This is a genomic window from Ancylothrix sp. D3o (assembly GCF_025370775.1).
Lineage (GTDB): Bacteria > Cyanobacteriota > Cyanobacteriia > Cyanobacteriales > Oscillatoriaceae > Ancylothrix.
The window spans coordinates 1-57,671 of the sequence record NZ_JAMXEX010000012.1 but is presented as its reverse complement, the minus strand read 5'-3'; the positions used below and the strand labels follow the sequence as shown (position 1 = coordinate 57,671).

Below are 57,671 nucleotides of genomic sequence, written 5' to 3'. Positions count from 1 at the left end.
CGTCAAGGTTTCGGTGGACTGAGCATCGAGCTAATTTGTTAACCGGCCTGCCTTACTTGTTCAATGTCTAGTTTAAGTATGGCAGCTATTTCTTCAACGCTAAAACCTCGCGCCAGTAGCTCTGGAATTACTTCTAGCTTGCCTTCTAGCTTGCCTTCTAATTTGCCTTCTAATTTGCCTTCTAGCTTGCCTTCTAGCTTACCTTCTTCCAGAATTTCTTGACCAAATCGTGTTTGTTTCAAATCATCAAGTCCTAGCATTTCTTCCAACTCCTCTCGACTCAAAGTAGGGAATTTGTACAGCACTATTGTTTGGATCAATTCTAAAACATTTTTCTGGAATGCTTGGTCTTTTACCTCCTGTTTTGTTTGTTCTAGCAATTCTTTTGCTCTGGCTGCTGCTTTGGCTTCTGCCATCACAATTAATTGCAGTATTCCCACTCCCAATGACGTTGTTTCTTCTGGCAGTTCTTCTAAATACACTCGCGTCACTTTTGGGGAATTCAGCAATTCTTGATAAGGTTCTATATTGCTGGGTTCAAAACTCCGCTGTTTGTAAATAACTACTGCACGCCAGGAAGCTGTGGGGTTATTTTTATTGAGATACAAAAACACTTCCGCAAATAAATTTGAGTAGGTGTTTTCGTCTTTATAAAATTGCACTTCAGTGAAATACACCGGCAGTTTTGATTCTGGATCTACCGGCACAAATAGTCCATCTATGCGAAAGGCTGTCTGTTTTAATTCTGGTGATTCAAAACGATAAGCCTCTGCTGTGGATGCCGGCATTCCTATCAACTCAAAGAAGCTGCTGGGTAGTTCCTGAAAAAGCCGGTAAAATAAGGGATCTGTTTTCATTATAATTGGCAAACACCCTGTCTTATGTTATCCTAACAGAAAATCAACTAAAAAAGTTCCATTTTAATTATTTTACCTAAAAAATCAAGACAAAACAATGGCAAATTCACCTAAAAAAGGCTTTGGCAAACAACCGCCTAAACAAGATGTTAACAAACTATTTGCAACCGCCGTTAGCTACCACCAACAACAATTATTTGAGCAAGCTTTAACAGCCTATCAACAAGTCCTCAATCTTCAACCCAACCGCATTGAAGCCTTAATAAATCTCGGTAGCGTTTACAAAAATTTAGGCCATATTCCCGAAGCCATAAACTGTTACCGCCAAGCCCTAAAACTTAATTCCGATAGTGCCGAATTGTGGTATAATTTGGGCAACACTTTACAAACTCAAGGCAATTTTGATGAAGCCATAAATGCCTACCGGCAAGCTATCAAACTCTCACCAAACTTAGCAGCAGCTTATTTTAATTTAGCTAAATTATTGCAAGAACAAGAAAACTATACCGAAGCCGCAGAATATTATCGGCACACAATCCAATTACAACCCAATCTTGCCCGCGCCTACACCAATTTAGGCAACACTCTCAAAGCTTTAGAACAACTAGATGAAGCCATTTCATATCACAAAAAAGCCCTTGAAATTCAGCCAAATTATGCAGAAGCTTATTATAATTTAGGCAACGCTTTAAAAGCCAAACAGCAATACCCAGAAGCTATCAAAGCCTACGACTCCAGCCTGCAACTCAACCCCAATTTTACCGAAGCCAAATTAAACCTCGCTTCCACTTACGAAACTCTCGAAGAAAACGAAAAAGCCGAGAAAGTTTTAAAACAGATAATCAGTCAAAATCCCACCTCAAAATCTGCCCATTTCAGCCTGGGAAAACTCTTACAAAAAAGAAAAGAATACAGCACAGCCGCAAGCCATTACCTCTATTGCTTACAACTCGAAAACGAGGATAAAGAAGCCTTAGAAGCCCTTATCACCTTATGGCAAATTCAGCGGAAATATGAAGAAGCCATCAGCTTTTTAGAAACCTCAATAAACCGGCACAGCCAAAACGCTCTCCCCTATTATTATCTCGGTTCAATTTATAATGAAATGGGCCGGTATAATGATTCTATTCCTGCTTTGCGTCAAGCCATCCAACTAGACTCTAAACTCGCCGTCGCCTATAATAATTTAGGCTACGCCCTCAGTCAAGTTAGCCAATTAAGCGAAGCCATTACCGCCTGTGATGAAGCCCTAAAAATTAAGCCCGAATTAGTAGCAGCTTGGGTTAACAAAGGCTACGCTTTAAATAACAAAGGTTGTGTACAAGAAGCCGGTGAATGTTTCCGCGAAGTCCTAAAACTTGAGCCTAATTATTACGTTGGACACTCTAATTTCTTGTATTCTTTAAATTACGATTCAGCCAACACGCCAGAATTTATAGCCAACGCACACCGGCAATGGGGAGAAGATTTTGCCGCCAATATAACCCCCCCAAAAACTTATCCCAATCTCCGAGATCCTAACCGAAAATTACGCATTGGTTACGTTTCCCCAGACTTCCGCCAGCATTCGGTTGCCTATTTTATTGAGCCGGTTTTACAACACCACAATAAACAAGAATTTGAAGTTTTTGGTTACGCCAATGTTTCCCTCCCTGATGCAGTTACAGATCGCCTGAGAAGTTTAACTGATCATTGGTGTGATATTTCTCAAATCTATGATGATGATTTAGCTGAAAAAATACAAAAAGATGGTATAGATATTTTAATCGATTTAGCCGGCCACACCGGCAACCACCGCCTCCTAACATTCCTCCACAAACCGGCGCCGGTGCAACTAACTTATCTGGGATATCCCAACACCACCGGCACTAACAGAATAGATTATCGCCTTACTGATAATTGGGCAGATCCAGCCGGTTTAACCGATGCTTATTACAGCGAAGAATTAATACGTTTACCCCGTTGTTTTCTCTGTTACAAGCCGGCACCAAACGCCCCCCAAATAAGTGAATTACCGGCCAAAACTATCAACCGTGTAACCTTCGGATCTTTCAACAATTTACCCAAAATTACCCCAGAAGTAATTGCCCTTTGGTCGCAAATTCTCCACAGCGTGCCCAACTCTCGAATTATCCTCAAAATTCGCTGGTTTGATGATGAAAAAACCCGCGAAAGATACTTGAAAATGTTTGCAGAAAATGGTATAAAAAGCAATCAAGTAAAGTTAATAGGTTTAATTCCTGACAGCAGCCACCACCTAGCATTTTACGGCAACATTGATATTGCTCTTGATCCGTTTCCTTATCACGGCACCACTACAACTTGTGAGGCATTATGGATGGGAGTTCCTGTTATTTCATTAGCCGGAAATACCCATGCAAGCCGGGTGGGAGTCAGCCTGCTTTCTACTGTAGGAATGTCGGAATTAATTGCAACAACAAAAGAAGAATATGTAAGCAAAGCCGTGAATTTAGCAGGGGATTTAAACAAGCTTTCTGAATTAAGATCACAGATGCGAGAAAGAGTAGCATCATCGCCCTTGTGTGATGCTGTATCCCATACCCAAACTCTCGAAGAAACCTATAGAAATTTGTGGCAAAGATATTGTTTATCGTTCCCAGGTTGAGCCTGGGAACCCAACTCAAAAGGCTGTCTAATTGTCAATAGAAAAATTATTTAACAGCCTCTAACTCTGCCAATAATTTATCAACAGAAGCATTAGTATCCAAAAAAGAAAATAAATGTCGATAGCGTAACTTGCCTTGAATATCTAACACAAACTGCGCCGGCAAAGGAGCGCCCAAAGCTTGGCCGGTCGCATATTTACGAAATACAAAACACTTCGGATCACTCAACAAAGGCATCTTTAAATTCAAATCTTGCACGACTATTTTACTTTGCCGTTCATCTGTACTTGTAATCATCAAAACTTCCGCCCCCGCCTCTACGAACTTTTCATAATTTTCGTTCAGCGCCTTAATATGCGGGTAGCAAAACGGACAATACTGCTTTTCTGTAAAAATGCGAGTAAATGCCAAAATCACCGGCATTTTACCTCTATAAGACGATAACTTTATACGATTTCCACCCGTAATATTAGGCAACTCAAAGTCTGGCGGGCAGACTTCCATATAAAGTTGATCATTAGCGGGAACAGGCAAAAAATTTTGAAAAAAACGCTCGTTAAATAAACCTGAAAAATCTGTTGAAGTAAGCATAATTTAGGTAATTGGTAAGAGAAACTCGGTAATGGCAAAATCCGATTACCGATTTCCCATTACCACTTTCCTAAATTATACCGAAGCAAAGAAAACTTTAGACTTCACCGGGTCAGGAGTCATGGTTTTATCACCAGGCTGCCAGCCGGCGGGGCAAACTTCATCCGGGTGAGATTGCACATACTGAATTGCTTGTAGCGTCCGTAGAGTCTCATCTACGTTGCGACCAAAAGCCAAGTTATTGATCGTAGCGTGTTGAATCACACCATCTTTATCAATAATAAACAAGCCACGAAGCGCAATTCCTGCATCAGGATCTAGCACATTATAAGCAGTGCTAATTTCTTTTTTGATATCCGAAACAAGCGGATAATTTAAATCACCAACGCCGCCCGATTTACGGTCTGTTTGAATCCAAGCCAAGTGAGAAAATTCGCTATCTACGGACACACCAAGAATTTCGGTATTGATGTTTTTGAAATCTGCGTGCCGGTCACTAAATGCTGTAATTTCAGTCGGGCAAACAAACGTAAAGTCTAAAGGATAGAAGAACAAAACAACATATTTGCCACGATAGTCAGACAGTTTAATCGTCTTGAATTCCTGATCGACCACAGCCGTAGCGGTAAAGTCAGGGGCAGTTTGCCCAACTCTGAGGCATTCCATGAACCGTTTCTCCTTCAATGGTAATCTAGTAGTCGTGCCAGGGCGACGGCAAGGCAGCTTTAGCTTACCCGCACGCGCAACCGCTGTATATTTAAGAACTGTAACAACTATATCATACTCATTACGATTTTGAGTAGAGGAAATAGGTAACTGGCGAGTGGCCGCTGGCTCAAGCATACGAGCGAACACAAGATTAAAATGAGAAAAATTTTAAAAACAGTCAAAAAAACGCTATTTTTTCCAAAAAATAACTTATCCTCAACCACAGGAAATCTGCCTTTTACCTACTATATTGACTCGCCAAATCTTAACGCAGAAATCACCTCAACTTTTGTCATAATTCGCGGCTGGATCGCCGCACTTTGCCCCATAGAAAACTGCACGATTTGCAACACCGGCATCCCCCACCAACTGCTAGGAGAAGAAAGCCGGCCTGATGTCGTAAAAGCTTATCCTGGGCAATACATTTTTGGTTTTAGACATTTAATAGCCATTCCTGCACTCGCCCCTGAAACATCCTGGTCAATTTCTTTTATTTTAAATCAAACCTCCTATAAAATTGCCATTCCCTTCACTGTTGCTCAAGCATCCATTGAGGCTTTTTGGAAGCTTAAAAGCCAAAAACTTAAAAAACTCCTACCCACCTTTCGCTGTCCTGTTTGTAGCGCCGAAAACTTAGAACATTTAGCAACAACAATTAACTGCCCAAATTGCCATTCAACCTTTAGCCATAATCAACTCCACTATAACTTTCTCACCCCAGACCTCATAGAATACGCCAAAATCAAACCCACAGACAACATTTCCACCACCGGCTACGATAATATCTCCCAAAACATCATAAAAAAATTCTCCGACGGATTAATACTAGACAACGGCTGCGGCGTAAAAGACTACTATAACGTAGCTAACATAATTAACTTTGAAATCGTCGGCTATCCCTCCACCGATGTAGTAGGAGTTGGCGAAAAACTGCCGTTTAAATCTAACATTTTTGATGCCGTTTTTTCCTTTGCCGTCCTTGAGCACGTCCGCAACCCCTTTGAATGCGCCAAAGAAATAATGAGAGTCTTAAAACCCGGAGGTACTCTGTATATTCAAGTGCCTTTTTTACAACCTTTTCATGGCTATCCAGACCATTATTACAACATGACAAGTAGCGGCTTAAAAAACCTCTTTGATAACAACATAGAAATCCTAGAAGCCGGCGTGCAAGATGTTGGTTTACCCATTTGGGCATTAACTTGGTTTCTCAACAGTTATATTCAAGGATTACCACCCAACATTGCCGAAGAATTTAAAAACATGAAAATTGGCGAACTTCTCGACCACCCCAGCAAATATTTAAACAAAGAATTTGTTACCCAACTCAGCCCTACCACCAATGAAAAATTAGCCAGCGTTAACTATTTAATTGGTATTAAAAAGTAGGTTAGGTTCTACAACTCAACAAGAAAACAGAAATTGCCCTGACAACTAAGTAAAAATGCTGAAAGCGTTAGGGCGTAACTAGACAAACATGAAAAGCGGAGGATGTGTTAAGGTAAGCGGGGAAAAACAAAAAAAACAATTAGCCTTCAGTAGCCAACAGCTTCAAAACCAAATTCCCCTTGGAGAAACAAAACATTAAGCAGCCAGCCGTTTAAACCGGTGGCTTGACTATCTGTAATCAGTTTTAAGTTTGATAACTTTTTTGTCTTGTTACGCTACAAACGATTGAAAAGCCTTACCATATATTTACTTGCGGATTTATTGCCAGTATGAGCTATTGCCTGAATCCCCACTGCCAAAAGCCCCAACAAAACCCCAGTGATGCAAAATTTTGCCTGAGTTGTGGCGAAAAAATTATCTTAGGCGGAAGATATCGAGCCATCGAACTGCTCGGCGCCGGTGGTTTTGGCAGAACATTTTTAGCCACCGACGAACAAAACTCCCACCGCCCTCGCTGCGTTATTAAACAATTTTTTCCTCAAGCTCAAGGCTTTGTTAATACAGTCAAAGCAGCCGAGTTATTTCGACAAGAAGCCTTCCGCTTAGAAATTTTGGGAAAACACCCCCAAATTCCCCAATTACTCGCGCATTTTGAACAAGAAAAACAGCAATATTTAGTTCAAGAATTTGTAGAAGGGCGCAACCTTGCCCAAGAATTAGCCGAAACCGGATCATTTAATGAAATCAAGATTCGTAAACTCTTAAAAGATTTGCTGCCGGTGTTGCAATTTGTTCACAGCAACCAACTCATTCACCGCGATATTAAACCAGAAAATATTATTCGCCGCCGGCAGGATAAACAACTGGTATTAGTAGATTTTGGCGCAGCAAAACTCGTAGACAAAAGCAGCTTACAAAAAACCGATACCATTATTGGAACCGCCGCCTACACAGCCCCCGAACAACTGCGAGGCAAAGCAACCTTTGCCAGTGATATTTATAGTTTAGGCGTAACTTGTGTGCATTTGTTAACGCAAATGTCACCCTTTGACTTATTTGATAACCGCGATGGAAATTGGGCCTGGCGAGATTATACAAGGCAAATAATTAGCGACCAAATAGGGCAAGTTTTAGATAAAATGCTCGAACCCGCCCTCAACCGCCGCTATCTGTCCACAGCCCAAGTTATTAAAGCCTTAAACCCCAGTTTGTCGCAACCGGCAACACCAGCCCAAAATTTAGCTTTTCCCCTCCAAAAACAACGCCTAGAAATTTATCAAGCCTTGCAAAGTGTCCTTGGCTCTCATCAGCTAAAAGTGCAAGTCAATTTGGCAAAAAATTGCTTAACCATAGTTTTGAATCGGCCAGAAAATAACCCCGTAAATTATGACTTGCTGGCAGGGGAAATCAAACAAAAATTAAATGCTTTAAAGCTGGGAAGCAACGAAGTCAAAATCTTTGGGAGAATTAATAATAATCCCGTCAGCGAGTGGCAATGTGTCTGGAAAATCAATTCTCCCAGCCAGCCCAAAAAACCACCCCATTCTAGCCAAAACCAACCAACATCAACCAAAAAAACCAAATTTGGCAAAAAACAAAACGAATTGGTAATGGACGGGTTTATCTTTTTAGCGGTTATTTCAATTTTCCTGCATAGAGTTATTATATTGGAGCCGATTAATAGCTTGAATATTGCTTTTTTTCTGGTAGCAATCAAACACATATTAAGCCGACAACAAGAAATTAAAACAGAAGCGATTTTTCTGCAATTATTAGTCGTTTCCTTTGTCGTTAATATTTTAGACCTTCGCCTAGAGATAAGAAACCAAATAATCGGCGTATTTCTGACAATTTTCTTGGTTTCCCTCCCCGCTTTGTATCTAAAAAAAACAGTCAAACATTCCTAAGCAGAGGAGAATTAAAAACAGCAAACTTTTGGCCGGCAGAATTCAACCCAAATAACAAAAAGCATTTTTCCCAACTGGCACAACCAGTTAGGCACAAAAACGGGAAGAAAAAAACATTGCTTAAATTTCCAAAGGTTTGATAAAATCAGGCGGTAAACAAACGCTCAAAAAGCCGCCATCCAGTCAAACCCTCAATTAAAACGTAATTGAGAAAAAAGGCGTTTTTGGGAAAAAAATAAAGCAAAGCGGGCCGGCCAAACATCCTGATATGTCTCTAAAAAAACAAACCTATAGCTTAATCACAGCCATTCTCATTGCAACAGCCGGCTGCACAAATGAACAAACAAACAAAATACAAAACTCGCCAGTTGCCACCGCCAAAACAAGCAACAGCGAACAAAACTCAGCTAACATACAACTCCTGCAAACCTTTTCCGGGTTCAGCAAAATAGATGAAGTGATCATCACCCCCGATGGACAAAGAGCCATTGGAGCCAGCGATAATGTCAACATTTGGAACATAGCAAACGGCCAACTCTTGCAAAGCCTAAAAGTCAACACAAACATTGATTCACTCGCCATACATCCCAATGGAAAAATGTTAGCAATAGGCCGGTGGGATGGCGCAATTGAACTGTGGGATATTATTGGCGGTAAACGCCTTGCCTCCGTTGCTGGGCATACAATGGATGTCAACGCCCTATTATTTACACCCGATGGAAAAAGCTTAATTAGTGGCAGCGAAGACGGCTTTTTATTCATTTGGGATTTAAGCGCCGGCAAACTGGATCGCACCCTCATAGACAAAAACCAAAGCGGGCAATATTTATCCTCAATCAACGCAGCAACCCTAAGCGCCGATGGCAACACTCTCGTTAGCAGCGATGACAGCTTAATTAAAATTTGGGACTATGAAACCGGCGAAATAGAACGCACAATAAAAGACAGCGAAAAATTCCAAAAAGGCATCAAATCTCTCAGCATTAGTTCCGACGGAAAAATGTTAGCCGGTACAACCTCCGATCTTCTCATGCTGTGGAATCTCGACACCGGCACCGAAACCAACATCGACTTCAAAAACCCACTCGACTATAAACCCACAAACATCACCGCCATCGCCCTCACCCCCAACGGAAAAATTCTCGCCACCGGCTTTCCCAACGGAAAAATAGCCCTTTGGGACGTGCAAACAAAAAAACCCATCCTCAAAGAAATTCAACATACCATCGATCCCACCGCAGCAGTACAAACGCTTGCTTACAACAGCAATGGAACCCTCCTCATCAGTGGCAGTGCTGATGGAATCATCAAAATTTGGCAACTCAAACCCTTTTTAAATTAAAACTTTCCATCTTATTATATTTAAGCCGTCTGTCATCCACAGCAATCGCATTTCCAATCAAAAAAAACTAGCCCTTGAAACGAAAATTGCTATTTTTCTTATGGAAATCTAAAATAAAAATATCATCTACATCTTGTCCAATACATCTTGCCAAATGACATATTGCCTCCATCCTATCTGCCAAAAACCCGAAAATATAGCCCCAGCAAAATTTTGTAAAGCTTGTGGCAGAAGCCTCCTATTAGGCAACCGCTACCGAGCCCTAAAAATTCTCAGCCAAAACAGCACTAGCCGAAGATTTTTAGCCATTGACGAACACCAACCCACAAAACCAAAATGCGTAATCGAGCAATTTTTACCCCTGGGAACCAACGTCCCCATCAGCAAAATTAAGCTAGAAATTGCCGAAATCTTTACCCAAGAAGCAGCCAATTTAGAACTGCTTAATAAACACCCAAAAACCCCAAAAATGTTGGCCTTTTTCCCAAAAGAACAATACCCCACCTGGGTAAAAGAATATATAGACGGACAAAGCATAGCCAAAACTTTAAACAAAACCGGCCCCTATAACCAAACCCAAATCCGAAACCTTCTAGCAGAAGTATTACCCGTCTTAGAATTCGCCCACAGCCAAAACATTCTCCACTCAGATATCACCCCAGAAAACATCATCAACACACCCGAAGGAAAACACATTTTAACCGGCTTTGGATGCGCCCAACTCGCCTATAAAACCGCAAAATTTCGCCCCGGAAGCCGCATCGGCACTCCCCCATATACAGCCCCCGAACAAACCAGAGGACAAACCACCAATGCCAGCGATATATATAGTTTAGGGCTCACCTGCATACACCTCCTCACCGGCATCTCACCCATCAAACTCTACGATAAAAGCAAAAAAACTTGGATTTGGCAAGAAACATTAGGCCAAAATACCATCATCCGAGAACTCGCCTTTCTTTTAGATAAAATGATCGAGCGTTCTTCTGCTGAACGCTATCAATCAATCCGCGAAATTCGACAAGACTTTGCCAGATTACCCGATGTTTTATACGCCTCAATAGACGCATTAAACTTAGACCAAAAGCAATTTATCGTCAAACAAGCCATAGCCAGCGCCCTCCCCGGCAAAAATCTACTTTTCCGAATCGATGTAGATGCAATGACCGGCCAAGAAGTCACAGAAAAAATTTATGAAACCCTGAGAAAATTTACCATATTAGAACTAGAAAAAGCCGCCGTCACCGAAAAACAAATTTTATCAGTTTGGCAAAAACACACCATTCAAATCGTCGAGCAAATGGACGTACCCCAAGAATGGGAAGAAAAAAAAGAACGAGTTATAGGCCAACTAGAAACCCTCCATCAAATCCCAGAAAATACCCAAAAACAAGCCCAACTCGAAATTATAGCCAAAGAAATTTTGGAGATATTATTTGAAAGCATGAGCGAAAAAGAAAAAACAACCTTCTCTGAAAAAGTCGTAGAAGAAGCAGAAAAACAAAATGTCAAAATCGCCAAAAATCAGTTAACCCCTGCTAAAATCAAAGCATTGCTGGGAGGAGGAGCCACCGGCCTGCGCTCAGCCGCCGAGCCAGTAGTGAGAAAAATCATCATCGAAAGATTATCTCAAGGCTTTTTAATACCAATCTTAGCCACCGCCATAGGAATCCAGCAATTTAGAAACTGGGGAATCATTCTTGCCGGCCCCCTCGGTTGGGGATTAGTCATTCTCACCGCATTAGGTAGCGGAGTCTCAGCCGTCGGCAAATATAGAAAAGAACGAAAAAAAGTATTATTTATTCAAACCCTCTTTTCAATTTATACCTACAGCATCAAAGCCCCATAAACCCCAAGTTGTAAAATTTCAAATCCCATCAAACCTAATGTCATTAAACGCCACAAAATACGGCCTTGCCCTTCATACCACCAGCCCCGAACTCGGACTTGCCATCAACAATTTTGCAGAAATTAATCGCGCTCAAACTTGGGATTTAGGGCGCGATCTTTCCACCCAACTGCATCAGCTACTCGCAGAATTTATCAAACCCCAAACCTGGCAAGACCTAGCCTTCCTAGCCGTCGCCAAAGGCCCAGGCAGCTTCACCGGCACCCGCATCGGCATCGTCACCGCCCGCACCCTCGCCCAACAACTCAACATCCCCCTCTTTGCCATCTCCACCACCGCCGCCATCGCCTACCAACAAAAACTCAACAACCCCGCCATCCCCGAAGGCACCGACATCGCCGTCCAAATGCCCGCCCAGCGAGGTCAAATATTCGGATCTATCTATAAAACCTCCCCAAAAGGAACAGGCATTCTCACCCTCTTACCAGACAGCCTCTACAATCTCGAACAGTGGCAACACACCCTCACACACTGGGCCAATCCCTACCACCTCATCTTCGCAGACACCCACACCGCCAGATCCGTCACCAGCCTCCTCCAACTCGCCTACCAAGACTGGCAACAAGGCCAAAACCCCACCTGGGCCGAAGCTCTCCCCTTCTATGGCCAGCACCCCGTCGAATAGCCAAAAAAAAACGCCCATACGGGGCGTTGCCATCAGGGTGCATCTTTTACACCCCCTAGTTTAACAAAATCAAGAGGGGTGTCACCCCCCAACCAGGCAACTTTACACAATCTTTATACAAACCACATTAAACCTTCATAATTTCCCCCTCAAAACTAGCCGCTGATTGTGACATTTAACAAGCCGTCACAAACACCAACCCCGCACCCCCAAAAGATTGCCAAAATGAAATCAAAGAAAAAACCCAAAACCCATTTGCGCCCCGTGCCACCCAGCACGGGCTTTTTATTTTTAATCCTCAATTAACCTACCTTTGTAAACTCCTTGGATCAAGCGCATCTCGCAAACCATCGCCCAACAAATTAAACGCCAAAACTGTCAAAATAATTAGAATAGCCGGTGGCCAAACCAACCAAGGCTGCAACACCAAAATCGAAGCATTCGTCGCCAAAGAAAGCATATTTCCCCAAGAAGGATCAGGCTGCTGAATCCCCAAACCAATCAAACTCAAAACCGACTCCGCCACAATAAAACCAGGCACCGCCAGCGTCGCAGAAATAATCACATAACTAGCAGTTTGCGGCAAAACATGACGCACAATAATATAAAACGGATTTGCCCCCATAGAAAGCGCCGCCTGCACAAATTCCCGTTCCTTAATCGACAAAACTTCACCCCGAATCACCCGCGCCAAACCAGACCAACTAATAAAAGAAGTAATCAAAACAATCAAAAAAAACTTTTGAGCACTACTCAAACCGGCAGGTAAAACCGCCGCCAAAGCCACCAACAAATAAATCCCCGGAATCGTCATCAAAACCTCAACCAACCGCATCAAAAACGCATCAATCCAGCCCCCAAAATAACCAGAAATTCCCCCCACCAACAACCCCAGAGGAAAAGAAATCACAATCCCCACCAACCCAATAAACAAACTAATTCTCCCCCCATGAACCAACCGGCTAAACTGGTCTCGCGCTTGCTCATCAGTCCCCAAAATATTCAACTTCCCATCACCCACCGTGCCAAACAAATGAATATCAAGAGGAATTAAACCAAAAATCTGATATTTAGCTCCCTTCACAAACAAACGCACAGGTGCCGGTTTTTGGCGGTCTTCCAACAACTTGCGATCACCAGTATTTATATCCGTTGGCCCCTGAGTCGTCGGATAAACATGAGGCCCAATAAACTGCCCCGTTTCTGTTGCCCAATAAATCCGAGTTGGCGGAAGCAAAGAGCCATCCGGCTGAGAATCATAGGGATCATAAGGTGCCACAAAATCCGCCGCAATCACCACCAAATAAAATAACAACAACAACCCCGCACCCAAGCGAGCCAGAGGATTTTTTTTAAGCTTTTGCCACCACTTCATAGCAATTTTAGATGTTAGTTTTTAGGTTTTGGATTTTTGAATTCAGAGCTTTTGGGAGTTTTTCAAGGCAATTATTCTTAAGGGCTGGAAATTTTAGATTGAGAACTCTTAGCTGTTTCCTGACTAGAACTCGCCTCCACAAAGTGCGGTTCTTGCTCATCATCAAAAGGATTTTGGAAAAACGAGCCAGTTTGCGGCGGTAAAGTTGGATCAATAACAATTTCCGCCACACTTTTGAGCACACCCGTCAGAGGAATCGCCAAAATTACACCCAGCAGCCCTCCTATCTTAGCCCCCAAGAGCAGAGAAGTAAAAATAATCACCGGAGACAGGCCGGTTAAATTTCCCATAATACGCGGCGAAATCAAATTATCCTTCACCTGCTGCAACGCCACCGACACAGCTAACACCTGCAAAGCCAACCACCAATCAATAAAAGAAACAATTACCGTCACTGTGCCAATTCCCAGAGTCGCCCCCACAAAGGGAATAATTTCCAACAACCCAATAAACACAGCAAACAACAAGAAAAAGGGCACTCGTAACACCAAAAAAGCCACCGTTAAAGATACCGCCATAAACAATCCCAGCAGCAATTGACCAAAAACAAACCGCTGAAGATTGCGCTGCAAAGATTCTGTTAAACCATTTCTAATTTTGAAAGTAAAAATACTCGTAAAATTTCCCCAAACCCTCTCCCCATCCAGCAGCATATAAAAAGATATCACCACAATCAAAATAAAATCCAAAAACCAATTCACCGTGCCCACAACCAACCCCACACCTTTCGCGGCTATCGCCTCCACTTGCGCCTGAAGTCGAGACAGTAATTGCTGGCCTAAAATTCGGACGTCAAAAGGCAAATTTCGCTCCACACTCCACGTCTGAAAATTTGCTAATTGCTCCCTCGCCGACTCCACAAGCGACGGTAAATTAGCCACCAATTGTCGGCCTTGATTAAACACCGGCGGCACCACAGTCAAAGCAATAATCACCAGAATTAACCCAGCAATTAAATATACCAAAGCCGCCGCCAACCCGCGAGGTATAAACTTTTGCAATCTTGCCACCGCAAAATTTAGCAAAAAGGCAATCAACCCCGCCGTAATCAAAATACTCAACAACTCGCCGACATAACTAACTGCCGCTAAACTCGCCCAAGCTGCTAAAAAAATCAGCAACCAAGTAATTAATAATGTTTGTAAAGGGGTAAAAATTTCTTTCATTTGTCATTAGTCATTTGTCATTGGTCATTAGTCATTAGTGGCGCATCTGTCTCGCCTGCGATACCCATCACCTGTTCCCCACTCACCCATTACACCTCTTGAGCTTTTTCGTGTTCCACAACAAACACATTTGAGTAAAGATTGGCAATAATTTGTTTACCGTGTTGCGTCAAAGACAAATAATGTAAAGCATCTTTGACATAGGGGTGTACCCCATTCCAGTAAAACTTCGGGTAATTTTTTCGCAAATCCCCCGGATGTCGATAGTTAAGATATTTATTGGTGCCGGTTTCTTCAAATTCGTAAAACAAGGCACTGATTTTTTTCAAATATCGTGGATCACTCAATTGACCAATTAAATCCGCCGCTCTTACCAACCCCGGATAATTAACAGTATCTTGGTGGTCTTCTTTTGTCGGTACGGGAAAACGAGTTAACTCAATATTGCGTTTAATTACTTCTGCATCAATCAATCTATGACCACCAAAACGCTCATCAATAAACAATTTTGCTCGATCAACATGATAGGGAGTTAACCCCGCATCCGAAGATCCAGGCGGTAAACAAACCATCTTTCCATTTTGGCCGGTGGAATACATTCCATCTTTATCTGACCGGCAAACTCCCTTCACATAACCGATATCATGGCACACCAAAGAAATAATAAAATGCAGCCAATCCTCACAAGAAACTCCCCCCTCACGGATGTGCTTACCCCGTAAAAGTTCTTGGCCAACCAAAGCCACTAAAATTGTATGCTCGACATTATGATAAAGAGCATCACTGTTAGCAATATTTTCTAAAGCCATACCACCGGCCCAGGCAATGATATCTTCATAATCTGGCTTATAACCGCCATAAGTCCGGCGGTATCCATCCCGAAGATTATCTACAAATGTATCAATTAAAAGTTCGGTCGCATTAAACATATTAGAAACTCGCGCTATACTGAGTTAGGTTTAGTTAGATTTATGCTCAAACCTATCGCTTTTTGGCGAAGGCTATCAGCAAAATTTGCCAATCGCTCTGGCTGTTTTCATCCCTAGCATTGTTACAATTGTTCGGGATTAGAATTTGGGGTGCACCCGCGCTTAAATATTCACATAGAAAGTTGTGCTCACTTCAAAATTATTGTTTTCAAAAAATTATTTTATAATTTAATCCGTCTTCCAATGGGTACAATCCAATCGGGGGTATGTGGCCCCTCATTTTGAGGACGAATTGACCCTACAGTAGCATAGTTGGGGCCTTTTTTAGCTCTTAACCTCCTAAAACTCTGGGCAAAACTCACCCTCTTACTGCCTTGTTATATTAAAATAAAGAAATAAATTGCAACATTTCTTTGTGATTCCCAATCACAATCCAGAATAAGCGGGAGGGAGTAGGGTGGCTTACGAAGCTTTCTCAGAATCAGAGCCAGTAGAGCAGTCTGAGCCGGTGGAAAAACCACTGGCCCAGACACCAGAAAACATAGAAGTAAACCAACCAAACCCAACAGCCGGAAGCATTGAGCCTGATGAACCACAAAAAGGCTTGCTTTCTGGTAATCGCGGTTTATTTATAGGATTGGCTATTGGTATCGCCGTTACCATTGGCGCAACAAGATTTTTACCCAACGTCGCCAGCCGGCCCGCCACACAAGCACCACCGGCCCAACTCACCAGTACCGAACCAAAAGCAGGTCAAGCTGTCAGCATTGCTAAGGTAGAAACCGGCCCAGTGGCCCGCAGCCTAGAAACCACCGGCACCGTCGCCGCCTACGATCTTCTCCCCATCTTACCCAAAGCCACCGGCCTGCAAATCAAAGAAGTCTATGTCGATGAGGGCGACTACGTTGAGGCCGGTCAAGTCTTAGCCATCCTTGATAACTCCGTCTTACAAACGCAAATCGACCAAGCCAAAGCCCAAGTAGAATCAGCTAAAGCCGGCGTTTCTGACCGGCAAGCGGCAATTTCTCAAGCAGAGGCCGGTCTTGCTCAGGCAAAGGCTGCTCGCTCAGAAGCAGACGCCGGCCTGGCCCAAGCCCAAGCAAACCTGGCCAAAGCCAAAGCCGACCTCGCCCAAGCTCAAAGCGAACGTGAGCGCTATCAACAACTGGCTAATACCGGCGCGATCAGCCAAATCGAACTCGACAAACGCCGCACCGCCGCCGATACTGCCGCTGAAGCCGTGCGAGTGGCCGAAGCCAACATCCAAGGGGCAGAAGCTAAAATTCAAAGCGCCATCGCCAACGTCGAAAGCGCCCAAGCTAAATTAGAAAGCGCCGGTGCAGGGGTAGAAAGCGCCCAAGCCGAAGTCAGAAGCAGCCAAGCCGGTGTAGACAGGCAAGAAACCCAAATTGAACAAACCCTCGTTCGCGCCCCCGCTGCGGGCAAAATAGCCGAAAGAATAGCCCGCGTTGGCGATGTAACAGGAGGCAATCAAAGACTGTTTACAATCATCCGAAATGGCCAATTAGAACTGCAAGCCAAAGTCCCAGAAACCCAACTTCCACAAATAAAAATAGGCAGTATTGTAAACATAAGCTCCGATGCCGATAGCCGCATCAAAGTACAAGGAACCGTGCGAGAAATCGCCCCCACAATTGACCCCAAAAGCCGCGAAGCCACCGTCGAAATTGACTTACCGGCCAGCGATTTATTAAAACCAGGAATGTTTTTAAGATCCAGTATCACCACTAGCACGGCAATGGGATTAACAGTGCCGGCAAAAGCGATATTACCCCAAACCGACGGCAGCGCAATGGTGTACGTTTTGCAACCGGATAACACCGTTAAATCTCAAAAAGTTGAAAAAGGAGAAATTATTGAAGGTTCCCTTAAAGATTTATCAAACGCCAAAATCGAAATTAAAACCGGCTTAACCCCCGGTCAAAAAGTTGTAGTTGACGGTGCCGGTTATCTCAAAGACGGGGATAAAGTTAAAGTAATAGAACCCCCGCAACCAGTCCCCGACGCACAATTGTAAATCTTCCTTTGTCCTTTGTCCTTTGTCCTTTGTCCTTTGTAAAGAAAAAAATGACAATCGTCCTTATTCCTTTGTCCTTGGTCATTCGTAAACAAAAAAACAAATGACAAATGACCAATGACCAATGACAAATGACCAATGACAAATGACAAATGACCAATGACAAACTACCAATTAACCAATATGTCATTTAACTTATCTGCGTGGTCAATAAAAAGGCCGGTGCCCACACTGGTATTATTTTTAATCTTGTCGTTTGTAGGATTTAGTTCATTTCAGCAATTGGGGATAGATGCCAACCCTAATATCGATATTCCAGCCGTTAGTATCACCGTAACTCAACCGGGCGCCGGCCCCACAGAATTAGAATCACAAGTTACCAAAAAAATAGAAGATGCAGTGGCCGGTTTAGGAAACATTGACCAACTGAACTCAAAAGTCAGCGATGGCACTTCCACCACAACCATTAACTTTGTCTTGGGAACAAATAGCGACCGCGCTACCAACGATGTACGAAATGCGGTTGCTCAAATTCGCCAAACTTTACCGGCAGATATTAACGATCCAATTGTTAAAAGATTAGAATTTGCCGGTGGGTCAATTATGACCTATGCCGTAACTTCTAATTCCCGCTCACCAGAAGAATTAAGCGATATTGTAGACAGGCAAATTAGCCGCGCTTTATTAGCAGTTCCGGGGGTAGCACAAGTACAGCGGGCCGGTGGTTTTGACCGAGAAATAACCGTCGAATTAAACCCAGATCGCTTACAAGCTTTGGGAATTACAGCTACTCAAGTTAATGATCAAATTCGGGCTTTTAATATTAACTTACCAGGGGGAAGAACAGATGCCGGTGGCCGGCAGCAAACAATTCGCACATTAGGCAGTGCGGAAAGTGTCGAAACATTAAAAGAATATCGAATAGTTTTACCCAATAATTCAGCGGTTACCTTGGGAAGTATTGCCGAAGTCAAAGATACTCGCGGCGAAGCGCGTCAAGTCAGCCGGTTTATTGTCGGTAAAGGTGCAGAAGAAACAACCACAGAATCCCCTTCAAAAGCAAAAGAAGTGGTTGCCTTTTCAGTATTTCGTAGCACCGGCAGCACCTTAGTAACAGTAGAAGAAGGGGTAAGAAAAGCCGTTGAACAACTCGAAAAAACCTTACCCCAAGATATCAAATTAGAGTTAATTGTGACTCGCGCCACGAATATTACAGAATCCTATGAAGCCTCTACAGATGCTTTGTGGGAGGCATCATGGATGGCGATGTTAACAATTTTATTCTTTTTAAGAGATTGGCGAGCAACAGTTATCGCCGCCATTGCATTACCGCTGAGTATTTTGCCAACATATTGGGTAATGCAATTGTTGGGTTATACGCTTAATGGCATGACATTATTGGCGCTGGCGTTAACAGTTGGCAACTTAGTTGATGACAGCGTGGTAGAAATTGAAAACATGGATCAGCACTTGGCACTGGGCAAAAAACCGCGCCAAGCTGCGTTAGATTCTTCTGAGGAAATTGGGTTAGCTGCGTTGTCGGGATGTGCAACTATTGTGGCGGTGTTTATGCCGGTGGCATTTATGGGGGGCATACCGGGGCAATTTTTCCAACCCTTCGGGGTAACGGTGGCAGTTTCCACCTTATTTTCAACCTTTGTGGCGCGGACAATGACCCCGATGTTGTGCGCGGTTTTGATGAAGCCAAAAAAAGAAGGTGGTGGTTTCCGGCTGCCATTTTTAACAGCGAATCCATTTGCAAATATTAATCCTTATCGCAGTCTTTTAAGTTGGTGTTTGCGGCATCGAATCACAACTATATTAATATCAATCGCCTTTTTCATTGGATCTTTGCAATTAGTGCCGATGATTCCCAAAGGGTTATTTAGTAATGGGGATATAGCGTTAAGTACGTTGTCAGTGGAGTTACCACCAGGGTCAACTTTGGCAGATACAGATAAAGTTGTGCAGCAAACAATAGAGGTTTTGCGGCAAAGTCCGGTGGTAAAAAATGTGCTGGCAACGACGGGCGGAAGTGGCGGAAATGCTAACAATACGGCTTCAATTTCTGTGAATTTAACGCCGAGGGAGGAACGGAAGATAAGCCAGCAAGAGTTTGAGAAAGAAATGCGGCTGAAGTTCCAAAATATTCCGGGCGCGAGAATTAGTTTTGCCGGCAGTGGGGCGGCGGGAAGTCGGAAAGATTTAACGATTTTGTTAACAAGTGAAAATCCGGTGGCGTTGAGGCAGGCGTCGGATGCGTTGGAACGTCAGATGAGAGAAATTGATGGTTTGGTAGAAGTTTCTTCGAGTGCTTCTTTGGTAAAACCAGAGATTTTAATTAAGCCAGATCCGGCGCGGGCGGCTGATTTGGGGGTGACGGTAAATGCAATTGCTCGCACGGCTTCGCTGGCAACAATTGGGGATAATGAGGCGAGTTTGGCGAAGTTTGATTTGCCAGATCGGCAAATTCCAATTCGGGTAAAGTTGGCTGAGAAATTTCGAGATGATTTGCAGGCCATTAGAAATTTGCAGATTCCAAGTTCTCGTAATACTTTGGTACCACTTTCGGCGGTGGCGGAGATTACTTTGGGAAGTGGGCCGGCTACAATTGACCGTTATGATCGTTCACGTCAGGTGATTGTGGATGGCAATTTGCAGGGGGCTTCTTTAGGGCAGGCTTTGGAAAAGGTGAAGGTTTTACCGGCTTTGAAAAATTTACCTGCGGATGTAAAGGAACGTTCCGAGGGGGATGCAAAAATCATGCAGGATATTTTTAGCCGGTTTATTGGGGCGTTGGGTTTGGCGGTGTTGTGTATTTATGCAATTTTGGTGTTGTTGTACAACAGTTTTTTGGTTCCGTTTACGATTTTAGTTTCTCTGCCGTTATCGATTGGCGGGGCGTTGATTGCATTGTTGGTAACGCAGACGGAGTTGGGTTTGTTTGCGTTGATTGGGATTGTTTTGTTGATGGGTTTGGTAACAAAAAATGCGATTATTCTTGTTGATTGTGCGCTGGCAAATCAAGAGGAGGGAATGCCGCAGTTTAAGGCTTTGATTGAGTCGGGGGTTTCGCGTTTGCGTCCGATTATGATGACGTCAATTTCAACGATTGCGGGGATGATTCCGATAGCGATGGGGTTGGGTGCCGGTTCTCAGACGCGGGCACCGATGGCGGTGGCGGTGATTGGTGGGTTTACCACGTCTACGCTGTTGACTTTGGTGGTGGTGCCGGTGTTGTACACTTATGTGGATAATTTTCAGCGTTGGTTATTGCATTTGCCGAAAAGTTCTCGCTGGCGTTGGTTGCGGGGTTGGGGTAAACGTTCGCTTTTGGTGAGGTTTTATAAGCCAAAGGTTCAGTAGGGGGGTAGACGTTGGGGGCCGGTTTGGTTTATGATGATTCAAGTGTGAGTTTGCCGGTTGTTTACTTTTCAGTTAAAATTGGTTAATAACACACTTGATGCGGATGTAATTCAGTGGTAGAATGTCAGCTTCCCAAGCTGAACGTCGTGGGTTCGAGTCCCATCGTCCGCTTTTAAAGGCTTTTGAAAAATTTAAAAATTAAAAATTAGTTGAGAGTTGTGCAAAATTTGTGGCTGATTGGACACTGTTTAGTTTTGCCATAGGTTAGTACCTTGGCGCACTTAAGCATCTGAAAAATTATTAATTTTGAGTAAAATTTTCAATATGCAATGGCTATTTTGATGGCCGGTGAGATGATTCTTATAATAAAAATTATCCCCCGTCGATCTAAAAATATGACACTTCTAAACGCCAAAGAAATTACCCTCGATGAAGTCCACCGGCTTTTAGGCTTTCAACGCCAATATTTAGCCTCTTTCACTCCTTCACTCTCCCTCGAATCGCTCAGCGAATTTGAACAGCAAGAAATACTGCAAATACGCGATGATTTTGATAACTACCTCATCGAAGGAAAAGTTTTAGAAGGAATGGTAAAAGCTCTAACAATTTTCCCCTTATTGCGACTAGCCGGCTTTTATCGTTCTCCCCTAAAAATTAGCCTCGAAGAAAATATTGCCCCCGTCAATATTGTAGATGAAGATACGAATATAACCGGCCGGCTTGATATTCTGGCCGTCAACAAAAGCATTCTCACCAGCAATAATATCCCCTTTTGGATATTGATTGTGGAAGCAAAAAACAGCGATATTGCACCCTCGGCGGGTTTAGCACAATTACTTACCTATGCTTATAAAAGTTTAGATCGGCAAGCTTCCGTCTGGGGTTTATGCACCAACGGACAACTTTATCAATTTGTTTACATTCAACGTCAAGAAAGGCCGATTTACCAACTTTTGCCATTTTTAAACTTAATGGAACCCGAACCTTTTGAGATTTTGCAAGTTTTCAAAGCAATTTGTAAACTACAGCAAAACTAACCGCTATATTTTGGTTAAAACTTCCCGGCATTTTTGGGGAATACTACAATTTATCCCTCTCAAGGAATGCCGGTTTATCTTCTTTATTTTCTTGAAATTGCCCAAAAAATTCTTCAAGCTAAAGTATTGCAATTTTAAAAACAAATAGATATCAAAAATCTTATTCACACTTTATAGAGAGGTAAGCTTTTCTCCTGGCCGGCTCAACTGGAATTTTTACCCACTCCTTGACATAATTTTACTTTTATGATAAAGAATTTGAAAAAAACCTTATAAAAAACTGCCCGAACAAGCGTCTAGTAAAACAAAATCAAAAAACCAGCCCAAAGAGAGGGCAACCCTTTAACCTTGTACTCGCTTAAGACGACAAATAGAAATTAAAAATACGAAGGCTCTTACCATAATTGTTAGCAGGAGACACGAAAAAAATATATTAAAAAATTTTTCTCTAGTCAGAGATTTTTTGATAACTCGTGTTATTGTGTTAAATAGTAAGCTACAAAAAACAACCAAATAAAACCGAAAAAGGTGCTGATTTGAGGCAGTCTCCAGCGTTTAATAAGACCAAATGTCTTTATGTCATAGCTGAGAGCCTGTGCCATTATCCACTTTATTGAATTACTCAGAACAATATGCAATCAGCCGCTACCTTAACTCAACTCACTACCGATGTGAAAATCCTCCTCATTGAAGACAACGCACAAGACGCAGAATTGATAAAAGAATTATTACAAGAAATCCCCCACCCCAATAAAATTGCCTTAACTTGGGTTCAAAGATTAGGGGAAGCCATAGCAGTTTTACAAAAAGAGAACTTTAATTTAATTTTACTCGATCTCTCCCTGCCAGACAGTTTTGGATTCGACACCCTCGTTCGATTGCAAGAATTTATTTCTAATAGCCCGATTGTTGTATTAGGCAATAACAGTAATGAAGAACTAGCGCTCCAGTCAATCCAAGTCGGAGCTCAAGATTACTTAATAAAGGGTAAAATTGACAGTTCTCTCCTAAATCGCTCCTTAAACTATGCAATAGAGCGCCACCGCTTGGCGAAATCATTGCAAGAAAACCACGAAAAAAACCGCTCTTTTGGACGATTCTTTACCCTTTCTTTAGACTTGCTTTGTATCGCTGGAATAGACGGATATTTCAAACACTTAAATCCAGCTTGGTTAGAAACTCTCGGCTATACAGAAGCAGAACTCATCGGCAAACCCTTTTTAGATTTCATTCATCCAGACGACCTGCAAGACACCCTTAAGGAAGTAGCAAAACTAAACACAGGACTTTTGAGTTTGAGTTTTGAAAACCGCTATCTTTGTAAAGATGGCTCTTATAAATGGTTATCATGGAGATCGGTTGCTTTTGTAGAAGAGCAATTAATTTATGCAGTGGCGCGTGACATCACATCTCGTAAACAAGCAGAAGAAGAACTAAATAAATTTAAGCTTGTTGTCGAAAATACTAGCGATGCTGTGGCAATGTCAGATTTTAACGGCCATAATTACTACCAAAACCAAGCATTTAATAAATTATATGAATATGAAACAACCGAAGAATTTAACGCTGCCGGTGGGATGCAAATAGCCTTTACCCAGCCAGAAATCGCTCAGGAAATATTAACAACTATTCAGAAAGGAAAATCTTGGGAGGGAGAAGTAGAACAAATATCTCGAACCGGCAGAAAAATTGCCACATTAATTCGCGCTAATGCCATGAAAGACGAACTTGGTAATCTGATAGGATTAGTAGCAATTACTACAGATATTACGCAACGAAAAGCCGCCGAAGAATCGGCCCTCAAATTAGCCGAACAGTTACAAGAGGCCCAAAAAGTAGCCCATATTGGTGTCTGGGACTTTGATATTCAAACCGGCCACATTAATTGGTCAGACGAACTGTTTGAAATTTACGAACGCCCACACGGCGTAATTCCCTCATTTGAAGAAATTGTTGAGCAAATATACCCCGAAGATAGAGACAAATTTATCAACTCTGTACAAAACGCAATTAATTTCGGTGCTCCTTATGACGATGATTTAAGAATAGTTCTTTCTTCGGGAGGAATTAAAGACATCCATTCTAAAGGTCAAGCAATTAAAAATAATAGCGGTCAAACCATCAAGCTATTTGGTACCGCAATGGATATTACCGCTCGCAAAGGCGTAGAAGAAGCCTTGCGTCAGCAATTAAAACGTACCCGTATCGTTGCCGAAATTCTTGAGCGGATTCGCTCCTCTCTCCATTTGGAAGAAGTATTAACAAAAGCCGTCAAAGAAGTGAGGCAATTTTTATTAACTGACAGAACAGTTATTTATCGGTTTCAACCCGATTGGAGTGGCACCGTCATTGTTGAATCCGTCAGTGAAGATTTTATGCCTATTCAAGGCAGGGATATTCAAGATAATTGCTTTATTAACACTTACATTCCCCTCTATCAAAAAGGCCGCCAGAGAGCCGTAGAAGATGTAGAAAACAGCAATTTAAATCCCTGCCATATTAAATTATTGCAGAGTCTACAGATAAAAGCTAACCTCGTCATTCCCATTTTAGAAGGCAATAACCTATGGGGTTTGCTCATTGCTCATCACTGCCGTAGCGAGCGCCCTTGGCAATCTTTTGAAATTGAATGTCTCAAAGAAATTAGCGTCCAACTAGCCATCGCTATCCAGCAATCAACCCTTTTTGAACAAGCTCAAAATGAACTGATCGAGCGCAAATTAGCAGAGTTAGCACTGCGGGAGTCGGAAACGCGAGAACGATTAAAAGCAGAAGAATTAGAAATTACCCTCAATAAGTTAAAAAATGCCCAATCTCAACTCGTACAACAAGAAAAAATGGCTGGTTTAGGTCAGTTGGTGGCTGGGGTGGCTCACGAAATTAATAACCCCGTTAATTTTATCTATGGTAACATTCTCCCTGCCACTTCCTATACTGAAGATTTGCTGAGGATTATTGGGCTTTATCAAAAGCACTTTCCTACGCCACCCGAAGAAATTTCAGAAGAAATGGCAGCCGTTGATTTTGAGTTTATTAAAGATGATTTTATGGAGTTGCTCAGATCCATGCAAGAAGGCGCAAACCGCATCAAAGAAATTGTCTTGTCTCTGCGAAACTTCTCCCGTCTCGACGAAGCCGAAATGAAAGAAGCAGACATTCATTCCGGTATCGACAGTACCTTAATGATCTTGCAACACCGGCTCAAAGAACAGCAAAACCGAAAAGCCATCCCAATCATCAAAAACTATGCCAACTTACCCCTCATTCAATGCTATCCAGGGCAGTTAAATCAAGTTTTTATGAACATTGTTTCCAATGCCATTGATGCTTTAGAAGAAAAAATCAAACTCTCTTCCAACTTCCTACCCACCCTTCAAATCACCACAGAAGTCAAATTACCATTAAACAGCGAAAATCCCTCGACTCCCCCATCAGCAGTCATCCACATTGCCGACAACGGAGGAGGTATGAGCGACGAACTAAAAGAACGCATTTTTAACCCTTTCTTTACCACCAAACCAGTCGGCGCCGGCACCGGCTTAGGATTATCCATTAGCTATCAAATTATTGTCGAAAAACATCACGGCGTTCTTACCTGTAACTCTGTCTTAGGAAAAGGCACAGAGTTTATCATAGAAATTCCCATTAACCCAATTCCAATTACCCCGACACCTTGCCAACCCCATTAAATTAAAATTAGCTCAACAAACACTAACCTCACCTCTCTTTCCTGGCATTTTAAAGGGGAAGAGATAGGTTTTTTTGAGCAAATATTTTAGCGAGAATTTACATTTTTTTAGGCCCATCCCGCACTTCCACCAACTCCTCCACCGGCACCCCCAAAATACGCGAAAGGGGGACAAGCTGACTATTCACCACCTCCTCCCCCCCATAAATTTCTTGCAACTCTTGCACAGAAAGCCGGTAAGACTCACAAAAACGATAAAACTCAGGATCAGAAACATTTAACTCTATTTGCCGTTCCCGCAACATAGCCGCAATCGCCCGACTGCCATAACGAGGCCGGTCTGCCAAAAGCAAATATTTTTGAATTAACTCCTCAATTTTCTTACGCTTATCCCCCGGATAATTCGCCACCAAATCCGAACAAGCCATCTCAAGAGCCTTTCGTAACTTTGGCTCATCATTCAATTTATTGATAATTCCCGCCACATACTCCCGCCGGCAAAACCCCACCAAAGAACCCTCGTGAAACAAAGGAAAGTAGGCAATTTTCCCAGCAATTTGCCAAGGTAAATCATTATTTGGATTTTGTGGTTGAGTCATCGTAGCGCCCCCGACCGCAGCTAAGTGTACAGACTTAAATAAAACCAGTGTTTGGCATCATCATTTCAATTTTAATCGTTTTTTTACTTAGACCGAACCTCCTTCGCTAAAAACCTAGCATCTCTCCTCTTTGTTAAGTTTCTTGCCGTGTTCTTTCTTCATTGAAGGGAATAAATAATATTGTTAGCATTCCAGGGATAGTCAGCAAACAGACAATAATAAAAAATACTGGATACCCCACGTTCATTTGAATTGGGCCACTTATATATTCAGCAAACATCTTTCCAAAAGCCATCAACCCAGTCGATACCGCATAGTGAGAAGTTTTGTACTCACCTGTGCAAATATACATCAAATACACCATAAAAGCCGTAAAACCAAAACCATATCCAAATTGCTCAATAGATACCAACAAATACACCCACTGTATCGGCGGATGAACATAAGCCATATACACATAAAAAACATTAGGTAAATTCAAAGCCAAAGCCATCGGCCAAAAGCTCTTTTTTAAACCATATTTTGAAATAAACATTCCCCCCAAAACACCACCAACCAACAAAGAAGCCACCCCAAAAGTTCCGTAAATACTACCTACTTCTTTCGTCGAGAGCGCTAAACCACCTTTAGCAACCTCATCTAGCAAAAATAATTTTCCTATTTTCCCCAGCATTACTTCCGCAAACCGATATAACAAAATAAACGCCAAAATAGCCACTATTTTGTACTTCCGAAAATATGAACTTATTATTTCCGAATAAGGCGTTACTTCTGAAGCTTCTGGATTTTGAACTCTCGGCAAATCTACCCTAGGATAAGGTAAAACAAAGTGGTGATAAATGAAAGTACCCCCATAAATTATCGCCGCCAAGCACAGCGTCAGAGTCCAACTTAAAGGAATATTGCCCAAAGTTTCCTGAAGTTGGCCGGCAAAAATCACCAAAAAACCTGTCGCAAAAATCATGGAAATTCGGAAAAACACGCTACGCATTCCTACAAATAGCGCTTGCTGTTCCGGACTCAACGCCAACATATAAAATCCATCCGCCGCAATATCATAAGTAGCAGAAATAAACGCTGCAACTGCAAAAAGGGATAAAGATAGAAAAAAGAAACTTGGAAGTTGCAAGGAAAAACCCGCTGCAAATAAACAGCCTACCATTAATAACTGAGTAAAAATAATCCATTTCCTTTTGGTTAAATAAATATCGACAAAAGGTGCCCAAAACATTTTGAGCGTCCAGGGAAAATTCAGCAAACTTGTCCAGGTTGTAATTTGATCATTTTCTATCCCCATTGTCTTATAAACTATATCTAAAACTCCCGTAATAATTACATTAGGCAAGCCTTGAGCAAAATAAAGCGTAGGGATAAAAGACCAAGGATTTCGAGATTCTGATTTCTTAAAAAACATAAAATTCATGGTTATGGAATTTGACTAAGTGTTCTGTACAGAATGTTTAAAAAATGAACAGTGAGCAGCTAAAGATCCCCCCTCACAGTTAAGTTAATTGCTAACGGGTTCAATCGCCACCTTAATCGCCTTACGATCACGCATATCGCAAAACACCTGCTCCAAATCTTTCAAAGGCCGGTGTTCACTAATCAACAACTCAAAAGGAATTGTCCGACTTGTCAACAAATCTAACGCCTCCCGCACATATTTCGGCGTATTATGAAACACACCTTTTAACGTCAACTCACTGTAATGTAACTCTTCAGTATTTACAGTAATCGTTGTATCCTTCGGACAACCCCCAAATAAATTAATCGTTGCACCCGGACGACCACAAGCAATTGCCGTTTCCCAAACCGAAGGCACACCAGTAGCCTCAATCACCACATCTGCACCCCAACCTTCGGTTAAATCTTTAACAATTCCGGCAATTCCACCGCTATCATCCCCTAACTTGTGATAATTAAAAACCTGCGACGCACCTAACTTTTTACCAATTTCCAAGCGCGTATCATTTCCACCAAACAAAAATATCTCCGTTTCCCACTTTACCAACGCCGCCACAAACATCAAACCAATCGCACCATCACCAATCACAACTACCTTATCTTTTCGCTTCACATTTGAACGAGCCACGCCATGCAAAACACACGCAAGCGGTTCCGTCATCGAAGCCAAAGCAAACGGAACTTGATCAGAAACTCTCAACAAATTATGCCGAACAATTGCCGCCGGCACCCGTAAAAACTCCGCAAACGTCCCATTATTCCAAGTCAAATTAGGACACAAAGAAAACTCATCTTTCTTACAAAAAAAACACTCCATACAAGGTGCGGAATTATTCGCCACCACCCGATCACCAGTCCGCCAACCGCTCACACCTTCACCCACCGCCACAATCACCCCAGCCGCCTCATGTCCAAACAGGGTAGGTGGTTTTAACATTTTCGCATGACCGCCGCGCCGCCACACCTTCAAATCCGTACCGCAGGTTGTCGCCGCCGCCACCTGAATCACCACTTCTCCCTTTGCAGGTGTGGGATCAGGCACACTCTCCAACCGCAAATCTTCCTTCCCGTAAAGTAATGCTGCTAACAAAATTAACTCTCCCCACCTCTCATAAATTCTTTATGATTTTATCAGGTCGGTTACTCTTTGCAGCAAAACTATTTATTTTGGACAGCCTCAGAAGCAGAGGTTTTCCCAGAGGTAAGCAAAGAAAAAACCTCTCAGAGACTCTTTGTTTACCTCTGCCTTTTAAAAAAAATTTATATCCTTACACCGGCAATTTTTCTCTAACCCAACTTGGTTGAATACTTGCAATACTCAGCGGCAGTTCCTGCCTGCAATTCATACAAAACAAATAAATATGCTTTTGTCGGACGTGGCGCAAAACTTGAAAACCACCACAGCAGGGACAAGATATCTTTGCGCTACTCATCTGTTTGACTCCTTAAACCTTTTTTTAAACCCATCAGATACTAATGGTAAGGATTTTTATTAGCCCTTTGTATCCATCTTTAGAAATAAGATAATCTTTAAGAAATATTAAATTTTCAAACAAGCAAGCTAGAGATTTATTGTTATAAACTAAATGGGGATCACCGAGATAAGAAGTTATATTGAGAAAATAGAAAATATTAACTACTGCTAAATTGCTGAGTATTCATGCCAAAAAAAGAAAAAGAGAGGGGAGGCCGGTATTGCATCAACCCCTCAGTATTGCTTAGTCCGTAACTCGCAGCGCAGCGGTTGCTTCCGCAACCCGTTTACCTTCATCCAGCAAATACTCAAAAAATGTCCGAGCCACTATTGATAACTGCTTGCCATTTGGGTGAATAACATACCAGTGCCGGCGAATCGGAAAGCCTTCTACATTTAAAATAACTAACTGACTTGTGCTCCCCTCCAGCGCTAAAACGTGACGAGACAGCACCGAAATTCCTAAACCACCGGCAATCGCTTGTTTGATCGCTTCATTACTTCCTAATTCCAGCCGCACTTTCAATTTAATGTTGCGTTCCTCAAACATTTTTTGCACAGAGCCGCGAGTGCCTGAGCCTGGTTCCCGAATAATAAACGGTTCCTCTGCAAGACGTTCGAGGGGGATATTTTTTTCTCCCGCCAAAACATGATCGCGGCTTGCCATAACCTCTAGGGGATTTTCTAAAAAGGGGTGGCAAAAAATATCCGAATTAGTCGGCGGTTGGCTGAGGATATACAAATCATCACGGTTATCGGCCAGACGATCTATCAATTGCTCGTGGTTAGTCACTTGCAAAGAAACGTCAATCCCCGGATATCGTCGGCAAAACGGCCCCAAAATTCGCGGCACAAAATACTTGGCCGTTGTCACCACCCCCAAGCGCAATTGCCCTTGCTTTAAGCCTTTCATATCCGCCACAGTCATTTCAAACTGAGCGATCCGCTCAAAAATTTCGCGGCAAGTTAACAGCAACTCCCGACCGGCATCGGTTAAATAGAGCCGCTTACCAACCTGCTCAAACAAAGGCAACCCCACCGCTTTTGTCAATTGCTTAACCTGCATTGAAACCGTCGGCTGGGTCAAAAATAACTCTTCAGCAGCGCGGGTAAAACTTCCGTGTCTGGCCGCTGCTTCAAAGACCTTCAGTTGATGAAGCGTTGCTTGCTTCAAGGGACGTACTCCTGAACGCTATCATAGACTCTACTCTATGATCATAATCAAAAATGGTGTCTTTTACTTATGAAAATAGCAAGTTATTATCAAGTTAATCTTACGAGCGTAAGTCCCCTTCCTTAATCGCGTCGCCAAGCTCTGTTATGAATTGTTGGCGGAGTAAAACCCCTCCACTCCGTTCCGGTTATAGGTTATCTGTAGGAACCCCTAACCGCGATGCCTCGCAATTCAATCGCATGGCCGGTGCGGCGCTTTTTCTCTTCCGCTGCTGCCACTCAGTTAACTCATTATTTTATTCTCTCAGATGAGGTAACTTTTTTAAATCCGGTAGCTCAATTAATTCTTTTTCTTTTTCTGGTTCAACGCGGGCCGGCAACTGCGCCAAGTCTGGCAACTCCACCAGAACCGGTTGTGCTTGTTTTTCTTTTTCTTGGATACTGACCGGCAACATTACCTGCTTGGGTTTTTCGATCCAGCAACTCGCCACCGGCAAAGTCTTCTCCAAATCATCCAAAGGACGCGGAATCACCATCAAGCTGCTAAACTCGCCAATACGTTCGGCCTCATACATCCCCGCTTCAACCGCCACCGCCACATCCGCGACGCGACCCCGGATAATAGCAGTACACAAACCGCCGCCGATTTTTTCATAAGATGCCAATTGCACATCTGCTGATTTCAGCATTGCATCAGCAGCCCCTACCATTGCCGGAAAGCCCCGTGTTTCTAGCAAACCCACCGCCAAATTACTCAAGCGGTTGTTCCCTTGCTCTTGGGCCAAATCGGTCAACCGGCTACCAATTGGAAAAATAGCCTCTAAATTCCCCAAAGGACGAGCAATCACCAACTTAGAAACCAACTGCCCAAACTGTTCCGCCGTATCAGCCCCAGCTTCCACAGCAAGGCGCACATCAGCAATGCGTCCTCGCACAATAGCCGTACAATAGCCGCTGCCGGTTTTTTCATATCCCACCAAAGTCACGCGAGCGGACTTCAACATCATATCTGCCGTCCCGACAATGGCGGGAAAACTCTGGGTAGACACTAAACCCAGTGCCGTTTCTCTGAGCGGGTCTGTCCACTGGGCCGGTTGCGAACCAGGGGCAGAGGGTAGCTGCTTTCTTGACTGTCCCATATTTAAAATTTAGATAAAACTATTGGTAAAAACTGCCGCTTAGAAGCGGGCTTAACGAGGAGCTCTGGTGGTTTCATAGATGTATTTACCCAGTCCCCTACCTTATTATAAGTGCCGGCAAGAGGGACTGGGGGACACCTGGACGAAGGACGGGGTTCTTAACCCTCTATGGGGCCCCGACCAGGTTTTTGTTTTATACTAATTTGCCGGTGATGAGCCGTTTTGTGAGGGACGGGAAAAATAATTTCCTTGGGGAAACAGCGTACCCATCAGCCGATTTAAGTGACGGTGACTATACAATGTGTGCTGAGTTTCCGCCGCCTTTTCAGGAGCAGGCGACTCTTGTTCTTTTGCCGGTTCTTCCAAAACTGGCGCTTCTGGTGGGCTGGCGCTCACCGGTTCTTCTCTCACATTTTCGCTTGTTGCATTAGATATATTTTCTTGGGCAATTTTGCTTTCTTCTACTTTATTTACTGTGAGAGAAGCCTGGCGGCTGTTATCGCCTAGTACCGAACCTGCCGGCACGACTTGCTCAGGCTCCAAATTGGTATTAATGATCGTAGAGCAGGCCCCGACACAGGCATTTACTTTAATTGTGACGGCGCCGATAACTAGAACACCGGCTCCGATGGTCGCGCCCGCCTCCACTTCTAATTTACCTTGATGGGCGTGAAGAATAGCCCCCATGCCGACACAAACGCCGGCCCCAATAACCAGTCGGCTGTTAGCATCAGCTTGCAGAATCGCACCAGGAGCAATCGCCGCACACTCATCAATCACCACATCGCCACTAACAAAATACTGAGCGTTGCTAATCGGTCGCTGTAGCGGCAAGTGCATGAGAATCATTCACATTTTTTGATGGTGATTTACAGAGTTAGCTGAAAAGGTGAATTGGTGAATTGGTGAAATACCAATTACCAATTACCCATTCCTCACTACCCTTAACGACGAGCGCCGGCGGTCGGACGCTGGATGATCGTCTCAAGGACGCGGCGTTTTGCTTTGGGGTCAATGCCGATCAAGCGGACATATTCGCCGCTGTGTTCGTTCAAGCAACCTTGTAGTGCTGAGACAATTTCGGCTTCGACTTTGGAATCAATCGGAGAGCAGCTTTTCCAAGAAGAAGTCTGGAAGCGGCGCTCGTCCGCGTGTTCCGTTCCAATGCGATATCCTTGGGCCAGAAGTTGCCGCACTTGGTCAATCAGTTCGCCGCCTACACCATTACTGCTGGTTGCAGTCGATGAAAAGGAAGCTTGTTTTGTCGCCGGGGCAACGGTGGCGGCTGGTTTGCTGCCTTTATCGTTGGGGCGAGCAATGATCGTTTCGAGGACGCGGCGTTTGGCTTTGGAGTCGATACCAATTAAGCGGACATACTCACCGCTATGATCCGCTAAGAAGCCTTGAATGGTTGCCAAGACTTCGCCTTCGCTTTTGCCGGTGATCGAACCACAGCTTTTCCACGAGGAAGTCTGGAAGCGGCGCTCATCGGCAGATTCGGCTCCAATTTTGTAGCCTTGGGCCAATAACTGACGGACTTGTTGTTGCAAGTCGCCGCTGACTGCGGGGGTAGCGGCTGATGTGGCTGCACCCTTGCTGGCTGCCGGTGCTGTGCTGGCTTTGGAGCCTGAAGAACCTGGACGCTGAATGATGGTTTCGACGACGCGGCGTTTGGCTTTGGAGTCGATGCCAATCAAGCGGACATATTCACCGCTATGCTCGGCTAAGAAACCTTGTAAGGTTGCCAAAACTTGGGCTTCATTTTTGCCGGTGATCGAACCGCAGCTTTTCCAAGAAGAAGTCTGGAAGCGGCGCTCATCGGCATATTCGGCTCCAATTTTGTAGCCTTGGGCCAAGAGTTCACGCACTTGTTGTTGAAAGTCTGGGTTGGCTGACGGTGCGGCTGGTTTTGCAGCCACAGGTGCCGGTGATGCGCTGGTGCTGGCTTTGGGGGCGGCAGAACCGGGACGCTGGATGATGGTTTCGACGACGCGGCGTTTTGCTTTCGGGTCAATGCCAATCAAGCGCACATACTCACCACGATGCTCAGCAAGGCAAGCGTCCAACGCTGCGAGGGCTTCGTTTTCCGAAGTTGTGCTGATCGGAGCGCAGTTTTTCCAAGATGATGTTTGGAAGCGGCGCTCGTCTGCGTATTCGGCACTAAGGCGATAGCCTTTGGACAGCAATTGTCTGACTTGACCGGCCAGATCGCTGTTATTTTGGCCCGCACTGCTGCTGTTGTGAGGCTTGGCTGAGCCGTTGCTGCTTTGGCTGGGGGTTTCCTGGCGAACGTCGGTGATGCAGCTTGCATCTTGAGCGCAGCGGTAGCCGGCCCGCAGAGCCTCGTTGATGCCAATAATATGACGAGAAAATTTCATGTCACTTTCTTGGACATCGGGCAAGCGGTCTGCTTGTTGTTGATTGGTGATGATTGCACCAGAGGGGACGTATTTGCCGGCGGGTATTTCTACGTCTTGGATCAAAGCGTGCATCATTATGATACAGCCCTTGCCAACGCGAGAATTAAAGACGGTGGAGCGGAAACCAATAAAAGAGTCATCTCCCACATAGGCCGGCCCGTGAATGAGTGCCATGTGGGTGATTGAGGTTCTTTGGCCTATCCACACTGAATAGCTATTGCCATCATCGCCAATGACGCGGCCTTCTTCTAAGCCGTGAATGACTACGCCATCTTGAATGTTGGTGTTGTCTCCGATAGAGAAGGGGGAACCTTCATCAGCGCGGATGCTTGTGCCGGGGGCGACTAACACATTTGCGCCAATCTTGACATCCCCGATGATCTTGGAAAATGAATGCACATAAGCTGAGTCGTGGATCTTTGGTTCTGCTAAGTTCCTCGACCAGGGTGTGGGGGGAGCGGCCAATCTGCGGGCTGCTACCATAAGTATGTTCCTCCTTCCTTAAAAACCTTTTTGTCCCTAGTGCTTTTTTTGCTTAGTCGTTTTTTTGTGCGCTTCTCATGTCTGCTCTGACGCCAGAACTGAAGTGCTATTAGCGATATTGGTCTTTTTTGCTGTACAGCAGGCGGTTGTCAACGTTTACGGTGTCAACAATGCCAACGACAAGCGCATCAAGCGGACGGCTTGTGCTATCACTTGACTGGCGGGCGGCACTTCCCCGACTTACCAGTACCCATTCGTCAAGGCCGGCTCCTACTGAGTCTGCTGCAACTTCATAGCCTGGTAGGGGTTGCCCTTCTTCGTCTAGTAGTTGCAACAGCAGCAGTTTGACTCCTCGCAGACTGGGTTCTTTTTGGGTGGACACAACGGTGCCGCGTACTCTTGCCAGTTGCATGATTTTTTCTACGGTCTACCGATGGGACGGATGCCACCAGTAGCTTCGCGGAACTGTTCGACGGCTTCGGTATAACGAATAGGCAGAACGTATTCTAGGTTTTCGTGGGGGCGGGCAATGATGTGGGTAGACAACACTTGACCACCGTTTACTCGCTTGACGTTTTCTACACCGGCGGCGACGGAGGCTTGTACTTCGGAGACATCTCCCCGCACAATTACGGTGACTCTTCCGCTACCAATTTTTTCATAACCAACTAAGGTGACGCGCGCTGCTTTCACCATCGCGTCTGCTGCTTCTACCACTGCGGGAAAGCCTAGTGTTTCAACCATTCCGACTGCAATTGACATTTTTTTGACTCCTTCTATTTTGTTTGAGCTAACTATTCTGTCCTATGCTCATCTAAGGTTTTTTGTGGTTACAAATTAACCTCTAAAAAACTCTATACATTGCACTTTTTTCCTTTGACGGACTGGGCGTTAAAGGAAAAAGCTAAAACCGCCTACCAGTGCGGTTTTTGATTGCTAGTAAGAGCGGAACTGTTCGACGGCTTCGGTATAACGAATAGGCAAAACATATTCTAAGTTTTCGTGGGGCCGAGCGATGATGTGGGTGGATAAAACTTCTCCGCCAAACACTCGTTTGACGTTTTCTACGCCAGCCGCAACAGAGGCTTGGACTTCCGATACATCCCCGCGCACAATAACTGTGACTCGTCCGCTTCCGATTTTTTCATAACCAACTAAGGTGACGCGAGCGGCTTTTACCATTGCGTCTGCTGCTTCCACAACAGCCGGAAAGCCTTTAGTTTCAATCATTCCAACTGCAATTGACATTTTTATCTCCTGTAGGATGAGCGTATTTACTAGGGTTCCCCAGATGTCCCTTGCAAATTTTTACGGATATGCCGATTTTTTCTAACCTAGAAAAAACTTTAGCCTTACCATGTTTAAGAATAGAGAAGGTTGGCACCCTTGACAATATAAATCATTATGATTAAGTTAAATTAAAAATATTTAAAAAACTTAACAATCAGCAGAAAAGGTAGGTCAGCTATATATTCAGGCGTTGCTAGAGTGCCGAGTTGTTGATTTTTATAATTTTTTTATTACTCTTGCACGAAATGGGCTTTTTGTAAAGCAAATTGCCGTTGTAGCTTTGGTTTTTTTGCGTCTGGTGTTGCCAGGGATGCCGGCGGCCCCTACATCAGTAAAGCCGGCATTTTACACCAAAACAGAACAGTTGAAGCGACGGCTCAAAAGATTATTTCGAGAATTTGGCGACTGAGTAATAAAACTTAATAATGGCAATCGATAAGTAAAAATTACCGGGTTAATTTATGATTCTTTAGTCTGGCAAGCATACTTTCTGCCAATGGATAGGATAAGCTAAAGTGATCGAAAGTTTAAAATTATTCGTACTCGGTTTGACTCTACTCTCTGAAACGTCTTTCAGGGGGTTTATCACCATATCGCTCTGCTGGATGCTGGTGGCTCACCTGCTCCCAGATTGAGCAGGGAGTGCCAACTCCCTAAAAAGTTTCAACAAACAACCTTCCCTCTGGGAGGCATTTTAGTGATTTGAAAGGAAATTTAGATGAATCAATTTCTCCTGCTGACAAGTTGGTGGATACCTTTTTATGGCTTAATTGGGGCAGTTTTAACTTTGCCTTGGTCAATGGGGATTATCCGCCGCACGGGGCCGCGACCGGCTGCTTATATTAATTTGTTGATGACTGTTGTAGGGTTTATACACGGTGCAGTGTTACTTCGAGAGACTTGGAACCGTGAACCTTTTGAAATTTTATTTCACTGGTTGCAATTCGCTGATTTAGATTTATCACTGGCGCTGGATATCTCTAGTGTCACTGTCGGAGCGATGGAATTGGTAACTGGGCTTTCCCTGCTGGCTCAGGTTTTTGCTTTGGGTTATTTAGAGAAAGATTGGGGGTTGGCTCGCTTTTTTTCTTTGATGGGCTTTTTTGAGGCGGCGATGAGTGCTTTGGTCATTAGTAATTCTTTGTTTTTAAGTTACGCTTTGCTGGAAATGCTGACGCTTTCGACTTATTTATTAGTCGGGTTTTGGTATGCTCAGCCTTTGGTTGTGACGGCGGCGCGAGATGCGTTTTTGACGAAGCGGGTGGGCGATATCCTGCTTTTGATGGGCGTGGTGGCTCTGGCGACGATGGCGGGAAGTTTGAATTTTAATGATCTATATCAGTGGGCAGAAACTGCTCAGTTATCGCCAACGGTGGCGGCGTTGTTGGGTTTGGCTTTGATTGCCGGCCCGACAGGTAAATGTGCTCAGTTTCCGCTGCATTTGTGGTTGGATGAGGCGATGGAAGGGCCAAACCCAGCTTCAATTTTACGAAATTCGGTGGTGGTGGCTTCGGGCGCTTATATTTTGATCAAGTTACAGCCGATTTTTGTGCTGTCGCCGGTGGCTTCTACGGCTCTGATGGTTATTGGTACGGTGACAGCGATAGGGGCGTCTTTGGTGGCGATTGCCCAAATTGATATTAAGCGGGCTCTTTCTCATTCCACCAGTGCTTATTTAGGGCTGGTTTTTATAGCTGTGGGTCAACAGTGGACGAATTTTGCGCTTTTGCTTTTGTTGACTCATGGCATTGCTAAGGCTTTGCAGTTTATGAGTGTTGGCGCGATTATTTCAACGACGAATAACCAAAATTTAACAGAAATGGGGGGTCTGTGGTCTCGGATGCCGGCAACGACGATGGCGTTTTTGGTGGGATCTGCCGGTTTGGTGGGTCTGCTGCCTTTGGGTGGTTTTTGGGCTTTGCGTAAGGGAATTGATGTTTTTTGGGTTAGTGATCCTTGGCTCGTAGCGGTGTTACTTGGTGTTAACTTTTTGAGTGCTTTTAATTTGACGCGGGTGTTTCGGTTGGTGTTTTTGGGCCCAACGCAGCAAAAAACTCGCCGCGCCCCGGAGGTGGCTTGGCCGATGGCGGTGCCGATGGTGTCTTTGATGATTGTGACTCTGTTAACGCCGGTTTTCATGTGGCGGTTATCTTTGTTACCAGATTTGATGTATATCAATGTGCCGGCGGTGGTGTTGTTGGTTTTGTCTGGTTTGGGTGGTGTGGTTATTGAGGCGTTTTGGCCTTTGGATAGAACTTGGTCGAGGCCGGTGTCTGCTCAAGCGAGATTTTTGCAAGATTTATTCGCTTATGATTTTTACGTTGACCGGCTTTATAAGTTGACGGTTGTTTTTGCTGTGGTTCGTTTTTCTAAACTTACTTCTTGGCTTGATCGTTATGTTGTTGATGGTTTCGTCAATTTGGTGGGGTTGAGTACGATTTTTGGCTCTGAAGGTTTGAAATATAATGTTTCGGGTCAATCGCAGTTTTATGTTCTTACTATCGTGATTGGTGTCAGTTTGTTGTTGCTTTTCACGATTTGGCCGTTTTAATTACCCGGCTTTTTTTAAAAATGGTGGGCTTTAGTCTTCGGGACTCTGCTCACCATTGGAAATTATCTTTTTTGACCATAGGCCGGTGGGCATAGCCCACTCTACGAAAATAATGTTAAGTCTTTTAATTTTGATTCCACTTGTGGCGGCGGTTTTGATTGGGTTCTGGCCGGGTTCTTTGAGTGCGGCTCGTACTCGTCAAATAGGTTTGATTTTTGCGGCGGGCATTTTTGTCTGGACTCTTTTTTTAACGGCAAAATTTGATGTAACTTTGCCAGTAATGCAGTTTGAAGAGTCTTTAAATTGGATTCCGGCTTTGGGTTTAACTTACAGTTTGGGGATGGATGGTTTATCGCTTCCGCTGTTGATTTTAAATGGTTTACTGACGTGGGTTGCGATTTTTAGCAGTTATGAGCCGGTGAACCGGCCCCGGTTTTATTATTCTTTGTTGTTTTTGTTAAATGCCGGTGTAGCCGGGGCATTTTTGGCTCAAGATTATTTGCTCTTTTTCTTATTCTATGAGTTGGAATTAATTCCGCTTTATTTCTTAATCGCAATTTGGGGCGGGCAACGTCGCGGTTATGCCGCAATTAAGTTTCTGCTTTATACGGCGGTTTCTGGAATTTTGATTTTGGCGGCGTTTTTGGGTTTAGTTCTACTCTCAGGCGCTTCTACCTTTGCTTATAATCCTGTTTTATCGGCAGCCTTACCTTTAACAAATCAAGTAATTTTGTTGGCGGTGATTTTGGTTGCTTTTGGTATCAAAATTCCTTTGGTTCCTTTTCACACTTGGTTACCTGATGCTCACGTTGAGGCTTCCACACCAATTTCTGTTTTATTGGCAGGGGTTTTGTTGAAGTTGGGAACCTATGGTTTATTGCGGTTTGGTTTAGGTTTGTTTCCTGATGCTTGGGCTTATTTAGCGCCTTGGTTGGCAAGTTGGGCGGTGGTGAGTGTTCTTTATGGAGCATTTACGGCAATTGCTCAAACAGATATGAAAAAAATGGTGGCTTATTCTTCAATTGGTCACATGGGTTACATTCTTTTGTCTGCTGCTTCTGCTACTCCGATTGGTTTAGTTGGGGCAGTTTTTCAAATGATTAGTCATGGTTTAATTTCGGCTTTGTTGTTTTTGCTTGTGGGGGTTGTTTATAAGAAGGCTGGAACGAGAGATTTAGATGTTTTAAAAGGTTTATTAAACCCCGAAAGAGGTTTGCCGGTTGTTGGTAGTTTGATGATTTTGGGGGTGATGGCAAGTGCCGGTATCCCTGGAATGGTTGGGTTTATTGCGGAGTTTTTGGTGTTTCGTGGCAGTTTTGGGGTTTTTCCAATTCAAACTCTGCTGGCGATGGTTGGCACCGGTTTAACGGCGGTTTATTTTTTGCTGTTAACAAATCGGGCGTTTTTTGGCCGGCTTTCTGAAACTGTGATTAATTTACCGCAGGTACGCTGGTTGGATCGTATTCCGGCGATTATTCTCAGCGTTATTATTGTGGTGTTGGGGATTCAACCGAGTTGGGTTGTTCGCTGGACTGAGGCGACAACTACGGCTATGTTGACGAATGTGCCGGCTATTGCTCAGGTGGTTGATTCGGAAGATTTTAAAACCGCAGATACACGCAGATAAACGCGGATGGATGCGGATAACCTAATCTGTGGAGCAGGCATCCTGCCTGCTATACATTGAGGTTAAAATTATTAAATACTGGCTTTGTTTTTGATTTTTTTATAATTGGAGGGTTCGCTACTATGACAGCTGCAACTTTAAAACCTTCTAAGCATCCTTTAGCGCCTTATATTGAGCGTTTGGAGGCGGGGGATGCTTTGTTACCTCATTCGGAAGAAAATGTGGTGGAAGTGGTGGGGATTTTAAAAAGTTACGCGATAGTTTTAGATGCTTATTCGCGGAATTTAAAATACATTGCTGCTCATCAGTTTTTAGAGTTGTTTCCGTTTTTTAAGTATTTTGATGGGGAGTTTTCTTTTAAGAAGTTATGGAATCATTGGGCCCATGACAGGATTAATTTTGAGTATGCTGAGTATTGCATGAGAACGATGCTTTGGCATGGCGGCGGTGGTTTAGATAAGTTTGTGGATACGCCAGAGTTTTATGAGTTGGCTGAAAAGGCTATTCAAGCTAAGTTGAAGGGTAATTTTTTGATGTTGGGGCTGCACCGGCTTTTCCCTGAGTTTCTGCCAGAACAAATCCGAATGCTGGCTTATTATAGCGGGTTGGGGCAGTTTTGGACGATTATGTATGATATGTTTATTAAGCTGTCTGACCGTTTTGATCGCGGTGAGATTAAGACGATTAATCAGGTGGTGGAACATATCAAAGATGGTTTGGTGGAGGCGGCAAATTTTCCAATTACTTATAGTGTGAAGATTGGCGGAAAGGATTATGAGATTTTGCCAAAGTCTGCAAATTTGACTTTTTTGATGGATACGGCGGTGCCTTATGTGGAGGCTGTTTTTTTCCGGGGTACTCCTTTTCCTGGGGTGATTTCTTATAATGCTCAAGCTTATCAAATTCCTGTGGAACAGGAAAATTTTGCTTATGGCGCACTTTATGCTGATCCTTTGCCAATTGGGGGTGCCGGTATTCCTCCGACTCAGTTAATGCAGGATATGCGGCATTTTGTGCCTGAATATTTGCATAAAATTTATCGGCAAAGTTGTCGCGGTGAAGATGATTTGCGGGTGCAAATTTGTCAGAGTTTCCAAAAGTCTATGTTTTGTGTGACAACTGCTGCTATTCAAGGTTTGGCTCCTTTTCCTTTGACGACTTCTGATAATAAGGAAAAGTTGGCAAATCGTGTTTATTTGGAGAAGTGGATGGATCGTTTTGGTCATTCTCGTTTGGCTGAGGTTAATAAGGCTGATGATGGTTATTGTCAGTTATTCCCAGAACGTTAAATAGAAGTTTGTAAGTAAGTCAACTTAATTAAACTCAGGGTGTAATGTAGGTTGGGTAGAGGAACGAAACCCAACAGAGGCTTTGATGGGTATCGCTTACGCTCTACCCATCCTACAAATAATTAAGTGCTTCTACTTAATAAGCCCTAAAGGGCTTTTTTTATGGCTGACATTAAGTTTGTCTCAATGCCAGCCATAATTTAAATTTGTTATAATCAGAAAAAATAGATGAGGTATTTATGATAACGACTGCTATTGATATTGGTACTTTAATTGTTTGTACTCCGGGGACTTGTGGTGGCCGGCCTCGCATTGAAGGTACACGAGTTTCGGTTCAAGCAATTGCTGTTCTTTACAAAGAAGGTATGACTCCTGAAGAAATTGCTCAAGAGTTTGATTTTTTGAGTTTAGGGCAGGTGTATGCTGCGCTGGCTTACTATCACGCTAATCAAGAATTAATTGAGAATTTACTCGCAGAAGAAAAGGCAGAATATCAACGGCTAGAAGCTGAATATAAGGCGGGTAAATTGTCGTGAGTAAGATTCGTTTATACTTGGATGAAGATACGCCAAGAAAGGCGCTAATCAAAGCTTTGCGAAATGCCGGTTTTGATTTAATAACAACCTCGGAAGCTAATAATCTTAGTCAGTCGGATGATGAGCAGCTTATTTGGGCAACTCAACAAAGTCGCGTTATATACACCTATAACGCGAAAGATTTCTGCCGGCTTCATTCAATCTATATGGCGGAAGAAAGAACCCACACCGGCATTATTGTTTCGGAACGTCAAAGTTACTCGGTAGGCGTACAGTTGCGGGCAATTGAAAGATTAATTTCTACTCTATCTGCGGCAGAAATCATTAATCAATTAGTCTTTCTTGGTACTTACATTCAGGAAAATTAAAGAATATCGACAACTTCTCTTCAAACATCATCTAATCACCGGCATTCTCGGAGGCGCTGTTTTCCACATCAAGTTTATTTCTTCTGGGGTTAACTCATAAGCTTGGTTAACTAAATCTGAGAGTTGCTTTTCTAATTTCAACGCTTCAGCTTTTCGAGACGATATAGCCGGTGCATACTCATTATAAACCTCTCTCACTGCTTTTAATCCCGCCGGACTTAAACTTGTGTTTCCTTTGGGTTTTCGCTTTTTAATTTCCGCAATAAATTCGTCAGCCTCCAAACTCGCAAAATCTTCTAATTTTTGTCCAGGTTTCTCGATATTTTGTTCAATTTGCAGCCAGTCTAAGACCTCTCGATACGCTTGTTGATTAATTTTGGTGATTTCAATTAACCGCGTCACTTTTGGTTCAATTTCAGCGCGAATTTCATCTGTAGGAATTGCGATGGGAAAATCAACCATCAAATCACCACGCGGAGTCACAGCATCGCCTATCATCTTAGGAAATAATCGATGTGCTATCCACCACCCTATCGGTGAATTAAGACAAGCACAAACATACAAATCAGCTTTGGGTAAAAGAAAAACTTTGTTGTTTAGAAAGTGACTATTTATATCTATGGCATAACTAGGAAAAGTGTTAATTTCTTGATAAATAATTTTAGGCTGTTCAAACATTCGCCAATAGTCAACAGCATCCTGCATTTCATACCACCTATAGCTGCCCGATTTTCTGCCTTTCCATTCACCATTTTTAATAATATCCCAATCTTTGGGACGAGGTTCTAAATTTTTCCGATACTGGTTTAAATATTGTTTCACACTAGGATAAGCGTCTATATCAATCCCACGACGGGTAAAAATTAACCACAGATTTTGCCATTCACAATGCCAGCGTTTAATATCTTGTCCCCGCAGAAAAGGCTTAATAATTTCCGCACATTTCGTATCTGCCTGAATCAAACGATTTTTTGTAGCTTCATCAATATAAAACGCATCATTTAAGCCGGTTAAAATTCCGCGATAAGGCTTAACGCCGGCAAAATCTTTCAGCGGAATTCCCACACGCTTAATTTTCTGCATTAACTCATCAACTTCTGCCGGTTCCAAACTCCAAGCATCCGCCGTAAAACGCGACTGCGAAATCTTATAACTTTTTTCTTCCACATATTGACTCAAGTTAATATCTGCCAAACATTCACGCGGAACCGCACAAACAATCACCTTATTTTCTGCTACATTCTCTGAAAAATCTGGCTTCCTCAGCGCAAGAATACAAGGAAAAGTATCCGCATCTTCAAAAATGGGCGCGTGTCCAAAATCGATAATTTTTTCTATAATTCCCTCCTTGACAAAAAACCGGCGTAATGCTTCCCCATACCCGGCGCGCAGCCATTTATTCGTCACAATATAAGACAGCAAACCGCCTTTTTTAAGCAGCTTCAAACCTTTTTCATAAAAATAGGTATATAAATCTGCAACCCCATCGTAAGATTCATAATTTGCCTGCAAATAAGGCTTAATTGGCGATAACAACTCCTGTCGCACATAAGGAGGATTTCCAATCACCACATCAAACCCCCCATCTGCAAAAACTTCAGCAAATTCTTTTTCCCAATTAAACGCTTTTTCGGCAAAACGCGAATCCCCAACTATGGAATTTCCTACCTTAATATTTTCATCCAAATAAGTTAAAGGTTTTCCCATTTCTGCCGTTTTCAACCACAGCGAAAGTTTCGTAATCTCCACTGACTCCGCCGACAAATCTACCCCGTATAAGTTATTATTTAAAATGCTCGTATTTAAATCAAACAAACTCCGCTGTCCGGGGGTATTTTCCAACGCCGCCAAAGCTAAATTTACCCGTTCATATTCCTGCAACAAATAATCAAAAGCCGCCATTAAAAATGCACCGGAACCGCAAGCGGGGTCAAGCACTCGTGTGTTTTTCAAAACTTCATCGCGGTAAGTTTCCCAAAACTTAATTTCTGCTTCTTTTCGCTTTTTTGTTGCTTTTTCTGGGATGTTTTCTAACTCAAATTTATCGTGCAGTTCCTTTTCTCGTCTTTTCAAATATCCACCAAGTGCAACTTCTACAATATATTGCGTTACCCAAGCAGGAGTATAAAAGACTCCTTGGCTTTTTCTTTTGCCTTTCTTTTTATCAAATTGGGTGCCGGTGGTTTCTGCTTTTAGTTCTTCTAAATCAGTTACAGACTGCTCAAAAATTCGCCCTAAAATATCAACAGAAACCTCTGTATCAAAATCAAATCTGCTTAATTGTTTCAGTTGGCTGCAAAGCAAATCTGTAACAAAAAGTTGCTCATCTAAAACTGTATCAAGTTTAAACAAACCACCATTATAACCAGCAATTGGTGGGTCATCATTTCCCTGATCTACCCAGCGAAAAATTGCTTTATAATTTTCCCAAATTGGCCGAGGGTTATAGGGATCTTTATGATCATGCGCTTTAGCAATCGTTCTTTCTGGCAATAAACCTCTATCTTCACAAAAAGCAATGAATAAAATCCGGTCGAGGGTTTTTTGTGCTTTTTCGATTAAAACTGCATCTTGATTTATGATGTTTTTTGCACCTTGAAATTGAAAATGCTTTACCAAATTAAACCGCACTTCTTTATATTCGGCATAAAGTTTTTTGGTGATTTCTTCCTGCGCCTCATTTGATTTTGCCAGCAGTTCATCTATAACTGATAAAGCTTGAGGACTTTTGGCTAAAAAATTCTGCCGGCAAAGCAAAAAATAAAACCTCTTAAACCCATCTAAATCTTTCAAATCTCTTAGGAAAAACTGTTCATAATAAACTTTGCTCTTCGTTGTTTGATATAACCGCAATTCCCGATAATTTGAGACAATAATCCACCGGCAATCAGGCGTACAATTTGCATAACCCCATCCCTGATCAACCGCAGAGTCTTTACGTCCGGGTGCGGGCCGGTCGAGGTCATTTTTAGCAGCTTTTAACTCAATGGGTGCAACAATTTTACCCGACAATTTCACCTTTCCCTTACTCTTCTCAATTGCCGTAAAAAAACCCAAAGCACCATCAGCTATCCCCCCACTCGCCGAGATAGTTTGTTCCGCGTAAATTTCCCAAATTTTCCCCTCTCCTTGAATAACAGAACGATACCCCAAAACCTCTTTAAAAATATCGTTAAGAAAACTTCCATGCAAAGACACTTCTTTAATTTCATCCAAAGTGCCATTTTCCAAAGCCGCGATCCACTGGAGAATTTTTGTGTGGCGCATTTCCAGATCCGGCGGAAAACTAAACCCCCCCAGCGCAATATTGAAAGTTTTGCGGTGAAAAAGAGCATTACTTGGAGCAGACATTATCGGCGTCCCTGTGTCAATATAGAAAATACTTATCTATGTTGACACAAAAACCTCCCCTAGTGGCGAACTAAAAACCCACATCCCACCCTAAACCCATCCGCGTTTATCTGCGTTTATCTGCGGTTAAAATAACAAAAAACCAACCATGCTAAAACCAACCCTAACCACCTTAACAACAGCCCTAATTTTACTAACAGCAATTCCCGTAAAAGCCGGCAACTTTGAAACTCAACTCCAACAAAAATTAACCCCCGAAGAAGCCCAAATTCACAAACAAATGGGCAACGCCAAAGCAAATCAAATTGCCCGCGATGCTTGCACAGCTTTTGATAGCGGTTCCACAGTTACCGAATTTGCTACCAAAATTGTCCTGGCAATGATATCAGAAGGCGGAACTCAAGAACAAATGGTAGCCAAAGCCTCCTACTCAGGCAAAGTTATCGCTGTTGGAGTAGCCAATTTCTGCCCGAAACATCTGCAAAAATTACAAGAAACTCAAGTCCCTACTTTATAGCTTGATTTTCTGCTTTTAATGCAATGCTAGATAGAACGCCTGCTACACAATTAAATACAGATGCTTAATGATGTTTTTGTTTGAATTTTAATACTTGGATAACATCTCTAGCCTTGATTTTTTAGGTGTTGGCAGGCATCTCGCCTGTAAAGGGCCAAAGCTAAATCATTAAAAGCCTAAACTGTGTTTGGTTTTGCTAAGGCTTTTTGATGGCAAAATAACTTAAAATCGTCCTGATTGGCAAACTTTTTCTATGAAAAGTTACTAGGCAAACCGGCAGTATCTTCTTAACTATTAATCCCAGCGAAACTCTCCGCCCGCTTACCTAAAAGCAGGCTAAATTTTTTATACCCAGCAATTGTTATCAAAAGATACTGTTTTATACGACTCACGGAGAAAAAACCCATCATGTTACCGAAACTGGCCGCTGATGATAACCAAAACGGCCAACCGCCAAAAGAATCGTCTCAAGAGATACTGAGAAACTTACTAGGGCAAATTGAAGGGGAATTGTATCGAAGTGAAGTTTACCATCGCGCCATCACAACGCTACAACCGCAAAACCCCCAAAACGGCCAAACCAGCCAAGCGATTCTCAAAGCACTCACCAGAGAAGCTATCGGAATTGCCCTAAAAACACTTATACAACATCGCGCCACCTCCGGCACCCAACAATCACTAAACCCCACACCGGCACCCCAACAACCCCCTACCTCTGGTTTTAAACCCTTTTTCTTTGGTAGTAGCAACTCCCAAGCCTGGAAACTCAACTCTAAACAAGTGGCTGACGAAAACTGCGCTATTGCCCGGACTGAACGCCTGCGGCAAATTGGCCAAGAATTGCGAACCCGCCGCCAAGCCAAATTTCTCTCGCTGCAACAACTACACTGGCATACCCTTGTCCCCCTCCCTCACCTGGAATCCCTCGAAAACGGCCAAATTGAACGTCTGCCAGAAGATATCTATGTGCGAGGTTTTGTTCGCCGGCTCGGTGATGCTTTGGGACTAAACGGCACTCAACTCGCCGCCTCCATTCCTACCCCCGACTCTGCAAAATCTGTTGTCCCTTCTTGGCAGCAAGCTGAACCAAGCACAGGTTTTAATCTGCGGACAGGACATTTATATGTTGGCTATGCTGCTTTGATGGCCGGTGCAGTAAGCGGTCTGTCTTTGTTATCTAACAATTCAAACTCCCAAACACCACCACAACCAGACTCCGCAGATAAGTCTCTCAAACCTTTTTCGCAATCAAGCCACCGAGAACTGCCAATTAAAAAACCAGGGTTAAATTCTGGTAGCACCGGCCTCGCTTCTGCTGAAATTGCACCCCCAGAAATTGTTATGCTCAATCGTTAATAGTCATTTGTCCTTTGTCCTTTGTCATTGGTTATTAAGAAAAATTGGGTATTTTTTTATAACAAAAAAGACAGAGGACAAATGACAAAAAACTAATTACTCAACACTAAATTATCCCGGTGGACAACAGTTTCGGCACCGGCATAACCCAAAATCACAGGAATTTCTTGGCTACGACAGCCGCGAATTTTTTGTAATTCCTCGCTGGTATAGTTCACCAACCCTCTCGCCATTTCCCGACCGGCCTCATCGCACAGCACCACCGCATCTGAGGTATTAAATTCTCCTTCTACTGTTTTAATCCCCGCCGCCAGCAAAGATTTGCCCTGGTTAGAAATCGCCCTCACAGCCCCTTCATCCAGATAAAGTTTGCCGGAGGGAATTAAACCATGCGCGATCCAGCGTTTGCGGGCGCGATCTGCCAACAGAGAAGGCTCAAATTGAGTGCCTATTGATTCTCCTTGTAAGATTTTTTCGACGTTACGCGGTGTTGCGCCGTTTGTAATCACCGTTCGCACACCGGCGCCGGTGGCAATGCGAGCAGCTTCTATTTTGGTGGCCATTCCCCCGGTTCCCCAAGCTGTACCACTTCCGCCGGTTTGGACGCTTAGTTTTTCCAGTTCATCTAAACTTTGGACGAGGGGAATAGGCTTAGCATCTGGGTTGCTGCGCGGATCAGCAGAATAAAGCCGGTCTACATCCGTGAGCAAAAATAGCCAATCGGCCTCGATCAAGCTGGCTACCTGGGCTGAAAGAGTGTCGTTATCGCCAAATTTTAATTCTTCTACGGCTACGGTGTCGTTTTCATTAACCACCGGCACCACTCCCAACCTCAGCAATTCTTGAAAAGTGTTATAGGCGTTTAAATAACGGCTGCGTTGTACTAAGTCTGTCCGAGTCAGCAGCACTTGCGCTACCGGCTGGCCTAATGTTGTAAATAAGTCATCATACACACGCATTAACCGGCCCTGTCCAACGGCGGCGACGGCTTGTTTAAGGGCCATGCTGCGGGGTCTGGTTTTCATTCCCAGTCTTGCACACCCCACCCCAACGGCGCCGGAGGAAACTAAAACCACGCGATAGCCTTGTTGTTTTAAGCTGATGATCGTTTCGACAAGGCTGGCAATGGTAGAAAGGGCTAAGTTGCCGGTGGCCGGTTGGGTAAGCGTCGATGTGCCTATTTTAATAACGATTGTTTGATTGGTCATTTGTCAAAAGTCATTGGTCATTGGTCAGTAGAGACTTTCGCAGCAGTTCGTCTGTACTTTGTCTGAACTCTGGCCGAAAAAACTGTCAAAACCAAAGCGCCAGTCTCCCGTCTTGGAAGGCTGGCGCTTTGGATATTATATAGTGCTTTTTTATGGTTAGGGTCTTTATATCGGCTGACCCCATTTGAACTATCTTTATCATGCCAGCAATATTTCAAAGTGGTTTATTTCATAATGTTTTCTTTATATTTCGGTTTGTGTCGATCCCTAACGTTTTGTTTCGTTTTGTTACGGAGTTAGCGTGGCTCCGAGTTTTTGAGAAAACCAGACTTCAAAAGTTCGCCAGCGGTAACGGCGCATCGCATCGTTGGGGTCTATCATCGGTTCAACAAGGATGGTGAACATCCCCAAACGGTTGCCGGCCAAAACGTCGGTAAAGAGCCGGTCGCCTACCATTGCCACTTGTTCCACCGGCAAATTCATTTTGTCTACGGCTTGTCGGAGTTTGCGCCGCGAGGGTTTGGCGGCGCCTAAAATGTAGGGAACGTTAAGCGAATGAGCGATGCTGCTGATCCGGCTGGCGCTGAGGTTGTTGCTGAGTAGCCACAGGGAAACAGAAGGCCGGACAAGCTCGACCCATTGCCGCAGTTCGTCGGAAGCTTCGCGGACTTTGAGGGGAACGAGGGTTTCATCAACATCGAGGACGAGTCCTTTAAGTTGATGTTGTTGTAAAACTTCCGGTGTGAGCCTCAAGATTGAGTCTCCTAATACTAAGTCTGGTTGTAAGAGTTTGCCCCAAGACATTTTTTTTTTACTTCGTTAATGGTTAATTGGTGCGTTTTGCATCACGCTCGTCTCGAATTTTACCAACTGCTGCCTCATGTTCGGCTAGGGTACGGCTGAAAATGTGGGAGCCGTCATAGCGAGCCATGAAATAAAGATAATCTGTTTTTTCAGGAGAAAGGGTGGCTTTTAAGCTTTCTATCCCTGGGCTGGCAATGGGGGTGGGCGGCAGGCCGGTGTTGATATAGGTGTTGTAGGGGTTGGGGATGCTGACTTGTTTTAATGTTAAGGGTTTATCCGGGGTTTGAGTCACTCCTAAACCATATTCTACGGTGGGGTCTGCTCCCAAGGTCATGCCTATTTCTAGTCTCTTGCTGAATACTCCAGCTATGATGCCGCGTTCTGTGGATATGACTGCTTCTTTTTCGACAATAGAAGCCAGTGTTACCCATTCTTTGAGGTTGAGTTTGGTTTTGTCTTTGTTTTGTTGGTAAACCGGCAAGGCTATTTGTTCAAACTGGCGCAACATTTGGTTAATGATCGCTTGGGGGGTGAGGCTGTCACCGGCAATTTTATAGGTGTCTGGATATAAATAGCCTTCGAGGTGGGGTAAGCCGGTGGGAAGCCAAGGAAACTCAGCTTGCGGGATCTCACTGGCGGCTTTGATAAAGTCTTCTGCTTTGAAAAAGCCTTGCTGTTCAAAGTAGGCGGCCATTTTTTTGATCGACCAGCCTTCGGGGATGGTGTAACTCAGTTTGACGACATCACCGGCCCATATTTTGGCTGCCAGTTCTTGCATCGGTTCGGCTGGTGAAAGTTGGTAGGTGCCGGCTTTGAAGCCGCCGCTGGGATCTTGCCGGCCTAGCCACCGGCTCCACAGTTTCCAAGCTTCAGCAGAACGGATCAGTCCTTGGGCTTCTAATTTTTCGCCTATTTCTCCGGCGGCGGTACCTGGTTGAATTTCAAGTAAGACGGGTTTGGGTTTTGTTGTCGCGGCTGCTACGGGTTGTTGTACTTCATTCCACCATGACCAACTTTGCCAACCGGCAATTCCTACTGCTGCGGGTACGCCCAAAAAAAACAACCACTTTAATATGCCTTTAGCCATTTTTATTGAAACAACTGTGTTGATATTTTTGGTTATATTTCGCGGTCAATATCAGTCTTTGAGCTATTTGTTTTGTCGTTTAAGACAACGCTCGTTTTTTTGTCTTTTTTAGAGTGTTAAAACTTTGTTTGTTAAAGATTTTGCATCCTACCTAAATAGTGTTCTTGCTTGCTTGGCTTTTTAGTAAAGTTTTTGGCAAAGCCTTATTTTTCAAGGGCTTTAAATCTTGTTTTTTAAATGCCATTGTTTTTTTAGAGTTTAGATTATCTTCTGAAAACCCGTAGATTTTACGGGTTTCTTTTAATCTCTAAACTCTAAACTTTTATTCGCCGTCTAATTCTTCAAAAAGACGGTCTTCGATCATGCCTTCAATGGCCGGTAACATGGGTTCAATTTCTTTGAATTCTTCTTGAGAGAGAAGTTCAGGTTCACCGGCTGCATTAACCCGAGCCAAGACAAAGAAAGGATCAAGAGGACTGTAGATGCCGTATTCTTGTTCTTCGTTATAGAAGCTGGCGATCCACTGAAGTTCCTCATATTCGCCTTCAGGGGCTCCATCGCTGTCGTTCTCTTCGTTTTCGGGTGTCCATTCGGGTAAGTCGCCTTCGACGGTGAGGACAACGGCGGTGCGTTTGAGGGTGAGGTTTTGTTCTTCGAGGACGGCTTTGGCAATGGGAAATAGCTTATCGATTTCGGCTTCGTCTTCGACAGGATGGGCTTCGTCGTCGTCTTGATCTTCGCCAACCCAAGAAAAAATTTCTACCGGTGTGTCTATGGGCATTAGTAGCAGATATTCTTGCCCGTCTAGGTCAAAAGAATGCTCAACGGAACACTGGAGGGTCTGCCCCATTTCATCCATAACAGTGACGGTTTCATCAGAGGGCGGTCGTCCGTTTTCTCTTGGGGGTTGGGATGAGAACATAGATAATGAAAGTCCAAATCAGGAAGAGTTGCGGTTGTGGTCAATCGCACTCACCAGAATATCACGGCGGGGAGATATTCCGCCTAACGCTATTTGTGTCGAGCCATCGCTGCAAAATCAGAGCGGCTGCTTTGCGGTCGATGAGTGCTTTGTTGCGGGAGGGTGAGCGTTTTTGAGAGACGATTATTTCTTCTGCTTGAACAGAACTGAGACGCTCATCGACATATTCAATCGGCAAATTTAGGGCTTCGGCGACGGCTTCGGCAAATTTTTGGATAGATTTTGCTTGGAAACCGAGCGATCCATCCATTGAGTAGGGAAGACCAACGACGAGAATTTGAACTTCGCGTTCTTTGACCCAATATTGCAATTCTGCAACGACTTGTTCAAAGGATTTGCGTTCTATGGTGGTGAGGCCGGTGGCGAAGAGTCCTAAACCATCACAACCGGCAACTCCGATGCGTTTATTGCCAATATCCAGGGCCAAGGCAGAAATTTTTGAGACCATCTTTTTTTCTCTCTGATTGTCATTAGTCATTTGTCCATAGTCTAATGACTGCTTGACTCTTGACTCTTGACAAATGACTATCTGGGGGATTCTCTCTCCTAGGAGAAAGGCAAAGGCTTTACAGACCTATTTCTTCAGCAACATTCAAGACCTTTGCCTCTGCTTTTTGCCTAAAAAACCCGGTTTTTAAAGTCTGATACCAAATCCGCTTTAAAAAGGTAACTTCTCTGTGGAGCGGGCATCCTGTCCGCTATGAGCAGGCAAGATGCCTGCTCCACTTTAAAAATCTGAATGCCTAAGTCCTGTTTAACTACCGGCCACTCTGACCTCTGCTTTGAGTCCCGCAAAGAAATCAAAGTCCATTTTTAAGCATTAGGCGGAGGGTTATCGGTGTCGGGGAGGGGGTTATTGGTTTCGACCGTTAGGGAGGTTCTGGGAGTGTTTGGGGGATCGGGGGTTGCGGTGGCGAGGGGATTGATTTCTCCTGTGGAGGGGGTAGGGGTTCCGCTGAGCCAAGAAAGCCGACTGGGAACCGGTTTACGGGCGGCTCCTAAACCTTGGAGGACTTCGGTTAGCTGCAAGGCTTCAAGGGGGCTGAGTCGAGTTTCTCGCAGTTTGTGCCAGACGGAACGCGACATTAATAGAGTGTGATAGATGCGTTTTGCGCCGATTTGTTCGAGGTATTGTTCTCTTTCTGGCTGGTAGTCACAGGAGGCGAGTTCTAGGGATTGGGGGGGTAAGTCGCCGACTATCCGGGCCATTTGAGATAGCAATTCTGGGTAAAGCCAGGTATAAGCGGGGTGCACGGTTAATTGGGCGCTGTGGGGTTGGGTGCCTTTACGAGAAAGGCTGAGTTGGAAATAGCCGATAGCTGCTTTGCGCTGCGGTTCAAAAACGTAGGCGCTGACGGTTTCGGTTTGGGTGAGCCATTGTTTGATGCTTTCGAGCAGGGCGCTGACGATGTTGGTTTGGAAGTCTTGAATGTGCCGGTCAAAGACTTGCCGGACAACCGGTGGCATGGCGGCGGTGTCGAGTTGACAGAGCAGTTGGGCGTCGGCGTTGCTGACCGGCAATAAGTTGGGTAAGTCGGTTTCACGTTCTGCCAGTTCACGGATCGTTTCTGGGTTGATTTCCCAGTAGGTTGTGTGGGCAAGCGGTTGAAAGCCGTTTTGCCGGTATAATGCCATGCCGTCTTTATCGTTGACGTTGACTTCGAGTAGCCAAGTGCGAGCCTCCCAGATCGCTTCCATACAGTGCCGCAGCAATACTGAACCGATGCCGTTTTTAGATACGGTAGGGTCTACCCAAACGCGATCTACCCGCCATGTACTCCGGGTGCGGTTAAAGGGGGATATTTGGATGTTGCCTCGCAGTTGTCCTTCTTGTTCGGCTATATAGGAGCAAAATAGGTGCTGGTAGGGGTTGGGAAAGAGGCTGAGGAGTTTGATCAAGCCATACCAGCGCCGGACTTGACCGACAAGTTTGCTGTTTTGCTCGAAGTCGTTTGTGTTTTGGTCGTCTTCTGCCGAGGTTAGGCGTTTTTCGAGAATTTCGAGATCCCGATAGGCAACGGGGCGGACGACTGTGTTGGGTGTTTGGGAGGTCGCAACAGAATTCATTTGTTTTGCGGCGATAAACCTATTTACTGTTTTAGTGTTTTCGCCACCCTCCGTAAATGGTTGTTGGTTGGATGGTTGGGTTTTTTTGGTCTGGGCCGGTTATACGGCTCAAATGTCCTTTGTCATTAGTCATTGGTCAAAAGTCAAATTTTCTTTGTGTTCCCCCCTTTTTTAGGGGGGGATCTCAAATGTCATTTGTCCATAGTTGTTTGTGAAATGGCTAATGACCGTTGACTAATGACTCTTTGGCTGTTTTAATTGCCTGTTTTAGGGCGGATCAAAACAACGGGGGTTTGTTCGTCGGCGTTTCCGGCGGGGTTGTTGAGCAGGGCTTGCTCTAACAATGCCTGAGATACATCGGTGGTCGCTGCCAATATCTTAACTGCTTTTAAGTCGTTCACGTCTACAATGGCGGCACCTAATCCGGTTTCTCTTTTAATTTGCTCAACGACTTCTTGGGGGTTGGCCGGCCCTAGGACGATAAATTGGTCATAGGGTGAGAGGGTGCCGGTAACATCGTCAATAAGTCTTGCTTGTTCCCCAGCTAATTGATAAAACACCCCTGGTTTCCGCAAAATAGCTTTGGCAAGTGCCCCCACGACAAAGGCAAAGACAACGCGCACCGGCCCGACTATATTAACTAGAGTTTGCATCCCGCAAGCAGTCGCCAGGCTGGAAGTGGGCATAAAGTAATAACACAATCGCTTAGCGACAAAGCCTGGTTTAATTGTGGCTGGATCTATAAACCGGCCTTGCATAATTGCTATCGGGGATTCGGCAATAGTGACAATATCTCCTGGCTGTGCTTGGGGGCTGACATATTTTTTGACAATTTCTACCGGCTGATCTAGGTGAGTCAGCAAATGGGTTTTAATTGCCATCACATCGGCGACAGGGCTATTTCGCCACTTGCCGGTACCAACTTCTGGATATTGCAAGGGAAAAATAACGTGCTTGGTTTTGGGGATTCTTCCCTCTGGGCCGTAGGTTAGATAATTTACCTTTACCCAAGCTGTTTGTAGTTGACTGAGATCATCGCCTTCTATATCTATAGCGATTTTCATGCGGGTGGTTTTGCCAACTTTGACGATATAGCCAAACCAGTAACCGTCGTTGCGGGCCGGTGCGTCTTTGTGGAGGGGAGTAATTTGAGTTTTGCTCGTGATGCCCTCTAAACTGCCCTTGGACAGCAGTTTCACGTCGGCGCTGACATCCGGCAACATGATTTCTAAGCTGTCTGTTTTATTTTGAAATTCCATCTCCCCCACCACTGATAAACGGTTGGGAGAGATTTTTTCCATTTGCCAGCTACCGGCATCCAGTTCTAACTTATTCCCCGGACGGCGGCGGAATTGTAACTCAATGGCTGCACCGGCAGCCCCTAACACTAATGCGGCTACTCCTAAACCAATTCCTAAACTTGCAATTGCCACGACTTTCTCTCACTACTCCAAATCTTGCAGGTTATTCGCGCTTGCTCCAATCTTACCGGGACACATGATTTTTGCAGTTTTTCTTTTTGTTGGGGGTTTTACTGCTGCTTTAAGGCGGAAAATAACCTTAGCTTGTAGGGGAGGTGGGAGTTACAAGTATTTTTCCTTAGTTGGGGCGTCTGCTTTAGCAAACCTGTCTTTAAAACCATTTTAAATAAAAAAAACTTATATGGGGCCACGAAAACCGCCGGAATAGCTGAATTTAGGTGAGATTCCCTAATTCTGAGGATAGATTTTTGTTAAACATTTGTAAACTGTTAAGAAGCGCTTTACAAGGTTGATATTTTTTAAGGATTTTGAGGGGTTCGATGAAGCTACTAATGACTACGGAACGCTACAGCCTGCTAGGTCATATCCTGGCGATGGCTTTTGGATTGGCTGGATTGTTGGTGGTTTTACCCCATCCCGAACTAATTGTTAGTTTATCGGCTGTGGGCCAGAAGATTTTTCAGTGGAGCATGGCCGGTGGGGGAGTGGTATATATCATCTTAGGGGCTGTCGCGGTGGCCCTTTATGCCTATCGACAACTGGGTTTATATCGCTGGTTAGCTTTTATGCTGCCTTCTGTAGTGCTGTCTTTAAGCAGCGAATTACTGGGAACTAGCACCGGCTTTCCGTTTGGCGCTTACCATTACCTAAGCGGACTGGGCTACAAAATTGCCGGTTTGGTGCCGTTTACAATTCCTTTGTCTTGGTTTTACATGGGTTTTGTTTGCTATATCTTGGCTCGTGCCGGTTTGTCTCGGACTAATTTGCCGATGCTGGTTCAACAAGTCGCTGCTATTTCTTTTGGTGCGGTTCTGCTGACTGCTTGGGATTTAGTTCTCGATCCGGCTATGAGTCAAACGGCTTTTCCTTTTTGGCAGTTTCAAGAAGTTGGCGAATTTTTTGGAATGCCTTATCGTAATTTGTCGGGTTGGTTTGGCACCGGCGCTTTATTTATGACGGTGGCTGCTGTTTTGTGGGGCAATAAACCTATTGAATTATCTCGCTCTGCTCTCAATCTGCCGGTGGTAACTTATGTCGTAAATTTTGCCTTTGGTGCGATTATCACTGTCGGTGCTTTGGATGTCCGTTTCTGGATTCCTGTTTCTCTGAGTGTGCTGTTTGGGGTTGTGCCGGCTATTGTTGTCTGGTGGTTTGCGGGTGAAAGCACCGCTACTGCTGAATCTGAGCCGGTTGTAGAAACAACCCTGCCGACTGCTGCTAAATTGCCGGTGGAAGTTGTAGCCAAATAAGCTGTCTTGAGTGTGTGAGTTTTGGGATCTAAATCAAAACTCACCGCTTCTTTCGGTTATGTGCTTACAGGCCGGTTTGGTCTTTGCTGAAGAGGGCAACCAAAGCGGCCATCCTCTGGTTTTAAATTTAAGATAGTTCTTCCTTATCAATTTTAGCATATCACACCTGCCTGCTGATTGTCAAGCGATTTTTGGCAGAAATTAGGGTTTTTTTCGGTTTTTTGATTGGCAAAAACGCCGGTTTCTCTAAGAAACCGGGTTTCTGGGAGCGTAGATGTTACATGAGGGTAGGGACACCCACACCATTCTGGACTTTTACTTCCAAATTACCTTTGGTAAAAGTGACAAAATCATCGGCAACATTAAAAGTGAAACTACTCAAGAATGACTCCTCAAGCATATCCCCCATATTGCCTAAGATGGTTAAACGGTTGAAACCACCAGAAGCGCGAGTTTCTTCAACCAAATTCAGCAGTGCCCCATAACTTAAAGTTAGGGTGTTATTACCTGTGCCGGTGAGGTCGATAGTTTCAAAAGAGGCAATTTTGGGTTTCTCAGAAGTGGCGGTGAGGTCTAAATTCATGTCCCTTCCTGTTAACACCAAAGTATCATTGCCTAAACCACCATCCAAACGGCGGAAATTAGTATTTGATATCTCAATGCGGTCATTTCCTGCACCGCCATACATCAGGATATTAGTAAAGCCACCATCATTGAGAATATCATTGCCGGCTGCACCAACTAAAGCTTCACCATTGGCGGTGCCGGTGAGATTATCAACAGCATCGGTACCTAGTTGAGTAACAGCGCCGGTGAAGTCTCCACCAAAAATGACGTATGACTTGCCGACACCACCAGAAGCAAAGCGAGCACCAACAATTAAATCAGCCAAACCATCACCGTTGACATCGCCTGCACTGCTGACACTCCCGCCGCTATTGTCCGACGCCGCCTCGCCATTGATCACAAAACCACCACTACCGAGAGAACTCAAATTAATTGCATTAGTGTCTGTTTTGCCAAACACCACGTAGGACTTGCCGGCACCACCAGAAGCATTGCGAGCACCAACAATTAAATCAGCCAAACCATCACCGTTGACATCGCCTGCACTGCTGACTGATCTGCCGCTCTGGTCCGCCGCCGCCTCACCATTAATGATAAAACCACCAGTACCGAGAGAATTTAAATTAATTGCCGTAGTGTTTGTTTTGCCAAACACAACGTATGACTTGCCGGCATCATTACCAGAAGCAGTATCAGCATTGCGAGCACCAACAATTAAATCAGCCAAACCATCACCGTTGACATCGCCTGCACTGCTGACACTCCAGCCGCTCCCGTCCCCCGCCGCCTCACCATTGATGATAAAACCACCAGTCCCGAGAGAACTTAAATTAATTGCCGTAGTGTTTGTTTTGCCAAACACAACGTATGACTTGCCGGCATCATTACCAGAAGCAGTAAGCTGTTACGCACTTATAATGTATAATGAAAAAACAAATTTATGCAATTTATTAGGCCCGTCTATGCCAGCTAAA

44 protein-coding genes and 1 tRNA gene are annotated in these 57,671 nt (G+C 44.0%); 19 read left to right on the top strand and 26 right to left on the bottom strand.

The genetic code is table 11. The features are described from left to right. Positions 1 to 38 precede the first annotated feature (38 nt). Positions 39 to 857, bottom strand: coding sequence for an Rpn family recombination-promoting nuclease/putative transposase (locus tag NG798_RS18810; protein ID WP_261225241.1), 819 nt, complete (start codon positions 855 to 857; stop codon positions 39 to 41). Positions 858 to 954: 97 nt separating this feature from the next. On the opposite strand from NG798_RS18810, the gene NG798_RS18805 reads away from it, so the two are divergent. After that, on the top strand, positions 955 to 3,483 hold the full coding sequence (locus NG798_RS18805) for a tetratricopeptide repeat protein (RefSeq protein ID WP_261225240.1): 2,529 nt from the start codon (positions 955 to 957) through the stop codon (positions 3,481 to 3,483). 46 nt (positions 3,484 to 3,529) lie between these two features. Here NG798_RS18805 and NG798_RS18800 read toward each other — a convergent pair whose 3' ends face one another. Both NG798_RS18800 and NG798_RS18795 read right to left on the bottom strand, forming a co-directional pair. After that, positions 3,530 to 4,075, bottom strand: coding sequence for a peroxiredoxin (locus NG798_RS18800; protein ID WP_261225239.1), 546 nt, complete (start codon positions 4,073 to 4,075; stop codon positions 3,530 to 3,532). Positions 4,076 to 4,150: 75 nt separating this feature from the next. Then, on the bottom strand, positions 4,151 to 4,741 hold the full coding sequence (locus tag NG798_RS18795) for a peroxiredoxin (protein WP_261225238.1): 591 nt from the start codon (positions 4,739 to 4,741) through the stop codon (positions 4,151 to 4,153). A gap of 198 nt (positions 4,742 to 4,939) precedes the next feature. On the opposite strand from NG798_RS18795, the gene NG798_RS18790 reads away from it, so the two are divergent. The 5 genes from NG798_RS18790 (at position 4,940) to tsaB (ending at position 11,955) form a co-directional block, all read left to right on the top strand. Further along, positions 4,940 to 6,172 (top strand): class I SAM-dependent methyltransferase, encoded by a 1,233-nt coding sequence (locus NG798_RS18790; protein WP_261225237.1) that lies wholly within the window; start codon positions 4,940 to 4,942, stop codon positions 6,170 to 6,172. A 329-nt stretch (positions 6,173 to 6,501) separates the two neighbouring features. Continuing rightward, positions 6,502 to 8,079, top strand: coding sequence for a serine/threonine-protein kinase (locus NG798_RS18785; protein ID WP_261225236.1), 1,578 nt, complete (start codon positions 6,502 to 6,504; stop codon positions 8,077 to 8,079). 268 nt (positions 8,080 to 8,347) lie between these two features. Then, positions 8,348 to 9,421, top strand: a complete 1,074-nt coding sequence (locus tag NG798_RS18780; protein WP_261225235.1) for a WD40 repeat domain-containing protein — start codon at positions 8,348 to 8,350, stop codon at positions 9,419 to 9,421. A gap of 154 nt (positions 9,422 to 9,575) precedes the next feature. Further along, on the top strand, positions 9,576 to 11,270 hold the full coding sequence (locus tag NG798_RS18775; protein WP_261225234.1) for a serine/threonine-protein kinase: 1,695 nt from the start codon (positions 9,576 to 9,578) through the stop codon (positions 11,268 to 11,270). Between the two features lie 37 nt (positions 11,271 to 11,307). Next, on the top strand, positions 11,308 to 11,955 hold the full coding sequence (gene tsaB / locus NG798_RS18770) for a tRNA (adenosine(37)-N6)-threonylcarbamoyltransferase complex dimerization subunit type 1 TsaB (RefSeq protein WP_261225233.1): 648 nt from the start codon (positions 11,308 to 11,310) through the stop codon (positions 11,953 to 11,955). Positions 11,956 to 12,262: 307 nt separating this feature from the next. Here the strand turns inward: tsaB and NG798_RS18765 are convergent, their stop codons facing one another. The 3 genes from NG798_RS18765 to NG798_RS18755 all read right to left on the bottom strand — a co-directional run bounded on the left by NG798_RS18765 (position 12,263) and on the right by NG798_RS18755 (position 15,485). Beyond that, entirely contained in the window at positions 12,263 to 13,330 is a 1,068-nt protein-coding gene (locus NG798_RS18765; RefSeq protein WP_261225232.1) for an ABC transporter permease, read from the bottom strand. Positions 13,331 to 13,407: 77 nt separating this feature from the next. Further along, complete coding sequence (locus NG798_RS18760) at positions 13,408 to 14,556, bottom strand: AI-2E family transporter (RefSeq protein WP_261225231.1); 1,149 nt, start codon at positions 14,554 to 14,556, stop codon at positions 13,408 to 13,410. A gap of 89 nt (positions 14,557 to 14,645) precedes the next feature. Further along, positions 14,646 to 15,485: an Npun_R2479 family HD domain-containing metalloprotein gene (locus NG798_RS18755; RefSeq protein ID WP_261225230.1), complete on the bottom strand. Its 840-nt coding sequence runs from the start codon at positions 15,483 to 15,485 to the stop codon at positions 14,646 to 14,648. Positions 15,486 to 15,942: 457 nt separating this feature from the next. On the opposite strand from NG798_RS18755, the gene NG798_RS18750 reads away from it, so the two are divergent. The 5 genes from NG798_RS18750 to NG798_RS18730 all read left to right on the top strand — a co-directional run bounded on the left by NG798_RS18750 (position 15,943) and on the right by NG798_RS18730 (position 25,615). Beyond that, positions 15,943 to 17,523, top strand: coding sequence for an efflux RND transporter periplasmic adaptor subunit (locus tag NG798_RS18750; RefSeq protein WP_261225229.1), 1,581 nt, complete (start codon positions 15,943 to 15,945; stop codon positions 17,521 to 17,523). 159 nt (positions 17,524 to 17,682) lie between these two features. After that, the gene (locus NG798_RS18745; protein ID WP_375338980.1) at positions 17,683 to 20,889 is read left to right on the top strand and encodes an efflux RND transporter permease subunit; all 3,207 of its coding nucleotides are present in this window, start codon (positions 17,683 to 17,685) and stop codon (positions 20,887 to 20,889) included. Positions 20,890 to 20,988: 99 nt separating this feature from the next. Further along, positions 20,989 to 21,060, top strand: a tRNA-Gly gene (locus NG798_RS18740). Positions 21,061 to 21,284: 224 nt separating this feature from the next. After that, entirely contained in the window at positions 21,285 to 21,926 is a 642-nt protein-coding gene (locus NG798_RS18735; protein ID WP_261225228.1) for a restriction endonuclease subunit R, read from the top strand. Between the two features lie 632 nt (positions 21,927 to 22,558). Next, positions 22,559 to 25,615 (top strand): PAS domain S-box protein, encoded by a 3,057-nt coding sequence (locus NG798_RS18730; protein WP_261225227.1) that lies wholly within the window; start codon positions 22,559 to 22,561, stop codon positions 25,613 to 25,615. Positions 25,616 to 25,712: 97 nt separating this feature from the next. Here the strand turns inward: NG798_RS18730 and NG798_RS18725 are convergent, their stop codons facing one another. The 11 genes from NG798_RS18725 to NG798_RS18670 all read right to left on the bottom strand — a co-directional run bounded on the left by NG798_RS18725 (position 25,713) and on the right by NG798_RS18670 (position 35,614). Beyond that, positions 25,713 to 26,213, bottom strand: a complete 501-nt coding sequence (locus NG798_RS18725) for a hypothetical protein (RefSeq protein WP_261225226.1) — start codon at positions 26,211 to 26,213, stop codon at positions 25,713 to 25,715. A 133-nt stretch (positions 26,214 to 26,346) separates the two neighbouring features. Continuing rightward, positions 26,347 to 27,636, bottom strand: a complete 1,290-nt coding sequence (locus NG798_RS18720) for an MFS transporter (protein WP_261225225.1) — start codon at positions 27,634 to 27,636, stop codon at positions 26,347 to 26,349. A gap of 84 nt (positions 27,637 to 27,720) precedes the next feature. Beyond that, a complete protein-coding gene (locus NG798_RS18715; protein WP_261225224.1) occupies positions 27,721 to 28,767 on the bottom strand; it encodes a zinc-binding dehydrogenase in 1,047 nt (348 codons plus the stop codon). A gap of 178 nt (positions 28,768 to 28,945) precedes the next feature. Next, on the bottom strand, positions 28,946 to 29,110 hold the full coding sequence (locus NG798_RS18710; RefSeq protein WP_261225223.1) for a hypothetical protein: 165 nt from the start codon (positions 29,108 to 29,110) through the stop codon (positions 28,946 to 28,948). A gap of 285 nt (positions 29,111 to 29,395) precedes the next feature. Further along, entirely contained in the window at positions 29,396 to 30,325 is a 930-nt protein-coding gene (locus tag NG798_RS18705; protein ID WP_261225221.1) for a LysR family transcriptional regulator, read from the bottom strand. 295 nt (positions 30,326 to 30,620) lie between these two features. After that, complete coding sequence (locus tag NG798_RS18700; protein WP_261225220.1) at positions 30,621 to 31,463, bottom strand: BMC domain-containing protein; 843 nt, start codon at positions 31,461 to 31,463, stop codon at positions 30,621 to 30,623. A 198-nt stretch (positions 31,464 to 31,661) separates the two neighbouring features. Beyond that, complete coding sequence (locus NG798_RS18695) at positions 31,662 to 32,312, bottom strand: carbon dioxide concentrating mechanism protein (protein WP_261225219.1); 651 nt, start codon at positions 32,310 to 32,312, stop codon at positions 31,662 to 31,664. A gap of 95 nt (positions 32,313 to 32,407) precedes the next feature. Further along, on the bottom strand, positions 32,408 to 34,366 hold the full coding sequence (locus NG798_RS18685; protein ID WP_317619613.1) for a ribulose bisphosphate carboxylase small subunit: 1,959 nt from the start codon (positions 34,364 to 34,366) through the stop codon (positions 32,408 to 32,410). 109 nt (positions 34,367 to 34,475) lie between these two features. After that, complete coding sequence (locus tag NG798_RS18680; protein WP_261225218.1) at positions 34,476 to 34,778, bottom strand: EutN/CcmL family microcompartment protein; 303 nt, start codon at positions 34,776 to 34,778, stop codon at positions 34,476 to 34,478. 8 nt (positions 34,779 to 34,786) lie between these two features. Then, entirely contained in the window at positions 34,787 to 35,128 is a 342-nt protein-coding gene (locus tag NG798_RS18675) for a carbon dioxide-concentrating mechanism protein CcmK (protein WP_261225217.1), read from the bottom strand. A 174-nt stretch (positions 35,129 to 35,302) separates the two neighbouring features. Continuing rightward, positions 35,303 to 35,614: a carbon dioxide-concentrating mechanism protein CcmK gene (locus NG798_RS18670; protein ID WP_261225216.1), complete on the bottom strand. Its 312-nt coding sequence runs from the start codon at positions 35,612 to 35,614 to the stop codon at positions 35,303 to 35,305. 760 nt (positions 35,615 to 36,374) lie between these two features. On the opposite strand from NG798_RS18670, the gene NG798_RS18665 reads away from it, so the two are divergent. From NG798_RS18665 to NG798_RS18645, 5 genes are all read left to right on the top strand, one after another. After that, positions 36,375 to 38,207, top strand: coding sequence for an NAD(P)H-quinone oxidoreductase subunit F (locus NG798_RS18665; protein WP_261225215.1), 1,833 nt, complete (start codon positions 36,375 to 36,377; stop codon positions 38,205 to 38,207). Between the two features lie 112 nt (positions 38,208 to 38,319). After that, on the top strand, positions 38,320 to 39,834 hold the full coding sequence (locus tag NG798_RS18660) for an NADH-quinone oxidoreductase subunit M (protein WP_261225214.1): 1,515 nt from the start codon (positions 38,320 to 38,322) through the stop codon (positions 39,832 to 39,834). Positions 39,835 to 39,956: 122 nt separating this feature from the next. Then, positions 39,957 to 41,123, top strand: a complete 1,167-nt coding sequence (locus tag NG798_RS18655; RefSeq protein WP_261225213.1) for a CO2 hydration protein — start codon at positions 39,957 to 39,959, stop codon at positions 41,121 to 41,123. Between the two features lie 239 nt (positions 41,124 to 41,362). After that, positions 41,363 to 41,659, top strand: a complete 297-nt coding sequence (locus tag NG798_RS18650; RefSeq protein WP_261225212.1) for a DUF433 domain-containing protein — start codon at positions 41,363 to 41,365, stop codon at positions 41,657 to 41,659. After that, positions 41,656 to 42,027 (top strand): DUF5615 family PIN-like protein, encoded by a 372-nt coding sequence (locus NG798_RS18645; RefSeq protein ID WP_261225210.1) that lies wholly within the window; start codon positions 41,656 to 41,658, stop codon positions 42,025 to 42,027. Before NG798_RS18650 ends, NG798_RS18645 begins: the two co-directional genes overlap by 4 nt. A 27-nt stretch (positions 42,028 to 42,054) precedes the next feature. Here NG798_RS18645 and NG798_RS18640 read toward each other — a convergent pair whose 3' ends face one another. After that, complete coding sequence (locus NG798_RS18640; protein WP_261225209.1) at positions 42,055 to 45,378, bottom strand: Eco57I restriction-modification methylase domain-containing protein; 3,324 nt, start codon at positions 45,376 to 45,378, stop codon at positions 42,055 to 42,057. A gap of 148 nt (positions 45,379 to 45,526) precedes the next feature. Between NG798_RS18640 and NG798_RS18635 the strand changes: the two genes are divergently transcribed. Together NG798_RS18635 and NG798_RS18630 are read left to right on the top strand one after the other, a co-directional pair. Further along, positions 45,527 to 45,895 (top strand): hypothetical protein, encoded by a 369-nt coding sequence (locus NG798_RS18635; protein ID WP_261225208.1) that lies wholly within the window; start codon positions 45,527 to 45,529, stop codon positions 45,893 to 45,895. A gap of 408 nt (positions 45,896 to 46,303) precedes the next feature. Further along, positions 46,304 to 47,251: a RodZ family helix-turn-helix domain-containing protein gene (locus tag NG798_RS18630; RefSeq protein WP_261225207.1), complete on the top strand. Its 948-nt coding sequence runs from the start codon at positions 46,304 to 46,306 to the stop codon at positions 47,249 to 47,251. 92 nt (positions 47,252 to 47,343) lie between these two features. Here NG798_RS18630 and proB read toward each other — a convergent pair whose 3' ends face one another. From proB to NG798_RS18595, 7 genes are all read right to left on the bottom strand, one after another. Further along, on the bottom strand, positions 47,344 to 48,459 hold the full coding sequence (proB, locus tag NG798_RS18625; protein ID WP_261225206.1) for a glutamate 5-kinase: 1,116 nt from the start codon (positions 48,457 to 48,459) through the stop codon (positions 47,344 to 47,346). Between the two features lie 288 nt (positions 48,460 to 48,747). Beyond that, the gene (locus NG798_RS18620; RefSeq protein ID WP_261225205.1) at positions 48,748 to 49,263 is read right to left on the bottom strand and encodes a YqeG family HAD IIIA-type phosphatase; all 516 of its coding nucleotides are present in this window, start codon (positions 49,261 to 49,263) and stop codon (positions 48,748 to 48,750) included. A 22-nt stretch (positions 49,264 to 49,285) separates the two neighbouring features. Then, complete coding sequence (gene mltG / locus NG798_RS18615) at positions 49,286 to 50,350, bottom strand: endolytic transglycosylase MltG (protein WP_261225204.1); 1,065 nt, start codon at positions 50,348 to 50,350, stop codon at positions 49,286 to 49,288. Between the two features lie 322 nt (positions 50,351 to 50,672). Continuing rightward, positions 50,673 to 51,272, bottom strand: coding sequence for a DUF3727 domain-containing protein (locus tag NG798_RS18610; RefSeq protein ID WP_261225203.1), 600 nt, complete (start codon positions 51,270 to 51,272; stop codon positions 50,673 to 50,675). Between the two features lie 61 nt (positions 51,273 to 51,333). Next, positions 51,334 to 51,780: a Holliday junction resolvase RuvX gene (ruvX, locus tag NG798_RS18605; RefSeq protein WP_261225202.1), complete on the bottom strand. Its 447-nt coding sequence runs from the start codon at positions 51,778 to 51,780 to the stop codon at positions 51,334 to 51,336. Positions 51,781 to 52,145: 365 nt separating this feature from the next. Continuing rightward, on the bottom strand, positions 52,146 to 53,399 hold the full coding sequence (locus NG798_RS18600) for a GNAT family N-acetyltransferase (protein ID WP_261225201.1): 1,254 nt from the start codon (positions 53,397 to 53,399) through the stop codon (positions 52,146 to 52,148). A 254-nt stretch (positions 53,400 to 53,653) separates the two neighbouring features. Beyond that, positions 53,654 to 54,832, bottom strand: a complete 1,179-nt coding sequence (locus NG798_RS18595; protein ID WP_261225200.1) for a coenzyme F420-0:L-glutamate ligase — start codon at positions 54,830 to 54,832, stop codon at positions 53,654 to 53,656. A 368-nt stretch (positions 54,833 to 55,200) separates the two neighbouring features. Here NG798_RS18595 and cruF point away from each other — a divergent pair, with 368 nt between their 5' ends. Next, the gene (gene cruF, locus NG798_RS18590; protein ID WP_261225199.1) at positions 55,201 to 56,130 is read left to right on the top strand and encodes a gamma-carotene 1'-hydroxylase CruF; all 930 of its coding nucleotides are present in this window, start codon (positions 55,201 to 55,203) and stop codon (positions 56,128 to 56,130) included. A 277-nt stretch (positions 56,131 to 56,407) separates the two neighbouring features. Here cruF and NG798_RS18585 read toward each other — a convergent pair whose 3' ends face one another. Continuing rightward, on the bottom strand, positions 56,408 to 57,559 hold the full coding sequence (locus NG798_RS18585; RefSeq protein WP_261225198.1) for an integrin alpha: 1,152 nt from the start codon (positions 57,557 to 57,559) through the stop codon (positions 56,408 to 56,410). Positions 57,560 to 57,671 lie beyond the last annotated feature (112 nt).

Bases quoted from the DNA above. Each gene is read 5' to 3' on its own strand.
- NG798_RS18810 (WP_261225241.1), bottom strand. From the start codon at position 857: ATGAAAACAGATCCCTTATTTTACCGGCTTTTTCAGGAACTACCCAGC.
- NG798_RS18805 (WP_261225240.1), top strand. From the start codon at position 955: ATGGCAAATTCACCTAAAAAAGGCTTTGGCAAACAACCGCCTAAACAA.
- NG798_RS18800 (WP_261225239.1), bottom strand. From the start codon at position 4,075: ATGCTTACTTCAACAGATTTTTCAGGTTTATTTAACGAGCGTTTTTTT.
- NG798_RS18795 (WP_261225238.1), bottom strand. From the start codon at position 4,741: ATGGAATGCCTCAGAGTTGGGCAAACTGCCCCTGACTTTACCGCTACG.
- NG798_RS18790 (WP_261225237.1), top strand. From the start codon at position 4,940: ATGAGAAAAATTTTAAAAACAGTCAAAAAAACGCTATTTTTTCCAAAA.
- NG798_RS18785 (WP_261225236.1), top strand. From the start codon at position 6,502: ATGAGCTATTGCCTGAATCCCCACTGCCAAAAGCCCCAACAAAACCCC.
- NG798_RS18780 (WP_261225235.1), top strand. From the start codon at position 8,348: ATGTCTCTAAAAAAACAAACCTATAGCTTAATCACAGCCATTCTCATT.
- NG798_RS18775 (WP_261225234.1), top strand. From the start codon at position 9,576: ATGACATATTGCCTCCATCCTATCTGCCAAAAACCCGAAAATATAGCC.
- tsaB (WP_261225233.1), top strand. From the start codon at position 11,308: ATGTCATTAAACGCCACAAAATACGGCCTTGCCCTTCATACCACCAGC.
- NG798_RS18765 (WP_261225232.1), bottom strand. From the start codon at position 13,330: ATGAAGTGGTGGCAAAAGCTTAAAAAAAATCCTCTGGCTCGCTTGGGT.
- NG798_RS18760 (WP_261225231.1), bottom strand. From the start codon at position 14,556: ATGAAAGAAATTTTTACCCCTTTACAAACATTATTAATTACTTGGTTG.
- NG798_RS18755 (WP_261225230.1), bottom strand. From the start codon at position 15,485: ATGTTTAATGCGACCGAACTTTTAATTGATACATTTGTAGATAATCTT.
- NG798_RS18745 (WP_375338980.1), top strand. From the start codon at position 17,683: ATGACAAACTACCAATTAACCAATATGTCATTTAACTTATCTGCGTGG.
- NG798_RS18735 (WP_261225228.1), top strand. From the start codon at position 21,285: ATGACACTTCTAAACGCCAAAGAAATTACCCTCGATGAAGTCCACCGG.
- NG798_RS18730 (WP_261225227.1), top strand. From the start codon at position 22,559: ATGCAATCAGCCGCTACCTTAACTCAACTCACTACCGATGTGAAAATC.
- NG798_RS18725 (WP_261225226.1), bottom strand. From the start codon at position 26,213: ATGACTCAACCACAAAATCCAAATAATGATTTACCTTGGCAAATTGCT.
- NG798_RS18720 (WP_261225225.1), bottom strand. From the start codon at position 27,636: ATGAATTTTATGTTTTTTAAGAAATCAGAATCTCGAAATCCTTGGTCT.
- NG798_RS18710 (WP_261225223.1), bottom strand. From the start codon at position 29,110: ATGAGTAGCGCAAAGATATCTTGTCCCTGCTGTGGTGGTTTTCAAGTT.
- NG798_RS18700 (WP_261225220.1), bottom strand. From the start codon at position 31,463: ATGGGACAGTCAAGAAAGCAGCTACCCTCTGCCCCTGGTTCGCAACCG.
- NG798_RS18695 (WP_261225219.1), bottom strand. From the start codon at position 32,312: ATGATTCTCATGCACTTGCCGCTACAGCGACCGATTAGCAACGCTCAG.
- NG798_RS18685 (WP_317619613.1), bottom strand. From the start codon at position 34,366: ATGGTAGCAGCCCGCAGATTGGCCGCTCCCCCCACACCCTGGTCGAGG.
- NG798_RS18680 (WP_261225218.1), bottom strand. From the start codon at position 34,778: ATGCAACTGGCAAGAGTACGCGGCACCGTTGTGTCCACCCAAAAAGAA.
- NG798_RS18675 (WP_261225217.1), bottom strand. From the start codon at position 35,128: ATGTCAATTGCAGTCGGAATGGTTGAAACACTAGGCTTTCCCGCAGTG.
- NG798_RS18670 (WP_261225216.1), bottom strand. From the start codon at position 35,614: ATGTCAATTGCAGTTGGAATGATTGAAACTAAAGGCTTTCCGGCTGTT.
- NG798_RS18665 (WP_261225215.1), top strand. From the start codon at position 36,375: ATGAATCAATTTCTCCTGCTGACAAGTTGGTGGATACCTTTTTATGGC.
- NG798_RS18660 (WP_261225214.1), top strand. From the start codon at position 38,320: ATGTTAAGTCTTTTAATTTTGATTCCACTTGTGGCGGCGGTTTTGATT.
- NG798_RS18655 (WP_261225213.1), top strand. From the start codon at position 39,957: ATGACAGCTGCAACTTTAAAACCTTCTAAGCATCCTTTAGCGCCTTAT.
- NG798_RS18650 (WP_261225212.1), top strand. From the start codon at position 41,363: ATGATAACGACTGCTATTGATATTGGTACTTTAATTGTTTGTACTCCG.
- NG798_RS18640 (WP_261225209.1), bottom strand. From the start codon at position 45,378: ATGTCTGCTCCAAGTAATGCTCTTTTTCACCGCAAAACTTTCAATATT.
- NG798_RS18635 (WP_261225208.1), top strand. From the start codon at position 45,527: ATGCTAAAACCAACCCTAACCACCTTAACAACAGCCCTAATTTTACTA.
- NG798_RS18630 (WP_261225207.1), top strand. From the start codon at position 46,304: ATGTTACCGAAACTGGCCGCTGATGATAACCAAAACGGCCAACCGCCA.
- proB (WP_261225206.1), bottom strand. From the start codon at position 48,459: ATGACCAATCAAACAATCGTTATTAAAATAGGCACATCGACGCTTACC.
- NG798_RS18620 (WP_261225205.1), bottom strand. From the start codon at position 49,263: ATGTCTTGGGGCAAACTCTTACAACCAGACTTAGTATTAGGAGACTCA.
- mltG (WP_261225204.1), bottom strand. From the start codon at position 50,350: ATGGCTAAAGGCATATTAAAGTGGTTGTTTTTTTTGGGCGTACCCGCA.
- NG798_RS18610 (WP_261225203.1), bottom strand. From the start codon at position 51,272: ATGTTCTCATCCCAACCCCCAAGAGAAAACGGACGACCGCCCTCTGAT.
- ruvX (WP_261225202.1), bottom strand. From the start codon at position 51,780: ATGGTCTCAAAAATTTCTGCCTTGGCCCTGGATATTGGCAATAAACGC.
- NG798_RS18600 (WP_261225201.1), bottom strand. From the start codon at position 53,399: ATGAATTCTGTTGCGACCTCCCAAACACCCAACACAGTCGTCCGCCCC.
- cruF (WP_261225199.1), top strand. From the start codon at position 55,201: ATGAAGCTACTAATGACTACGGAACGCTACAGCCTGCTAGGTCATATC.